The sequence below is a fragment of the Corynebacterium sp. DNF00584 genome (genome assembly GCF_001552965.1).
GTDB classification, from domain to species: domain Bacteria; phylum Actinomycetota; class Actinomycetes; order Mycobacteriales; family Mycobacteriaceae; genus Corynebacterium; species Corynebacterium phoceense.
In genome coordinates, this window is sequence record NZ_KQ959754.1 from 1 (window position 1) to 57,671 (window position 57,671).

Consider the following 57,671-nt stretch of genomic DNA (forward strand, 5'->3'; position numbering starts at 1 on the left):
CTCGAGGCGTTGAAGAAGACCGGCGATACGAAGCACATCGACAAAGAAGCCCGCGAGCTGGTAAAGAAGGTGGTTAAGCCGCGCACCCCTAAGGCAGGCGTGCGCTTTGCTCAGCACTCGGACGGCAACGCCTCGCTGACTATCTGCGGGCCGTCGGCGGACCTAGCCGACATTCGCGATTCCATCGACAAAGACCAGCCCATCGAGTCCGTGCTCGAGCATTGGTTCGGCGAAGAAAAAGCCGCGCAGCCGACGATCACACTCATGCTCGTGACCACGATGGACAACTACGCCAAGGCCTGCGAGGGTCACGAGGTGTGGTTCCAGCTGTCCAACGGCGCGGTGATTTCCTCGACGGAGCTGGCGACGCGAAACATCAACGACTACGGCTTCCACGTGCTGTTGCACCCGGTCTACGGGCCGGTGAATCTGCATCGGATTTCGCGGTTTGCCTCCACGAAGCAGCGGCTGATGGCCATGGGTGAGAATCCCGTCTGCCCCTGGCCGGGCTGTTTGAAGGGCGCGCACGATTGCCAGGTGCACCACCTTGAGGCTTGGCGCAACGGAGGGGAGACGAGCCCGGAGAATCTCACGATTGCGTGCCAATATCACAACGCCGTCAACGAGGTGGATGGTCGCGGGTTCTTAAGAAGGCGCGGAACGATTTACTGGGTGCCGCCCAAGGGCTGGTACAACCGCCGGGTACGCCGGTCGCGCCGGAGCTGGAAGGCCCGCTGCCGGCGTGGGTGGAAGAAGAAAAGCAACTGCTCGAGGAGGAATTTATGAACGCGCGGTAGAACCAGCCGAACGCTTGGCGAAGGTGATGATGGAGACCACCACGAGGCCTAGGAGGAAACCGAACACGAGCGAGATGCCGGTGTCGATGAGCCATTGCAGGGCTCCGTTTGAGGTGATCGCTGCCGCGCGCTCGATGAGGTTGTGGAGCTCGTGCGCGCCGAATTCGTGGAGACCGTTGATGACGATGTGGCCGCCGACCCAGAGCATGGCGAAGGTACCGATGACGGAGATGATGTTGAGGGCGATGGGCATGCCCTTGACGAGGGCAGTGCCCAGCGGAGACTTGCCGTTGCGGCGCTTGAGCAGTCCGATGCCCATGTCATCCATCTTCACGAGGAGGCCGACGACGCCGTAGACGCCGAGAGTGATGAGGATAGCGACGGCGATGAGCGTGCCCAGGCGCAGCCAGAACGTCTCCTCTATAACGGCGTTGAGGGAGATCACCATGATTTCCGCGGACAGAATGAGGTCCGTGGTGATGGCGGAGGAGACCAAGCGGTCCTCGGCCTCCTTGGGAGACTCGCTCGTGGGAGCGGCATCCTCGTGGTGTTCATCGCGCTTGAAGAAGTGGATGACCTTCTCCGCGCCCTCGAAGCACAGGTACGTGCCGCCGGCCATGAGGATGGGAGTAAGCGCCCACGGCGCGATCCAGGACAGGATGAGCGCGATGGGCAGGATGATGACCAGCTTATTGCGCAGCGAGCCCTTCGTGATGCGCCAGATCATGGGCAGCTCGCGCGCGGGCTGGACGCCTTGGACGTACTGCGGGGCGACAGCGGCGTCATCGATGACAACTCCGGCTGCCTTGATAGAGGTCCTTCCAGCGAGTGTTGCAACGTCATCGACGCTCGCCGCGGCGGAGCGGGCGATGAGCGCGATGTCATCGAGAAGGGCGAAGAGTCCACCGGCCATGAAGAAATCCTTTGCGCTAGGGAGGGGATTGACGCGCCAATCTTACTGGTTGGCTAGCCTTCCGGCACGAGTTCGACATGCTCCGCCCACGTGAGTGGGTAGCCAATGGCCGTGAGCCAGTCAATGACGTTGTCGTTGTGACGGGTAGTCCCGTCGACGGCGCGCAGAGTGGCGTCGATGGCGAACTCGGCGTCCTCGGCGGAGATGAGCCCCTGTGCGGTGGCCTGCGAGAGCTCGTCGATGTCATCGACGGTGATAGGGGAGCCGGTCGTGGAGAGAAGGTCGATGTAGAGGTCGCGGGTGGTCCAGGCGGCATCGGAAAGCTCAATGCTGGCGACGTCGATGTAGAAGTCCTGGTAAAAGCGGCCGCCCGCCCGCTCATGGAACTTGTTGACACGCAGACCTAGGCCCGGAAGTAGCCAAGACTCCAGGTAGCCGAAGCGCGGGTGGTTGGCGCCGCGGGCCATGTAGAGGCCGAACTCGTGGCGCTCGTACGCGTCGACGGTGCGGTCGATGCCCTTGGGATCGACGTTGATGTGGTCAGCGAGGCGGAAGGTCTCCAGCTTCGGCGCGTGCATTACTTGGCCTCGATGATGGCGGCGGTGGGGGCGAAGGTGCAGCGCGACTCGGCGGTGTTCACGGCGCCGGAGAGCACGGCGACGACGGTGCCGGTGCCGGTCTGCGCGCGGCCGGAAACCGTCGTGGGGCCGTCCGGGTTGATGCCGTGGTTGGTGAGCGGGGTTTCGCCGAATGCGAAATTATCGATGTTGAACCACTGGACCCTCATGGCGCCCTGGTTGGGGGCGGCGGTCTGCGTACCCAGTGCGGTAAAGAGGAAGACCATCTCGCCGGGGCCAGCGCCAGGCGCCGGGATGTCCGTGGGGCCGGGCACGGCGATGGCGGAGCCCATGGCGTCTTGCTGGCCGCCGATGCAGTTCGCGGAGACCGTCGGCCAGTAGAACTGGGTAAAGCCGGGGCCGCCGTCGACAAGCTGGACGCCGCCCTCGCCGGTGGCACCCTCGCCGGTGCTGAACGCCAGCGCAGAGAGCACGGCGTTGCGGAGGTCCTGCGGAACGAAAGGCTGATCCACGAAGGCGTGAATGCGCGACTGCGTCTCCGGCGTGGGGCGGCCTAGGCCGTCGAGCGGGTTGGAGGACGCGGGCAGGCCGGTGACGGAGGAGAAGTCCGGCGCGGCGGCAGTGGCGGGCACAATGGCCGCAGCGGTGGCGGTCGCAGCGAGCGTCGCGGAGGCAACGCACGCAGCGGCGGCACGGCGCAGGACGGTAACCGAGGAGCTCACGGGTAAAGGGTTTCCTTCTGTGGATAGGAGACAATGCAGTCGGGCACGCTCCGCGCGAAGGCACGAAGATACACCGACGGCGGCGTGGGCTACGCCGCACCGACGAGGACGGCCAGCCAGCCATCCGTGTCGGGCAGAGCGTAGGGCGCGCCGCTGAACAAACATTAAGTTATTGTCAAATAATCAACATGAGTCACAATAGTCACTTGAGTTTCTCGGTCAACTAATGAGGCTGGATTTTGTGGGGCGCCTGTGAAATTGTTACCGATCTGTGACTTTTGGTTGGGGTGTGCGACGGTGTTGGGATGGGGTGTGTCGTTTCCTGCGAGAGTGTGCTCGCGGTGAGAATGCCCACTCTTGGCCGCTGTGGGGTGGCAGTCGTGGTCCTTAATGCTGCGTCTTTGCCGTGTTGGGGGTAAGATTCTTACCCGTTCATAATTTCCCCGTGCAGACGGCGGTGGCATTCGGGCCCCGCTTGACGGACATGAGCGCCCTTATCCGCAGGCCTTCTGAGGTCGCTGCCAGGGTAAGCGGTGCGGAACTGCCACTGGTGCGGGAAATTTCACCCCCAGATTCTTAAAGGAGAATCCCCCTCGTGACCCAAACCGAGTTCCGCAACGTCGCCATCGTCGCCCACGTTGACCACGGTAAGACCACCCTCGTCAACGGCATGCTGGAGCAGTCCGGCGCTTTCGGTGACCACGGCGAGCACACGGACCGCGTCATGGACTCCAATGACCAGGAGCGCGAGCGCGGCATTACCATTCTCGCGAAGAACACGGCCATCCACCGCAAGGGCCTGGGCAAGGACGGTGGCGACCTCATCATCAACGTCATCGACACCCCGGGTCACGCCGACTTCGGCGGCGAGGTCGAGCGCGGTATCTCCATGGTCGACGGCGTTGTCCTCCTTGTTGACGCGTCCGAGGGTCCGCTGCCGCAGACCCGCTTCGTGCTCACCAAGGCTCTCGAAGCCAAGCTGCCCGTCATCATTTGTGTGAACAAGACGGACCGCCCGGACGCACGTATCGACGAAGTCGTTGCCGAGTCCCAGGACCTGCTGCTCGAAATCGCTGCGGGTCTCGACGACCCGGAGGCCGAGGCCGCTGCGGAAGAACTGCTCGACCTGCCGGTTCTGTACGCTTCCGGTCGTGCCGGCATTGCGTCTACCGAGAACCCGGGCAACGGCAATGTCCCGGAGGGCGAAGACCTCCAGCCGCTCTTCGACGTTATCTACAACGTCCTGCCGGAGCCGTCTGCTTCCGTCGACGGCCCGCTGCAGGCACACGTCGCCAACCTCGACTCTTCTGACTTCCTCGGCCGTATTGCTCTGCTGCGTATCTACTCCGGCAAGATCAAGAAGGGCCAGCAGGTCGCGTGGATTTCCTGGGACGAAGACGGCAACGAGGTTGTCAAGAACGTCAAGGTTGCCGAGCTGTTGCGTACCGTCGGCTTCGAGCGAGAGCCGGATACCGAGGCCATCGCGGGCGACATCATCGCTATCTCCGGTATCCCGGAGATCATGATTGGCGATACCATCGCTGATGTCGACAACCCGGTTGCTCTGCCGAAGATCCACATCGATGAGCCGGCCATCTCCATGACCATCGGCGTCAACACCTCGCCGATGGCCGGCCAGGGCGGCGGCGACAAGCTCACGGCTCGTATGGTCAAGGCCCGCCTCGACCAGGAGCTCATCGGTAACGTCTCCATCAAGGTTCTGCCCACCGAGCGTCCGGATGCCTGGGAAGTCCAGGGCCGCGGCGAGATGGCGCTGTCCGTTCTCATTGAGAACATGCGCCGCGAGGGCTTCGAGCTCACCGTGGGTAAGCCGCAGGTCGTTACCCAGGTCATCGATGGCAAGACCATGGAGCCGTACGAGATGCTCACGGTCGACACCCCGTCCGAGCACCAGGGCGCCGTCACCCAGTTGCTGGCCACCCGTAAGGGCCAGATGCAGTCCATGGACGTCCGCGAGGGCGACTGGGTCCGCATGACCTTCCGTGTTCCGGCCCGTGGCCTCATCGGCTTCCGCACCCAGTTTCTCACCGAGACCCGCGGCGCGGGTATCGCCAACTCCATCTCGGATGGCCTGGACGTCTGGGCTGGCGAGATCAAGTCGCGTGCCACCGGCTCGCTCGTCGCTGACCGTTCCGGCCAGATCACGGCGTACGCGCTGCAGCAGCTCGCAGACCGCGGCGATTTCTTCGTGGAGCCGGGCATGGAGGCCTACGAGGGCATGGTCGTGGGCGCCAACAACCGTGATGAGGATATGGACATCAACATTACGAAGGAAAAGAAGCTCACCAACATGCGTTCCGCTACCGCGGATGCCACGGTGACCCTGCAGAAGGCCCGCACCTTGTCCCTCGATGAGGCGCTGGAATTCTGTGGCGGCGACGAGTGCGTCGAGGTTGCCCCGAACGTCCTGCGCGTGCGCAAGGTCGAGCTGTCGGCGACGGACCGTAAGCGCGCTGCGTCGCGCGCAAAGCAGCTGAATAAGTAAGATTCTGCTTCACACGGCGCCGCCGCGCCCGCCTGCTCTCACGCAGGAGGACGCGGCGGCGTTCGTCTGTGCGCTGCACGGCGCTACAGTAGGCTCGACAGAATTACCGTAGAAAAGCGGAGAAAGTACGAGACATGGTGCGATTCCTCCAGCCCCTCCTGCGCGGCGCGACTGCGCTCGTGTGCGCCTGCGCGTTGAGTGCGTGTGCTGCCAACCCCGGCCCGCCGCCGGTTGTCGATGAAGAGGAAGCCGCGACCGTCACGGGGACTCCCACGACCACGCGCGCGGCGACGGACGTGCCGGAGCGCACCACGGTTTCCATCGGCGTTGATCCGCTGGTGGGCGGGCTCAATCCGCATCTCGCCGCGAATAATCAGGAGCTCGTCCAGCAGCTCACGGACCTCGTGCTGCCGTCCGCGTTCCGCAACGGCGTCATGGATACAGACCTGCTCGATAGCGCCGAGGAAGTCGAGGCCCCGCGGGGTGTTGCGCAGCGCGTGCGGTACAAGATTTCCTCCGCCGCACAGTGGTCAGACGGCACGCCCATTTCCGCGGCAGACTTCAGCTACCTGTGGCACGGCATGGTGACCACCGCCGGCGTCCAGGACCCGGCGGGCTACCGAGCCATTTCGACGATTGCCTCGAGCGACGGCGGGCGCGTCGTCACCGTCGACTTCCGCGAACGGGTCGCGAACTGGCAGGGGCTCTTCCACGGGCTCGTGCCGTCCCACCTGCTCGGTGACGTCGCCTTCGATACGGTCCTGCATGACGATATTCCTGCCTCGGCGGGCCGCTACCTCGTCGCGACCGTGGACCGCGCCCGTGGGGTCATTACGCTCAACCGCAACGATCGTTACTGGGGCAAGGACCCTGCGCGCACCGACGTCATCATGTTGCGCTCGGTCCGCGACGCGGAGCAGGCCATCAATATGCTGCGCTCCGGCCAGATTGGCTTCGCGGACTTCACGCCGGAGCAGACCACGCTCGAGGCGCTCTCGCTCCTGCCGGATGTCGACGCGGAGACGGTGGATACCGCGCGTCAGTTGCGCTTGCATGTCGCGCTGCCCGAGGAAGCTCGCGCGCAGCTCGCGGAGCTCATCGATGCCCGCCAGGTTGCACGGTTGGCCACCGGGCGCACCGCGCCGCTCGATGTCCCAGGCCAGGCTGCCGATGCCCCCTCGTCCGAGGCGGCAGACAACCCCGACGTCGCAGAGCTCGTCGCCTTGGGACGTCCCGTGCACATCGGCGTCGATCCCTCCGATACGACGGCGGCTACGGCGGCCAATATCCTCGTCGACCAGCTCGCCCTGCACGGCGTGAGCGCGAAGGTGGTTGCGGACCGCATGCGCACATTGGCGGCGGAGTCGTTGCCCTCGGGCACGGTCGATGCCGTGTTGAGCTGGGATACTGTGGACGAGAATCCACTCCGCGTGGCCAGCTCCTACGTCTGTGCGAGCGATCCGGTCCCGGTGGGGACAACGTCGTCAGCTGCACCAAGCGCGGCTGACCCAGCCGGGTCGACCACGCCGGGTTCGCCGGAGCCTTCTGTGGCAGACACGTCGGCAAAGGATAGCGCGGCGGCGGAGCGCACGAGCGAGGAGACCGCGACGTCGCTGGGCGATCTGTGGGACGAGGACGAGACTCCGGAGACCTTCCCGGGCGAGCTGTCCGGCGTGTGCCCGCCGGACGCGGCGGTGACGCGTGCGGCGATTCTGAGCGGGGAGACGAAGGCTGCCGATGCCGCCCGCGCGTTGGCGGAGTGGCAGGCGCGCAGCCACGTGGTTGTTCCGCTGCTCGCCGAGTCGCGGCTCCTCGCCCTGGGAGAGGGCATCGTGGGACCGGGGACTACAGTGGACGCATGGCGCGCGGGACTCGCGACGGCACCCGAGTGGACGCCCGAGGACAAGGACCTGGCCGCGACGTCGACGGCCACCCGCGAAGCAGCGCGAGGTGCCGATAAGGGCGCAGACCAAGACAACGACGCGAAACAGGGCACGAACGAGGACAAAGGACGAAAAGAATGACGGATTTGACTGGCTTCCGCGTGGTCGCGGTGCATGCGCACCCGGACGATGAGGTCCTCTTTACCGGCGGCACGCTCGCGGACCTGGCGCGCCGTGGCGCGACGGTCACCTTGCTCACGCTCACACTGGGCGATGAGGGCGAAGTCATCGGCGAGCCGTACCAGAGCGTCGTGGACAACGGCGTGCTGGCGGGCTTGCGCGTGCGCGAGCTCGAAGACGCCGTCGCGGCGTTGGGCATCGAGCACGAGTTTGTGGGCGGCGCTGGCTTCTTCCGCGACTCGGGCATGGAAGGCTCACCCGCGCACGAGCACCCGCGTGCACTGGTCAACCGTGTCGAGGAGGCGGCGGGGCACCTGCGTGGCCGGTTTGCGGAGCTCGACCCGCACATTATCGTGACCTACGGTCCGGACGGCGGCTACGGCCACCCGGACCACATCGCGGTGCATAAGGCGGTTCACACCGCGGCGGGAGACCGTCGCGTGTGGTGGGCTGTCTTCGACCGCGCACAGAACTACGCGGGCCTCGACACACTCACCGAGCCCGAGGGCTGGCAGAAGCCGAACAGGGACTACCTCGATAACTTCACGAACGAGGCCTCGGAGACTGAGACGTTCGTGCGCTACCCGCTCGATGACGCGGCGTACGCCGCCAAGCGCGCGGGCATGGCCGCCCACCCGACGCAGATCTGGCTGGCGGACGGAACGGTGTCGCGGACGAACCCGGTCTCGGCCTTCGCGGGCATCGGCGACCCGGCCGTGGCGCCGGTGGCCTTCGGATTGTCGAACCTGCTCGTCATGCCGTTGCTGCGCGCCGAGTTCTATCACCTGGGCCAGGCAGGTACCGCCGCGGCGGCGCCAGCAGAAGGCGCTGCAGGTTTGTTCGCAGGACTCGAGCGATGAATAACACGCAGGCGGAGCAGCCTTCCCAGCAGGCCCGAGAGCAGGCGCAGCCGGCGATTCGCACGGATTTCGATCGGGGCGAGGCGGTGACGGGATTGGTGTGGCTGAGCCTCGGTGCAATCTTCTCGTTGCTCCTCGAGGTGGTTTACCTCGGCGCGCGTCTGCCGCTGGGGGAGACCTCCATCCCGTTCCCCGTGACCATCGCCGTGGCATTTGGATTCAACCTTGTCCTCACGCGCACGGCGCTGTTATGGTCGCGCCGCACGCTTGTCGCCGCGGTGCCCCTTATCGTGTGGACGCTGGGCTTTTTGGCTCTGGCGCTAGCAGGGGGCATCGGCAGCCTGCAAGCGTTGCCCGCCACATTATCGACCATCCTGTTATTTGCGGCTGGAGTAGCCGGGGGCGGGTGGCCTTTCTTCAATGGGAAGTGACATACTAGGTAAGTTCACATCCCCCTGACGTAATCTCAATTTTTCGGAAGTGATTTCAAACCCATGACGTACACTATCGCGCAGCCTTGCGTCGACGTGATGGACCGTGCCTGCGTTGAGGAGTGCCCGGTCGACTGCATCTACGAGGGCAAGCGTTCCCTCTACATCCACCCTGATGAGTGCGTGGACTGCGGCGCCTGCGAGCCCGCGTGCCCCGTCGAGGCCATCTTCTACGAAGACGACGTGCCGGACGAGTGGCTCGACTACAACGACGCGAACGCGGCGTTCTTCGATTCTCTGGGTTCCCCGGGCGGCGCCGCGGCGCTGGGCCCGCAGGACTTCGACGCTCCGCTCGTTGCTGCCCTCGGTCCACAGAACCAGGACTAGCAGAAAGACTAAGTAATCACCGCTTGCGTGGGAGAGGACAATGATGGCACGCACGCCGCTAGGTAATACACTTCCGGATTTCCCTTGGAACTCGCTGGCCGGAGCCAAGGCTAAGGCCCAGGCGCACCCGGACGGAATTGTCGACCTCTCGGTGGGCAACCCCGTTGACCCGGTGGCGCCCGGCGTGCAGCTGGCGCTCTCCGCTGCCGCAGAGGCTCCCGGTTACCCGGCCACTGCCGGCACGCCGGAGCTGCGCCAGGCCATCTTCGACGCGCTGTCGCGACGCTACAACATTGCGGTCGAGTCCCCGGCGGCGACGCTGCCCGTGGTGGGCACGAAGGAAGCCATCGCCTGGCTGCCTACTCTGCTCGGCTTGCGTGGCGAGACCATCGTCATCCCGCCGGTGGCGTACCCGACCTACGAGGTGGGCGCGCTCATCGCGGGGGCCACGCCGGTGCGCGAGTCTGACCCGGCGAAGTTCGGCTCTGCTGGCCTGGCATTTATCAACTCGCCGTCGAATCCGACGGGCGAGGTGCTCACCATTGAGTACCTGCGTGAGGTTGTCGCGTGGGCACGCGCGAATAGCGCGATTGTGGCTTCGGACGAGTGCTACATCGGTCTGGGCTGGGACGATGAGAAGCAGCCGGTCTCCATCCTCGATCCGCGCGTGACGGACGGGGATAACACGGGCCTTATCGCCATGCATTCGCTGTCAAAGTCCGCGAATATGGCGAGCTACCGCGCGGGCTTCTTCGCCGGCGACGCTGCGCTTATCGCGGAGCTGCTCGAGCTGCGCAAGCACGCCGGCCTTATCACGCCGGGCCCCATCCAGGCGGCCATGGTCGCAGCGTTGGAGGACGACGACTCAGAGGCGCTGCAGCGCGGTCGCTATGCCGCGCGCCGCGCCAAGCTTGTGCGTGCGCTCACGGACGCGGGCTTCCGCATCGAGCATTCCGAGGCAGGTCTCTACCTGTGGGCTACCCGTGGCGAAAACTGCCGCGACACGGTCGACTGGCTGGCCGAGCGCGGAATCCTTGTCGCCCCGGGCGACTTCTACGGCCCGGAGGGCGAGCAGTTCATTCGCATGGGGCTGAATGGCACGGACGAGCGCGTCGACGCGGCGTGCGCGCGCCTTGCGGCCTAACTCTCCGGTCGGCTCCTGGCGACCGCCGGCGCGGGAGGGAATCTCGCCGCGCAAGACGGTCCTTGTGGGCCGGGTGCCTGCCGACGTTGCCTATTGGGCGGCATCGGCAGGCGATTCGCCGTTTTCACCGGGGGAGCGGCTGCCTGCGGGACGTATTCTGGAGCGGCCCGTGCCGGCGTGGTACCACCCCGCGGTGCCGCCGGAGCCGCCGATTCCTTTCCACTACGAGGTGCTCTACGCTGACCGCGACCTTATCGTCGTGGATAAGCCGCATTTTCTCCCCACGACGTCGAATGGGCGAATTGTGCGCGAGACGGTGCAAACGCGGCTGCGCGTGGAATATGGTGAGGACGAGATCGTGCCGCTGCATCGGCTCGACCGGCTCACGTCGGGTGTGGTCGTGTGCTCGCGTAACCCGGCGACGCGTCGGGCGTACCAAGAGCTGTTTGCGCGGCGGAAAGTGCACAAGGAATATCATGCGCTCGTGTCCTCACCGTTGGAGCGCGCGGCGGGCGTCGTGGACCTGGGCATGCGCAAGGAGCGGGGCGAGCGCCAGGTGCGCGTGGATCCAGCGGGCACGCGCACGCGGACGTGGCTTGAAGGCCGCGGTGACGAGGTGGTGCTGCGGCCGGAGACGGGGCATACGCACCAGTTGCGCGTGCTGCTGAACTATCTTGGCTCGCCGATTGTGGGAGATGACACGTATCCGGTGGATAAGGGACTGGCGCTTTACGACTTTTCTACGCCGTTGGCGCTGGTTGCGACGTCTCTGTGGTTGAGGGATCCGTTCACTGGCAAGCGGCGTCGCTTTTCAATTTCGCGGGACTGGCGGGGTACCCTAGGACAGTTATAGAAAAATCCACCACTAGGAAGGGCGCCGCCATGAGCACGTCAGTTACGGCCGGCCGCTTCGCCTCAAACTTGGGGCAGTTTATTAAATTCGGCCTCGTGGGCGGCTCAGGCACCGTGGTCAACGCGGTCATGTTCGTCGTCGCGAAGAAGTTCTTCGAGGCTGTCTGGGGTATTCACTATTACGACTCGCTGCTGGCGATCCCCTTCACGGACTTCAACGTGCGCTGGTACAACATCTTCGCGTTCATTGCCTTCTTTGTCGCGAACGTGTGGAATTACCAGCTCAACCGCAAGTGGACGTTTAGCTCCGTCGACAAAGTGTCGTGGTGGCGCGGGTTCTTTCCGTTCCTGCTCACCGGCATCGGCGCTTATGTGGTTTCGCAGGTCGTCATGATTGCGTTAGTCAATCCGACTTCGCCCATTTCACTGTCCTCGGAAATCTTCGATGACTCCTCAGGCCTACGCAACAAGAGCTACTGGGCCAACATCATCTCTATCATCGTGGCGATGCCCATCAATTTCATCATCAACAAGTTGTGGACCTTCCGTTCCACGCCCAAGGCGCCGCGCGTGGTGGAGGAAAGCCACCCCGCCTAGGCCGTCTCCTGTCCCCGGCGCCGCAGCTCAGACTGCGGCGCCGGGGTTTCTACATGGTGATGTCGGGGGGCCGCGCTAACGTTGGGGCCATGAGACGTTTCTTATTCCTTCCCCTGTCCCTGATCACCGTCGCGGCGGCGGGCCTGAGTGCGTGCACGTCGTCTGATCCGGAAGTCATCGTGGTGACCTCGACGGCACAGCCGCAGCCTCGGGCTGCGGAATCCTCTGCGGCCGCGGCGGCGAGCACTGCGAATGGTACTGCGTCGGCGGAGAACACGAAACCCACGGACGACTATGAGGCGTCGAAGGCCGAGTCGGACAGGCTGCGTGCCGAGGCAGAGGAGGCGGGCCTTACGTGGCTGCACCCAGGCGCGTTTGCGGGTGGCATCGGCACGGGCGAGTATCGCATTCGCTTTGGCATGGGTGACTGCTCCATCGCGGACGAAGGCGCCACTGTGCGCTGCATGATTAACCAGATGGATGCGCCTTTGGTCGAGGGCGCTGAGGGGCAAACGCCGGCCAACCTTGTGGAGCGTACCGAGGATGGCACGTTCCGCTACGGATACGTGGGCAGTGATGACACGATGGCGTCTGAGCTTGGCGGCGACAACTATAAGCGCGTGCGCGAGATTAAGGCCGGCACACAAACCGATGTGGAGGGCGTGCGCGTGACCTTCAAGGGACCAGGCGAGGAGCCGTATCTCAGTGTCACGGCAACCGACGGCCACGGCTTTGAGGTGAGTGAGCGCGGGAAGCTGCGCATGAAATAAGGCGTCGCCGGGCGCACAGACACGAGTGCCCTGGACTCCGCGGGGAGTCTAGGGCATGGGATGCGTCTTGGGGTCAACGCGGGGAGCGACGGGGAGCTTAGGGCTGAGTCCTAGACGCGGGGTGCATCGGAAGCATGGGCGGTGTCGGGCAGCGGCAGGCGCGCGGTGGGGGAGATGCCACGGACCTTGGCATTGATGATGCCGGCAACGGTGAGGACGGCGAACATGGCGGCGGCGGAGACGAGTTGGACGCGCGCGGAGGCATCGGAAAGCATGAGCACGGCAAGTGCTACAAAGATAGCGAGTGCGAACCACGTGAGGTAGGGGAAGGCCCACATGCGGATGGGCAGGGGGTGGATGGTCTCAAGCTGGCGGCGCAGGCGCAGCTGGCTCACCGCGATGAAGACCCACACGATGAGCAGCGAGGCGCCTGCGGCGTTGAGCATAAAGGTGAGCAGCCAGCCGGTGTCGGCGTAGTTGAGGATGACCATGACCACGGAGAGCGCCACGGACAACGCGATGGCGTTGGTGGGCACGCCTTTCGCGTTGGTCTTGGTAAAGAACTTGGGGGCCTCACCGCGGGCGGCGAGCGAGTGCATCATGCGCGAGGACGCGTAAATCTGCGCGTTGAATGCGGAGAGCAGCGCTAGGACGATGATGACCTCCATGAAGCCGGCAGCGCCGGGGATGCCCGCGCGTTCGAGGACCATGGTGAAGGGCGACTCGGCGGCGGACTTCGCGTTGCCCAGGGACGAGTAGGGCAGGAGGAAGGTGATGACGAGGACGGAGCCCAGGTAGAACACGGAGATGCGCAGGATGGTCGAGCGCACGGCGTTGACCAGGGAGCGCTTAGGGTCCTCGGATTCGGCGGAGGCGATGGCGACGACCTCGATGCCGCCGAAAGCAAAGGCCACGGCGAGAAGTGCCGCTGCGACGCCGCCCAGGCCGTTGGGCATGAAGCCGTCCGCGAGGAAGACCTCGCTGCCGATGAAGGTGTGGCCGGGCAGAAGGCCGAAGATGAGGAGCGCGCCGATGATGAGGAAGGCGACGATGACGATGACCTTAATGGCCGCGAACCAATACTCGAACTCGCCGAAGCTACGGACGTGGAGCAGGTTAATGATGCCGAAGATGGCGACGCAGATGGCGGCGGGGATCCAGGGGGTGACGCCGAACCATGCGCCGATGAAGCCGGCCGCGCCGGTAATCTCTGCGCCGAGGACGGCGACGGTGGCCAGCCAATAAATCCAGCCCTGTGTGAATCCGGCCCAGCGGCCGATACCGTGTTCCGCGTACTCCGAGAACGAGCCGGAGGCGGGGATGACGGTGCCCATTTCGCCGAGCATCTGCATGACGAGGATAGCGAGGAAGCCAGCGATGACATAGGCGACAAGGACGGCGGGGCCTGCGGCGGAGATGCCGACGCCGGTGCCGAGGAAGAGTCCGGCGCCGATCGTCGAGCCGAGCCCCATCATCGTGAGGTGGCGGACCTTGAGACCGTGGCCGAGGGTAGAGGAGGATGTATCAGACACACTCATCATGCTAGTTCGGCGGTGGGGCGCGGTCCGCATCAGGGGCAGCGGAGCATACCCCACCGGCGACGGGGAGCGGCGGGCCGCCGGAGTGGGCGGTGCGCCGGTCCACGGGGGTAAGGCGCAGGAAAACGCGGACACCCCGCGCCGCGGGATGCGGTGCGGGGTGGAGGCGAAAGCGACAGCGCGTTAGTTCTTGTGGAGCGCGTCGTTGAGCTTGACGGCCGAGGCCTTCCACTCGGTGGCCTCGACAGCGCCGGTGACGGAGTTGCGGCGCAGGAGGAAGCCGGAGCCGCCGGAGAGCTGGGAGCCCTTGACGGTGTCGCCGTCGGCTACGCCGAGGGCGGTGGCGACGGCGCCGTGCACGGCGATCTTGGTGCCGGCGGTGACGTAGAGGCCGGCCTCGACGACGCAGTCATCGCCGAGGGAGATGCCGATGCCGGAGTTCGCGCCGAGCAAGCAGCGCTCGCCGATGGAGATGACTTCCTTGCCGCCACCGGACAGCGTGCCCATGATGGAGGCGCCGCCGCCCACGTCGGAGCCGTCACCCACGACGACGCCAGCGGAAATGCGACCCTCGACCATGGAGGTTCCCAGCGTGCCGGCGTTGAAGTTGACGAAACCTTCGTGCATGACGGTGGTGCCCTCAGCGAGGTGGGCGCCCAGACGCACGCGGTCCGCGTCGCCGATGCGCACGCCGGATGGCACGACATAGTCGACCATGCGTGGGAATTTGTCGACGGAGAAGACGACCACGGGGCCACGGGAGGCGAGGCGGCCGCGGACCATCTGGAAGTCGGCGACGGCGCAGGGGCCGTAATTGGTCCACACGACGTTGGCGAGCAGTCCGAAGATGCCATCCATGTTGAGGCCGTGTGGCTTCACCGCGCGGTGAGAGAGCAGGTGGAGGCGCAGGTACGCGTCGTAGGCGTCCACCGGAGCCTCGTCCAGGTCCTTGATGGTCGTCTCCACGGCGACGCGGGCGACGCCACGCTCCTCATCAGGGCCGACGAGGGAAGCGAACTGCTGCGGGGCCTGCTCCAGGCGGGTGGTGCCGGTCGCGTCCACAGGCTTATCCGTATACACAGCAGGGAACCAAACGTCGAGGACGGTGCCGTCGTGAGTGAGCGTGGCCAGTCCGCGGGCGGATGCTGAGGTCATGAGAAGTCAGAGTACTTTCGTGAGGTGAATGTCTAGTAGGGCAGCGCCGCGCCGCGGCGCATATTGTTTCAGGAGTCTAGCCGACCATGAAGGGAATCTCAGGTCAGTGATACCTGGCTCACACCTGACCGGGGGCTGCGGTAGAGGGGGTACGGACAAGCTTCTCGCGCTTGCCCACCGGAAGCACCACGGCGAGGACGATGAGGGCGGCGGACAGGACGAGTACGGCGATGACCTGGCCGCGCGCGGACGGGTCGAAGACCATGAGCACGATGAGTGCTGCCATGGCGAGCATGACCAGCCACGGGACGTAGGGAAAGCCCGGCGCGCGCAGCGCGGTGATCTCGCCATTGGCCTTGAGCTGCGGGTGGAGCTTGAGGTAAGAGCAGGTGATAAACAGCCAGATGACGAGCAGGCAGCCGCCCACGGCGTTGAAGAGGAAGGCGAGCAGTCCCGGCGGGTTCCAGTACTGCAGGCCCACCGAAGCAAAGGCGAAGATCATCGAGAGGATGACGGCGTTGACGGGGGAACCAGTGCGGGAGGTCTTGAGGAAGAGCTTGTGCGCGTTGCCCTCGTGCGCCATGTCGAAGACGAGGCGGGAGGTGGCGTAGATCTGTGCGTTAAACGAGGACAGGAGGGCGACGACGATGACGACCTCCATGACGCCGACGGCGCCCGGCAGGCCGGCCTGCTCGAGGACGAGCGTGAACGGCGACTGTGCGGCGACGTCCGCGTCGTGGATGCGGTCGAAGGGCAGCAGCAGCGAGATGATGGCCACGGAGCCGACGTAGAAGACGATGATGCGGAAGACGGCGGCGCGCACGGCGGTGGACACGTTGTGCGCGGGGTCCTCGGACTCGGCGGCGGCGATGGTGACAAGCTCGATGCCGCCGAAGGCGAAGGCGACAGCGAGCAGGCCCGCGGCGAAACCGGGCGCGCCGTTGGGTAGGAAGTTTTCCGTGAAGTTGGACAGGTGGACAGTGTCCGTGTTCGGCCACCAGCCCAGCGCCATGAGCAGGCCGATGGCGATGAACACGATGATGACGCCGACCTTGATGGTGGAGAACCAGAACTCGAATTCGCCAAAGCCACGCACAGCCGCGAAGTTGACGATGGCGAAGAGGGTCACCGCGATGAGCGCCGGGACCCACGGCGCCCAGCCGGTCCACCCCGCGATGATGGCGGAGGCGCCGGTGATTTCCGAACCCATGACCATGATGAGCATGAACCAGTAGAGCCAGCCCAGCGTAAACCGTGCCCAGTTGCCAAAGGCTTGGCCCGCGTAGGTGGAAAAGGAGCCGAGCGAGGGACGTGCGGCGGCCATCTCGCCAAGCATGACCATGACGAGCGCGATGAGCCCGCCCGCGATGGCATAAGAAATAAGGACCGAGGTACCGGAGGCCTGAATGCCCACGCCGACGCCGAGGAAGAGCCCGGCGCCGACGGCAGAACCCAGGCCCATCATGGTGAGGTGGCGTGATTTCAGCCGCTTGCCCGCTGCTGGAGAGGTGCTCATAAGGAAGATTCTTTCGCGCTATAGGCTTCAAGTAGAACGCATTAAAGCCTAACACCGGCGCGCGCGTGGCCTGTCACGGCGGTACGATGGCCACTTGTGACTCTAGATTTGCATGCTGACCCCGTCGAACTCACTGCCGCGCTGGTGGATATCCCCAGCCCTTCGCACCATGAGGAGGCGATCGCGGACGCTGTGGAGAAAGCTTTGCGTGCGCTGCGGGCTCCCATTGAGGTAGAGCGCTACGGCAACACGGTGTGTGCCCGCACGAACCGGGGGCTGACCTCCCGCGTCGTACTCGCCGGCCATATCGACACGGTTCCCATCGCGGATAACGTCCCGCACCACATGGAAGGCTCTGGCGAGGATGCCGTCATGTGGGGCTGCGGCACCGTGGACATGAAGTCCGGCATGGCGGTCTACCTCCATGCCTTCGCCGAGCTTGCCGATGCCCCCTCGCTCGCCCATGACTTGACCCTCATCGCCTACGAGGGTGAGGAAGTTGCCACCGAGTTCAATGGCCTGGGCCACTTGCAGCGCGACCATCCTGAATGGCTCGCTGGAGATCTGGCACTGCTGGGCGAGCCCTCCGGCGCGATGATCGAGGCGGGCTGCCAGGGCACCATCCGCCTACGTGTGACGGCCCACGGCACGCGCGCCCACTCGGCGCGCGCCTGGCTCGGCTCCAACGCCGCCCACGCCCTGGCCCCGGTCATGCAGCGCGTGGCCTCCTATGTGCCCCGCACCGTCACCATCGACGAATGCGAGTACCGCGAGGGACTTAATATCGTCCACCTCGAGTCGGGCGTGGCAACGAATACCATTCCGGACGAGGCGTGGATGTTCGTCAATTTCCGCTTCGCGCCGGACCGGTCGCTCGACGAGGCGATGGCCCACGCGCTCGGCGTCCTCGAACTCGAAGTGGGCGCCAACGGCGGCGAGGCTGGCGCGCCGGGCACCATCACCGTCGAGGTCGACGACGCTGCGGGTGCCGCTCTGCCGGGCCTGGGCCAGCCAGCGGCACAGGCGCTGCTCGCCGCCGTTGACGGCAATTTCAGAGCGAAGTTCGGCTGGACCGACGTCGCACGCTTCTCCGAGATGGGCACCCCAGCCGTCAATTTCGGTGCGGGCGATCCGGGCTTTGCACACAAGAAAGACGAGCAGGTTCCTGTCGCGCAGATCTGTGAGGTCGCCCGCGCGCTTAAGGCCTACCTCACCACGTCCTAAGACCTTCAACTTTCAGAAAGTACTCACACCCACATGGCACCCGAGCTCAACCACGTCACGAAAGACCGCACCCTGCGCGGCCCCATGCTCCTGCGCACCGAGGGACAGCAGGACTCCACCTTCGACCAACGGCTCCTCGAATCTGGGGCAGACCATGACTGGATGCATGCGGACCCGTGGCGCGTGCTGCGCATCCAAGGCGAGTTCGTCGCCGGCTTTGATGCGCTCTACCGCCTGCCCAAGGCCGTGACCGTCTTTGGTTCCGCCCGTCTGCACGAGGGTGACACCTACTACGACCTCGGCGTCGAGGTCGGCCGTCAGCTAGCGGGCGCCGAGTACGCCGTGATCACCGGCGGCGGCCCCGGCATCATGGAGGCCGCCAACCGCGGCGCGCATGAGGCGGGCGGCACCTCGGTGGGTCTGGGCATCGAGCTCCCGCACGAGCAGGGGCTCAACGCCTACGTCGACTTGGGCCTCAACTTCCGCTACTTCTTCGCGCGTAAGACGATGTTCCTCAAGTACTCCCAGGCCTTCATCTGCCTGCCCGGTGGCTTTGGCACCATGGACGAGTTCTTTGAGGTCCTCTGCATGGTGCAGACCGGCAAGGTGACGAACTATCCGATAGTCCTCATGGGTTCCGAGTACTGGTCCGGCCTCGTGGATTGGATTCGCCAGACTCTCGTCATCGACGGCTATATCAGTCCGGAAGACCCCGATCTCTTCCTCATCACCGATGATCCGGACGAGGCCGTGGCCCATATCGTCACATGCCACGAGGTCATTGCCGACCAGCGTATCCGCAACGCGCGCTAGTCGTCCCCACTGGGGCTTCCGGCGGCTTCTCGTGGTTTCTCCCGTGGCCTTTGCATACCGCACACTGAAAGTAAGGTAGCTTAAACAGCATGTTTTCGTGGATCCTGCTCATCCTTATTCTCGCCATTCTCGCCATCCTGGGCATCTGGGCGACGGGTAAGTTTGGTGTGAATGGTGCAGTGATGGATGGGCCAGAAGGCCCCTCCGATGTGCGCGCGAGCAACCGCGTGGCGGTCAAACACGGTGACCTGGACGACGTCCGTTTTGACGTCGTGCGCAACGGCTACCGCCAACGCCAGGTCGACGAGGTCCTCGTGGCCCTCGACAAGCGTTTCCAAGAACTGGAGGAAGAACTCGCCGCTGCCCGCGCGATGTCCACGCCTGCGCCTGACGTGGCCGCTGCCGAGTCCCCGGCCGCCGCTGCGTTTGTGGACGCCGCTGCTCCGAGCGCACCTGCGCAGCAGGCTGAACTCCCGGAAGAACGCTCGGACGAGAAGCCAGCCGAGCCGCAGGAGAAAGAGGACCGCACCGGAACGATGACGGTCACGCAAACTCCCGGCGCTGGTCCCTCGCAGGCAGGAAGCTTCATCATCGTCGATGGTCCGAGCGAGGACGAGCGCCGGTCCTAGGCTGCCACGCGATCGCCGCTATCTGTAGTGTTTCAGTCCGCTCTGCCCGTGGCCGCGACGTGACGTGGGCTAAACCCGCGGGAAAGTAGCGTAGACTAGGTGGGGTATACCCAATAACTGAGATATAAGGAGCTTCGCTCATGGCAGCAATGAAGCCACGTACCACCGGCGGCCCGATGGAAGCAGTGGAAGAATCTCGCAAGATCGTTATGCGCATCCCGTCTGATGGCGGCGGACGCATCGTCGTCGAGATGACCAAGGAAGAAGCCGCTGAGCTCGGAGCTTTGCTCACGGAGGCTGCCGGATAAGTGCTTGCCGACGTAATCGATCTTCTCGCTGATCCCGTCGACGGTACGCCATTGGCTGGCGCGGACGATTGTGCTCGTCTTGTCGCCGAGTCGGGTCACTCCTATGACGTCGCCAAGCAAGGCTACGTCACGCTTGCCCCGGGGGCTGGGCTCAAACACAAGGGTGATGACGCCGCCATGGTCGAGGCCCGTGAGACGTACCTTTCCCGCGGTCACTTCGCGCCTTTCGTGGAGGCGGTGACCGGCGCCGTACAAGACGTCGTTGACCTCGCACCGGAAGAACACTCGCCGGCGCTGCTCGAGGTCGGCGCAGGCACCGGCTACTATCTCGCGCACACACTGGACTCCTTGGACGGCGCTCGTGGCGTGGGCCTGGATATTTCTACGCACGCGGCCAAGCACTTGGCAAAGGCGCACCCGCGCATTGGCGCCGTGGTCGCAGACGCGTGGGAACGCCTGCCGCTGCGCGATGGCGTCATTGACGCTATCTCCGTTGTCTTCGCGCCGCGCAACCCCGCGGAGTTCCAACGCGTGCTCGCGCCGCATGGCCAAGTTGTCGTTCTTACCCCCGCGGCGGGACATCTCGACGAACTGCGTGCCCCGCTGGGCATTCTCGGCGTGGAAGAAGGCAAGGTTGAGCGCATGTACGAGCAAGCCAAGGGCTACCTTGAGCAAGCCGCAGACCCAGTTGATATTTCTTTCCCTATCGTGCTCGACAAGGCCTCCATCATCGCACAGGTTGGAATGAGCCCGTCTGCGCGCCACATTAGCGCGGAGCAACTGGCCGAGCGCATGGCCTCGTTGCCGGAGTCGATCACGGTGACCGCTCGCGCTCGCCTCGATCGCTTGCGCCCCGTCCGCTAGTTCACAGGTCCGGGGTGTTGCCCCGCGCGCCCCACGCTACGCGCACGGCGTTGAACGGAACAGGCAAACGGCCCCGCAGCATCACGAACTGTGATGTTGCGGGGCCGTTTCCGTGCTGTGGTGGGCGCCGGACCGCGCGATTAGGAGCCGGCGCGCTCGAAACTGCGCACGACCTCAGCGTCGCCATTCGTCTCAACGCGGAAGCCGCTGCAGCCGCCATCGAAGTACATGCGCGAGGCCATGGTCACCAGGCCCGAGTCCGCGAAAATCTCTACGGTCGTGCCGTCGACGACGATGGTGAGCGAGTCGTCGTCGTTCTCTGGATCCTCGGTGAGTGGAGCCACCGCAGGGATGTCCGTCTTATACGTTTCGTCGAAGGCACGCGACATGGAACGGTCGACGCGCAGCTCCGTGCCCGCGTGGGTGACCGTCGTCGCTGGCTTGCCGTGGCCGTCGAGGAGCGTGACGGTGACGGCGCTGCCGGCCGGAACCTCGAGCAGGCCCGTCCACATGCGGGCGCGCTTCGAATGTGAGACAGCGTCCGGCAAACCGCGCGGGGGAGTCTGGTACAGCACTCCTCCCTGCAGTGTCACGAGGCGCGGCAGCGTGAGCGCGTTGGCCCAACCTTCCTCGGTCCACGAGTGATGAACCGCGGGGTTATCGCTGCGACCACGACCATTGAGCAAACCGAACAAGCAGGCTTCCCGGTAATTGAAGTCCTCCGAGAACGTGCCCGGTGTGGAATTCGTATTGCGCGGGCGGGTGAAGTCGTGGCCGTAGTCGAGACGACGGAAGCCGGAAACAACCTCAAACTCGGTGCCCTGCAGACGTCCCACGAGGTAGCCAGCCACCTCGCCGGATTCCTTGCCCACAGCTTCGACAGTAAAGAACAGAACGTCATAGACGTTGCCGTCGATTTCATCGCGTAGGCGGATGATGCGAGGGGAGACGATCGCGGCCGGGAGATCGTCCTTGGTGCCGGGGAAGGCGGTATTGCCCTTGAATGTCAGCGGACCGTCGAAGTGCCACGTGTCGCCATCGGCGCTGCGCAGCACGACCGGCGTTGGGTTCTCCGTAGAACCGGACAGCGCCAGCATGAGCCAGCCTTCGTGGCCGTCCTCCCGTTTGTCGTCGGCAGCCCAGTCGGGGACAACGCACGGCGAACGAAAGCGCGAGAATCCATCGGCGCTGGTGATGACCTCGCCATGGCGAGCCACGTTGGGGTCCAGCGCCTGCGGATCGTCAGAGACCTCACACGTTTCGTCATAGCCCGTGTACTTGGCGAAGCGAATGGACGAGGCGCCAGCGGTCAATGAGGTGAAATACAGGTTGATATCAGGGCCGACCGCCGCCACGGAGCCAGCGCGCAGGCCAAACTCGCCGCCTACAGGCGCGAGAGCGTCATCGCACTCGAGCCACTCGAAGGGCGCTTCCTCCGCAAAGACGTGGCCCCATCGGGAAGGCTCGCCAGGGGCCGGACGATATTGGTGGAAGAGGTGCCACGTCGTGCCGTCGAGTAAGGCTCCTGCGGGTGCTTCGAGCACCCCAGACTCCAAAGCGACGTGCAGCTCAGGGCGGTAGGTCATCTAAATCAGGCTCCGGTAAATATCGACTGTTTGGGCGGCGATGGTCGCCCAGCTAAATTTCTCTTCCGCGCGCTTGCGGCCGGCCGCACCCCACGCACGCAGCGTGTCGGCGTCGCCCACCAGGCGGTTGACGGCGGCAGCAATGCCCGCCTCGAATTCCGCGGGCACCTGCTCGTCGTAGTGGACCAGGGTACCCGTTTCGCCGTCCACGACAACTTCCGGAATTCCGCCCACGTCAGAAGCCACGACGGCAGTCCCGCACGCCATGGCTTCAAGGTTGACAATGCCCAGCGGCTCGTAAATGGAGGGGCACACAAAGATGTCAGCGCCGGAGTAAATCTGCTGAATGTCGGTGCGGGAGAGCATCTCACGGACCCAGTAGACGCCATCACGCTGAGCCTGGAGGCCCTCCACGAGCGACTTGGTTTCTGCCTCGATCTCTGCAGTGTCCGGGGCACCAGCACACAGCACGAGCTGCACGTCGGGGTCGAAGTCAGCGGCTGCCTTGAGCAGGTGAGCCACGCCCTTCTGCCGGGTGATACGGCCAACGAAGGCAACGATGGGGCGGTTACGGTCGACGCCCAACTTATCGAGGAGTTCGGTCTCGCGCGGTTGCCACAGCTGCGTATCGATGCCGTTGAGGACGACATGGACCTTGTCCGGGTCGACATTGGGGTAGACATCGAGGATGGAGGACTTCATGCCTGCAGACACAGCAATGACGGCGTCAGCATTCTCAATGGCGTTGCACTCCGACCACGAGGAGACGTCGTAACCGCCGCCGAGCTGTTCGCGCTTCCACGGGCGATGGGGTTCGAGCGAGTGTGCGGTGACCACGTGTGGAATTCCGTAGAGCTTCCCCGCAAGGTGGCCAGCAAGGCCGGTGTACCAGGTGTGCGAGTGCGCGACATCGGCTGCCGATGCCCCGTTGGCCATGCGTAGGCCCGTGCTCAGCGTCTTAAGCGCGCCGTTGGCATCAGCTAAGTCCGGATCAACACCGTACGTGTAGACATTGGCTTCCTCACGCGGGGCGCCCATGCAGTGGACGTCAACATCGATAATGTCGCGCATGAAACGAGTCAACTCGGCGACGTGAACGCCTGCACCGCCGTAAATTTCGGGCGGGTATTCTTTGGTAAAAATTCCGGCTCTCATAATCGACCAGAGTAACCACAAAACCGCGCCCTCGCCGGGGATTCTTGTGGCCTCGGGGGTGCCTGTGTAAACATCACATGAATTCGCGCATATTTTCAATGACAAAAAGGCAAAGCATGGATAAGTTGGGAGATGTGAAATCCCAGCCTAAAGTTCTAGCCATTGTTCTCGCCGGTGGCGAAGGAAAACGCCTCTTTCCCCTCACTGAAGATCGCGCCAAGCCCGCCGTCCCCTTTGGCGGTGCCTACCGTCTTATCGACTTCGTTCTTTCCAACTTGGTCAACGCCGGTTACCTCAAAATTGCCGTGCTGACCCAGTACAAGTCTCACTCGCTCGACCGTCACATCTCCCAGGCGTGGAACCTGTCGGGTCCGACCCCGCAGTACATCGCTTCGGTCCCGGCACAGCAGCGTCGCGGTAAGCGCTGGTACAACGGCTCGGCAGACGCCATCGTGCAGTCGCTCAACCTCATTAACGATGAGAAGCCGGATTACGTCATCGTCTTCGGTGCGGACCACGTCTACCGCATGGATCCGTCCCAGATGGTCGAGGAACACATCGCGACCGGACTGGATTGCTCCGTGGCAGGCATTCGCGTTCCGCGTTCGGAAGCGACGGCCTTTGGCTGCATCGAGGCTGACGGCATGGGAACCATCACGGAATTCGTGGAGAAGCCGGACAACCCGCCGTCTACGCCGGATGATCCGAATATGACCTACGCCTCGATGGGTAACTACGTCTTTACTGCCTCTGCGCTTAAGCAGGCACTTCTGGAAGACGAGAAGAACGAGAACTCAGCGCACGATATGGGTGGCGACATCATTCCGTACTTCGTCGAGCGCGGCCAGGCCCACGTTTACGACTTCATGTCGAACGAGGTTCCGGGTGCAACCGAACGCGACCACGGTTACTGGCGCGACGTCGGTACCATCGACTCTTTCTACGAGGCACACATGGATCTCATCTCTGTGCTGCCCATCTTCAACCTGTACAACTCACAGTGGCCCATCCACTCGACGGATGCGACGAACCTGCCGCCGGCGAAGTTCGTGCAGAACGGTATCGCGCAGGCTTCCATGGTTGCCGCGGGCTGCATCATCTCGGGCGGTACGGTGCGCAACTCGGTGCTCGCGTCCGACGTTCACGTGGCAGACGGCGCGACTGTTGAGGGGTCGGTTCTCATGCCAGGCGTGCGCGTAGGAAAGGGTGCTGTCGTGCGCCACGCCATTATTGACAAGAACGTCGTTATCTCCGATGGCGCCATTATCGGCGTTGACCGTGAGCGTGACGAGGAGAAGTACACCGTATCTGCCGGCGGCGTAGTGGTCGTGGGCAAGAACGAGACGGTGTAAAACGGCATGGAAATACGCCAGGTGATGCACGGGTAACGACCGTGCCACGGTAGTGCTTCAGCGACAAGGCCCGCCCCGTGCGGGTCTTGTTTGATCTCACAGCGATTACGTAACAAAAAGGTTGCTTTCTTATAACACTATCAGTTAATCTGGTCGTGGTTTACGAATAAAACGCGCATAGAGTAGTCAACATAGCGGGGAATTATGAAAGCAATGCAGTTTGATACCGTCTTCAAATCAGTCGTCGCCTTTGCGACGGCCTTGACCATCGTGGTCGGCGGTTCGGCGGCGGTTCCCCAGGCCTTTGACAAGGATGCTGTCCGTGACACCGCCGCTGTCGCGTCCGCTCCCGGCAGCATGGACCGTGCAGCACGGTAACCACGCAATCGGGTGGAGAACGTTTCAGTGCCATGTTGCGTGATCAGACTTGAGCGCAGGCACAAGCGGCGGAGATAGAAGACAATCCGGTGCAAACGAGGGGGAGATCGGGGTTGGCTAGGAGGGCCAGGGCCGCTGCATGGATCGCGCGGCTGATGGCACCGACTTGAGCGAAGTGGAACGCGCTGCGGAGAATTCTCGCGCAGAAGCAGTAGTGCGAGCTTAACAACAAGCGGCCGGCAGCTCGGCAGTGGCAGAACGCCAAGTGCGGATCTTGACTCTGATAAGTCCTCGAACCATAAAGAGACGCTGATGCCCGCCGGATTTGACATTCTGGTCTTCGCAGCGCGGTGCTTACTTTCCTCATCGGCACCGTTTTGGCGTGAGCGGTGAAGTGCCCGCGTGGCTGCTCAACGCTTTGCGCCTCTAGCGTGGGTACACAAAGACCTCACGGTTGCTTATCGGAACAGCGAGGTCTTTGTGCTTTGTGCGCCGACGGTGACAGCGGGGCGCTTACCGCGACCCAGCTCTTAACGCTTGGTAACCAGCGTGATACCGGATTCGAGGGGCAGACGCGTAATGACAGCGTCCTCCAGTGACCGTGCGAACTCATCGGCTTCGCGCGCAGCAGTCGTGGTGCGATCTGTCCGTGAGGTATCGGCCAGTGTTCCGTCGAGCAATGCTCCAGCAAGGACGAGCGTGCCGCCGTGTGTGAGCAGCGGCCACGCGGCCTTCGTTAAAGCCTGCAGATCCATGGTGGGAACATCAGCGTAAATGACGTGGTAGGACTCGTTGGCGAGGCGGCCGATGACATCGAGGGGACGCGACGGGAGGAAGCGCACGCGCGAGGTAGGGTGGCCTGCCGTGCGGAACAATTGCTTGGCGTTGGCTTGGTGCTCAGCCTCTGGGTCGATGCACGAAAGGATGCCGCCTTCAGGTAGGCCCTCGAGCAGATAGAGACCTGCTACGGAAACTGCCGGAGTAATGGCAATCGCCTGCGGCTTCTCCGCGTGCACGCCGCCAGCAGTAAGAGTGGCAAGGAGCTGACCTACAGCAACACCCGGGGCGGGAAGCGAGAATTCCTCCGCATGCGCGTAGGCGGCACGCAGCGCCTCCGAGCGCTCAGTGGTCGTGTCGATGTAGTCAAGCAGGGCATTATATGCAGTAGAAGTCACAGTGCTTATCCTAGCGGTCCAAGCCGGTGCGCGGGGCTGGCAGGTCGTGCACAGGACCATTCACAGTGGATTAGCAGCTCGATATCTGGCTTTTGGAGCACGGATATAGCACAATGAAATGCATGAAACGCGCAATGGCAGACCATTATTCGGACCAGCTTCACGGGACCGCTGCCTTTGACGCGGGCGAGGCCAGCATGCCCACCTGGGAGGAACTCGTCGCAGAACACGCGGATAGCGTGTACCGATTGGCCTACCGCCTTTCCGGTAATCAACATGATGCGGAAGACCTCACCCAGGAAACGTTTATGCGCGTCTTCCGCTCCTTGGATAAGTACAAGGCCGGAACCTTTGAGGGCTGGTTACACCGCATCACTACCAACCTCTTCCTCGACATGGTGCGCCATCGCAGCAAGATCCGCATGGAGGCGCTGCCGGAGGACTATGACCGCGTCCCGGGCGAAGATATGACCCCGGAGCAGGCTTACGCCGTGGCAAACCTCGACCCTGCGCTGCAGCGTGCACTCGATGAGCTGAGTCCCGACTTCCGCGTCGCTGTCGTTCTGTGTGACGTCGTAGGAATGAGCTACGACGAAATCGCAGAAACGCTGGGCGTCAAGATGGGTACGGTTCGTTCGCGTATCCACCGTGGGCGCTCGCAGCTGCGCGCCTCACTCGAAGCCGCGGCCGTCAACGATTCTGACGCACGCATTTTGCTTCGCACGCGGTAGCGTTCAGCGCGCTAGGCTGGAGACGTACACACGCCCGCCAGCACGAGCGCTGCGGACCCGATTCATTCACCCGCTTGGATAAAGGAGGTGGCCATGAAGAACCACGCCGCAACCGTGTCGCTCGGCGGCGCACGCGCAGTGCGCCAGCGCACGGTAGACAAGCTGAAAGCAAAAGCGCGACGTTACGATTCCATTGGTCACCTCGGTCCAGAAGCCGTCGTTGCATTTGTCGATGGTGAGATGGGCCCGAAGTCGCAACATCGTGTTCGGGTGCACCTCGTGCACTGCCCGGAATGCCGTGGCGAGATTGAGCGGCAACGTGGCGCAGCCGAGTGGGTCCGACAACGCAGCAAGGATGTGCATATCCCGCAAAGCCTCGTCGCACGGCTCACGAATATTGCGTCGTCGCCCCAGGGCTCCGGGCCCAATGGGGAAGAGCTGGCGTGTACTCCTAAACAAGACTTTTTGGATAAGCTCGACACGCTGCGTCGCGCAATGAGAAGGTAAAGAACGCGTGTTTTCCAATATCGGGTGGGGCGAAATTTTCGTCATCGCCATTATTGCTGTTTTGGTCATTGGCCCCGAGCGCCTGCCTGGTGTGATTCAGGACGTGCGCGCTGCCATCTATGCTGCGCGCAAGGCTATCAATAGTGCCAAGGCGGAACTTAATGGCGAGATGAGCAGCTTGGGCCAAGAGTTTGACGCTCTGCGTGGTCCCATCAATACGGCTGCGGAGTGGGGCCGCATGGGTCCGCGGGCGGCGATTACTAAGGCACTCTTTGATGGCGACGATTCCGCCTGGGATGACTTCGACCCGCGCAAGCCTTCGCGTCACCAGGAGCCCGGACAGCCTGCTGCAGGCGCACAGCCGAATCAGGGCGGCGCCCAGGGATATCAGGGACCGGGCGCGGCTCAGGCGCCCCAAAATCCCGCTCAGAACCCGGCCCAGAATCCTGCGCAGTCACCGCAGAACCCGCAGCAGCGCAGCCAGAATGGCGGCGATTACAGCAGCGGTGGTGGCTTCTCGTGGGCGGATATCACCTAGCCGTAGGCGCAGAGAACAACCACAGGGAACAACCATAGGGAACAAGAACATAGAAGAAAAGGCCCCGTGAACTCTCGGTACAGTGTTCGCGAGGCTTTATCTCGTGCGGTCTACTTCACGCCGAGACCCAAAGACTTGCCAGCGAGCGAGTCCTTGCGGACGACGAGCTTCGAGGCGACATCGGCAAGCGCGGCTCCGGCGGGGGACTCAGGCGCCGCAACGACTACGGGGGTTCCTTCATCGCCATTGGTGCGCAGGGCCGGATCCAGCGGGATCTGACCGAGCAGCGGAACGTCGGCGCCAAGGAGCGTGCTCAGGCGATTGGCGACGGTATGGCCGCCGCCTGCGCCGAAGATCTCCATCGTGGAGCCATCCGGCATCACCATGGCAGACATGTTCTCCACGACTCCGGCGACACGCTGGCCGGTCTGCTGCGCCATCGAGCCGGCACGCTCAGCGACCTCAGCGGCGGCTGCCTGCGGCGTGGTGACGACGAGGAGCTCCGCGTTGGGGATGAGCTGTGCGACCGACAGCGCGACATCGCCGGTACCCGGCGGCAAGTCGAGGAGAAGGACGTCAAGATCGCCCCAGAAGACATCGCCCAGGAACTGCTGAAGCGCGCGGTGGAGCATAGGGCCGCGCCACACGATGGGGGCATTGCCCTCGATGAACTGGCCGATGGAGATGAACTTGAGGCCGTGCGCGATCGGCGGCAGCAGCATTTCCTCATCGATGACCGTGGGCGGTTCCATATTGCCCAGGAGACCGGGGATGGAGTGGCCGTAAATATCGGCATCGACGATGCCAACCTTGAGGCCGCGGGCAGCGAGCGCGGCGCCCAGATTGGCCGTCATGGACGACTTGCCCACGCCGCCTTTGCCGGAAGCCACGGCGAAGACGCGCGTCGTGGAATTCGGCTTGGCGAAGGGGATTTCGGGCTCGGCCTGGCCACCGCGCAGCTTTTTCTTGAGGGCACGACGTTGGTCGTCATTCATCGCGTCCATAGTCACGGTCACGGTGCCCACGCCCTCGAGGTCTTCGAGCACCGCGCGGGTGTTCTGTTCGATGGTGTTTTTCATGGGGCAGCCAGCGATGGTGAGGTAGATCTCGACCGCGACATCGTTGCCGTCAATGGCGATGGATTTCACCATGTCCAGCTCGGTAATCGGGCGACCGATTTCGGGGTCCTCGACGCGGGACAGTGCCTCGCGTACGTGGGATTCTTCAATTGCGTTAGTCATATCAGCTACCCATCTTAGTCCCGGATCTACCCGTGTAAACTGGTCACCCGTACCACCTGGATTCGAGCTGATCTCGCGACAAGGAGCCCCGTTCATGCATACACGTTTTGCCCGCCGACTTGTGGCTCTCACAGCGGTGGCAGCGAGCACGGCAGGGGTGAGCGCGTGCGCGTGCCAGGAGCCGTTGCCTGAGGCATCTGAACTGTCTCGGGCACAAGTGCGCATCGCGGTGGCCCCTGATTCCCCCGAGCAGCTCGTGCTCGGAGAAATCTATATCCAGACCCTCGGGGAGGAGGGGCGCTCTGCCAGCCTCGTGCATGAGCAGATGCCGGATAGCAGCTCCCGCGTGGATGAATTGGAAGAGGGAAACTCGAATTTCCTCGTGGCATGTACCGGCAACGCGCTCGCGGGCTTCGATATGCCCACGGCCAAGCGCCTAGAGAAGGAACGCGAGGAGGCCGGTGACGAGACGGACCGGGACTTCCTTGCAGAGACGCACATCGCGATGATGAATGCTCTGCCCACGGTGCTGACAACCGTGGATCCTTCGTCCGCACCGGGCTGCAAAGATCAAGAAAAGGTCGATCTGCCTCAGAACTTTGTACCTATCTACGCTAAAGATCTGCTTGATCGGGACGAGCGTTTTGAGATTGCCTCGGTGACGAAGTATCTCACCACCGAGGACCTCGACGACCTGGTGGAGGAGGCTGACCGCACAGGCAGCGTGAGCCAGACGGTGGAGCACTGGCTTAACACCTCCACGTCGAACCCAGGAGACACAAGCGGTAGTTCGGAAGGCAGCGGCACGAGCGACGGCGGCGCGGGCGGGGATGCCGGCGCCAACGCCGGCGCTGGGTCGGGGTCTGGCGATACAGGCGGCTCGACGTTGAAGTAGCGTGGCGGCTTAGTTGCTGAGACCTGCGGCGCGGCTGTGCGCGGGCTAGATGCCGCTAGAGATATCCGCTCGTCCATGGTGTGGGCGAGCGGATTTGTGCGTGGCGGGGACGTGAAAAACACCGACGCCCCGGCGACAGCGGGGGAGCTGTCAGCGGGGCGTCGTGCTAGGAGGGAAGAACCTTACTTCGCGAAGGCTTCCTCAAGCAGCTGGTCATGCTCAATGGCGTGGACCTTGGCGTTACCGGTTGCAGTCGAGGACTGAGCGCGGCGGGACACGCGCACCATCTCCGGCATATCCGGGATGAGGCGACGCAGGTGCTCGTTGTAGAACGGCCACGGACCCTGGTTGGCCGGCTCAGCCTGGACGAAGCGAATCTGCTCCGCGTTCGGATATGCAGCGAAGGCCTCGCGCAGACGGTTGAACGGGATCGGGTGGAGCATTTCCACGCGCACGAGAGCGACGTCCTCGCGGCCATCCTTGTCGCGCTTCTTAGCAAGGTCGTAGTAGAGCTTGCCGGAGACGAGCATGATGGTCTTGACCTTGGAGGTATCCGCAATCTTCTCACCCTGCAGGTCGAAGTACTTCGGGTCGTTGATGACCGAGCGGAACTTCTTGACTTCGGTGAATTCCTCGACGGAGGAAGCCGCGTCCTTGAGGCGCAGCATGGCCTTCGGGGAGAAGATAACGAGCGGGCGCTTCATGTCACCGAGTGCCTGGCGGCGCAGGAGGTGGAAGTGGTTAGCCGGGGTAGACGGCTGAGCCACGGTCATGGAACCCTCAGCACACAGCTGCAGGTAGCGCTCGATACGGGCGGAGGAGTGGTCAGGGCCCTGGCCCTCGTAGCCGTGCGGCAGGAGGAGGATGAGCGAGCTGAGCAGACCCCACTTGGCCTCGCCGGAGGAGACGTACTCGTCGATGATGGTCTGTGCGCCGTTGGCGAAGTCACCGAACTGTGCCTCCCATGCGACGACGGCGTCGGGGTTGCCCAGGCCGTAGCCGTACTCGAAGCCCATGCCGGCGTATTCGGTCAGCGCAGAGTTGAAGACGTTGAAGGAGCCGCCGTTGCCGCGCTCGTTAGCGAGAGCGTCAAGCGGGTTGAACTCGTCACCAGAGGTCGGGTCGAAGACGACCGCGTGGCGCTGGGTGAAGGTACCGCGGCGGGAATCCTCACCAGCGAGGCGGATGGTCTTACCGGCGTTAGCGAGGGAGCCGAAGGCGATGAGCTCGCCGAAGCCCCAGTCGATACCGCCTTCGATGGCGGCCTTTGCACGCTGCTCGGCCACTTTGGCCACGCGCTTGTGGTACTGGAAGCCCTCCGGGGTATCGAGGAAGGCCTGGCCCAGCGCGGCGAGCTCGTCGCGGGTGATGGACGTGTCGAGACCGCGGGTGAGCTCCTGGGATCCGGTGATGCCGGTCTGCTGCTTCGGCTTCGCCTTCTCCGCGGCCTTGACCTCGGTGAAGACGGACTCCATCTGGTCGTGGAAGTCGCGTGCTGCTGCCTCTGCCTCTTCGTCGGAGAGGTCGCCGCGGCCAATGAGCTCCTGGGTGTAGCGCTCACGCACGGAGGTGTGGTCGTCGATGATGTCGTAGAGCAGCGGCTGCGTCATAGACGGATCGTCCGCCTCATTGTGGCCGCGCAGGCGGTAGCAGATGAGGTCGATGAAGACGTCCTTGCCCCATGCGTGGCGGTACTCAGCGGCCAGCTGGCCCACCCAGTAGACAGCCTCCGGGTCGTCGCCGTTGACGTGGAAGACTGGGCAGTCGAAGCCCTTGGCGAGGTCGGTGGAGTAGTGGGTGGAACGCGCCAGGTCCGGGGTGGTGGTGAAGCCCACCTGGTTGTTGACGACGATGTGGACGGTGCCGCCCACGGTGTAGGGCTGCAGGCGGGAGAGGTTGATGGTCTCCTGGACAATGCCCAGACCGTTGAAGGATGAATCGCCGTGGAGCATGATCGGCACGACGGGGTGCTCGCCCGGCTTGCCCAGAAGGTCTTCCTTCGCGCGGGCCATGCCCTCCATGACTGGGTCAACGGCCTCGAGGTGGGACGGGTTGGCGGCAAGGGTGATCTTGATGTCGCCGTCGCCGAACATCTGGTAGTGCTCGCCCTCGGCGCCGAGGTGGTACTTGACGTCGCCGGAGCCGCCGAGCTGGCCTTCCTTGTACTTGCCGTCGAACTCATCGAAGATGTCGGCCAGCGGCTTGCCCACGATGTTGAACAGGACGTTGAGGCGACCACGGTGCGGCATGCCGATGACGACCTCGTCGAGGTCCTGGCCTGCAGCGGTGTCGATGATGGAGTCCATGAGCGGGATGAGCGACTCGGCGCCCTCCAGCGAGAAGCGCTTCTGGCCCACGTACTTGGTCTGCAGGAAGTTCTCGAAGGCTTCTGCCGCGTTGACCTTCTGCAGGATGTACTTCTGCTCAGCGTTGGTGGGCTTCGGGACGCCAGCCTCGAGGCGGTCGCGCAGCCACTCGCGTTCGTCGCGGTCCATGATGTGGGCGTACTCGGAGCCAACCTTGAGGGTGTAGGCAGCGCGCAGGCGGGAGAGCACCTCGCGCAGCGTCATCTGCTCCTTGCCGCCGAAGCCGCCGACGTTGAAGGTGCGGTCCAAATCCCAGATGCTCAGGCCATGGGTGCGCATGTCCAGGTCGCGGTGATCCGGCCAAGGCAGGCCCGGCTGGCGCCAATTCAGCGGGTTGACGTCTGCAATGAGGTGACCGCGGGAGCGGTAGGCCTCGATGAGCTGCATGACGCGGGTGTTCTTGTCCACGCCGGTGTTCGGCACGTCCTGTGCCCAGCGGAACGGAGCGTAGGGCACGCCCATGGACTTGAAGATTTCATCCCAGAAGGCGTCATCATTGATGAGCTGGCCGATGGTGCGCAGGAACTCGCCGGACTCCGCACCCTGGATGACACGGTGGTCGTAGGTGGAGGTCAGGGTGACGAGGCGGCCTACGCCCAGTTCAGCGAGGCGGTCTGCAGAGGCACCAGCGAACTCGGCCGGGTAATCCATCGAACCGACACCGATAATCGCGCCAGAACCCTTGGTGAGGCGGGCGATGGAGTGGCGGGTACCAATGCCGCCCGGGTTGGTGAGGTTGATGGTCACGCCCGAGAAGTCATCCATGGTCAGCTTGTTCTTGCGGGAACGCGCGACGATGTCCTCGTAGGCGTCGAGGAACTCGGCGAAGGACTTGTGCTCGCAGTCCTTGATGGCGGCAACGACGAGGGCGCGGGATCCGTCCTTCTGTGGAAGGTCGATGGCTAGACCCAAGTTGACGTGCTCGGGCTGAATAACGAAAGGCTTGCCGTCCTTGTTTTCGTAACGCACGTTCATGGCCGGGTGGATCTGTACGGCCTTGACCATGGCGTAGCCGAGGATATGGGTAAAGGAGATCTTGCCGCCGCGGGTGCGCTTGAGGTGATCGTTGATGAGCGCGCGGTTTTCCCACATGAGCTTGACCGGCATATCACGCACGGTGGTGGCCGTGGGGATGGTCAGAGACTCGTCCATGTTCTTGGCGATGGCCTTGAACATGCCCTTGAGCTGGGTCTCGCCCGGCTCCGGTGCCTCGCCAATGCGCTCGAGCGGGGACTGCGGCTTCTTCGCAGCGGACTTCTTGGAAGCCGGCTTATCCGGTGCCGGTGCAGCCTTCTTCGTGGAAGCCTGAGCGTCGGCAGCGGCGGCAGACGTGCTGGTCTCGCGCGCGGACTGCTTGACTTCGATGGAAGAACCCTCGGACTGCTTCACGGCAGCCGGAGACTGCGTTGCGCTTTGCGGGGCGCCGTTGGCCTTGAAGTACTCGCGCCACTCCTTGTCGACGGAGTTCGGGTCCTTGGAATACTGCTGGAACTGTTCGTCAATCAGCCATGCGTTGGGGCCGAAGATGCTCGAGTTGCTCACGGCAGATGCTCGCCTCATTTCCTTGCTTACATGCTTATTTAAGTTGCGTTTATCGCGGTCGTTTATTCGACGCTGGGACCGACGGCCGGAATCTAGAAGGGCCTGCAGAAGGCCCACCGGTGCCGATAGTCTGCCCACCATGATAAACCCCACACTGTGAAACATTCACAGAGTGGGGGGTCGTTTGGTGACTTTTAGAGTGGGTGCATAATTTCCGCCCACTAACCTGCGCTTATTCGTTACGGTGTGGGGAACGCTCGCCCAAGCGGGGGTGCCGCGTCCACCACCCAGCGCAGGACGAAGTCGGAAAGTAGTACACAGGTCGTGCTCTGGGGCCACGGGGTGGAAACGGAGGTGCAGGGTCCTTATAGAGCACGCAGCTGCGTGTGTACGTTGTCCATGACTCTGCGCGCTAGCTTGCGATTGGCGATGCCGCCGGCGACGGCGCCCAGGCCCAACGGCAGCAGCTTGGACAGCCATGCCCACTTGAAGCGGCCGACGACCTTCTTGGTGAATGTCTTGGCCAGGCGGCCGGACAGGCCCTGCAGCGTCGGTGCGGAAAAGCGCGTGAGCGCGGCGGCCGAGGCAAGGGAACCGGGACGGGTGGCAGTGGCCGCACCGGGGGCATCGGCAGCCTCGGTGAAGAAGGTGTCAACGATGGCGGTGCCGCGGGAGCCGGAAAGCACCATGAGCACAAGTGCGCGGCGCAGTTCCTTGTCCTCAATGGCTATGCCGCGGAGCTTAGCCGAGGCCAGGATGTACCACGTGGCGGCCTCGAGGAAGACCACGGACTCCGCGGCAATCGCCGCAGTACCCGTCGCGAAACCGATACCCGGAATGGCCGCGGCGCCGCCGGCACCGGCGCCGGTGCCCGTGACGATCTTGAGGAAGTGGTCATCGATAACGCCTTGGCGGGTGTCCATGGAGACGTTCTGGTTCTTCTCGATTACGCCGTCCACGTATTTCGAGATGGTGCTGGCCTGAATACCGACCGCCCGGTCGAGCGTGCTCAAGATGATGGCGGAGAACTTGTCACCGTCAGAATTTTCCGTGGCCCATTGCGTGCGAAAGGAATCGTTGAGGGAACGCTCTTCCTCCGTGAGGACGGTGCCCTCGCCGTCGTCGCGCGGCTGCACCTCAGCCTTGGTCGAGGACTTCTTTCCAAAGAGCTTGTCTGAAATCATGGTCGCTTCCTTAAATCATGTTTGTCATTGGTACGCAGGATCGAGTGTACGGAATTACGCTGGAGGCATGAGCTCGCTCAACCGTCCACCGCGCGCACACCGCCCGGAAAACACGCCCCCGCGGCTCCCTCGTGGCGCCGCGGGTCAGGCGCGAGCGGACCATGGGTATGAGCCCACCGTGTCCGAGGCGCGGCGGGCCGCTCGGGAGGCTCATGCGCGCGCACGTCGTGCCCAGTTAAGGGCCGATAATGCGCTGGCGGATGCCTTGACGGTGCACACTCAGCAGGGCTGGGTGCGCGGTCTGTATGAGGACGTTTCGGGAGCGGCCGTGCGCTCCTGGCGCGGCATTCCGTTTGGCGCGGATACGAGCGGCTCGGGACGCTTTCAGCGATCACGCCCCGCACAGGGGTGGGAAGGCATTCGTGACTGTCGCGAATTTGGGCCGGTTGCCCCGCAGCCCACGTATTCGTGGACGGACAAGATTGTGGGCTCTGAGGACTGCCTCCATTTGGACGTCGTGCGCCCCGACACGGACGAGACCCTGCCCGTGGTCGTCTATCTCCACGGCGGTTCGTTTATCGTCGGCTCCTCCCACATGCTCATGCTGCGTGGCTTTCAGCTCGCGCAGACCATGAACGTCGTCTACGTCTCCGTGAACTTCCGGCTCGGTGCGTTGGGATACCTCGACATGCGCAGTCTCAGCGCAGCCGAGGGTGCTTGCGCCAACCCGGCCGTGAGCGACCAGCTCCTCGCGCTGAAGTGGGTGCGCGATAACATTGCGAGCTTCGGTGGCGACCCGGACTCCGTCACGCTCATGGGGGAGTCCGCCGGCGGTGCGGCCGTGCTTACGCTCATGGGCACCCCGGCTGCGCGCGGGCTGTTTCACCGCGCCATTGCGCAATCGCCGCCCATTTCCATGATCCATTCGCGCACGCAGTCGACCCTGTGGGCCCGCGAGCTGGTAAACAAGCTGTCCCTGCCGCGCCTGGCCACGCTAGGGGACGTCCAGAACCAGCACTTCGCGGACATCGTGCGCGCGGGGCAATCCATGATGTGGCGCGCGGGTGAGCTTCTCCATCTCAACTCCTGCTACGCGCCCACCGTCGACGGGGATCTGGTGCCGCGGCACCCCATCGATACGTTTGAGGCGGGCGAGCAGGCCCCCGTGCCGCTGCTCATCGGCACGAATTCGGATGAGGCGAGTTTTGGTAAGTTCCTCTTTCAGCGCGAATTTGCCCGCCAGCGCGCGGCGTTGCGCCTGCTCTCCAGCTTCGACGAGGAGGGCGCGCCTGCCGTCGTCGCCGCCTATAACGGCGCGTCCACGCGCGCGGACTTTGCGCATTTGCTTGCCGATGCCCTCTTTTGGGCGCCGTCTGTGCGCGTCGCCGAGGCACACAGCCTGGTCGCACCGACATGGATGTACCGTTTCGACTTCGCGCCGGTGGCGCTGCGCTGGTTAGGGCTTGGTGCTATGCATTCGCTTGAGCTCTCCAATGTCTTCGGCGACGCGCAGGCCTCGCGCATGTCGACGCTCACGCGTATCGGCTCGACAGAGAGCTTCGATGAACTCACGGTCCTCATGCAGCGCCAGTGGGCCGCCTTCATCCACGGCGGCGAACCGGGTCCAGAGTGGCCACCGTACCGGGTCGCGCACCCGGCCGATACGGCCCATCGCCTCGTGCCCGCGGGCGAGGAGGCACGCGTTCAGCTGGCCTTGCGCGAGACTCTTGTCTTCGACGACGTGGTGCGTGTCGAGGCGGATCCGTACTCGCAACGCCGCGTGGCCTGGGATAATTACAACATGTGCGAGTGGGGAGTCGGCCGCCCAGAGTTGGCGGCACAACTGGGATTCATCACGGGCACGCTGGAATAAAGGTAAGCTGTGACGGTGGACGGAAGCCACCGCCTCGTGCACGCCATCACGAATCGAAAGGGTCACCATGAGCTTCTTTGAAGATATTGCGACTGCACTGGACGCTGAGGGCATCGAGTCCCGCGTTCACGATGACATCATGTTCGTTCCTATCACCTCTGACCTGGAGATTCAGTTCCAGGAGATCGATCCGCTGCTGCCGGCGGCCAACGTGTACATCGCGGCGGCGGATGTCGACGAAGACGATGAGGAATTTGAGGCCGTCTTGGTCTCCGTCGCCTTCTCCGTGGACGACGCGCTCGACGCTGTGGCGCGCCACATCGCGACCGACCAGGTTGTCACGGTGCTGCGCGATCTGCTCGAGGGCACCGATGAGCGCATTGCGGAACTTGAATTCGCACAAGACGAGTTCAACCCGAATCTCGTTGTCGCCGAGGTCGCCAATGACTCGGAGCTGCGCGTGCTCGTTGAGTCCGTGGACGGCGAGCCCTGCGCCGTCGTGCGCTTCGTGGCTTTCGATTTTGATGAAGAAGAGTTTGAGGAGCTCGAAGACGAGTCCATCCACGAGCTGTGGGAGCTGGGCGACGACTTCGATGATGACCGCCTCGAGCTGCTGAGCAATGGCCTGGGCGAAGGCCCCGTCATCGAAATTCCCGCCGAGACCCTCGAGCTGGGCACGTACACCGACTTTGATCGTCTCTTCGACGTACTGGGACTCGTCTCCGAGCAGGCCCTCGATTGGGAAGCACAGCTCGTGTCCTTCGACGATGACGACTATGACGAGCCTGAGGTCTACGACATCTTCGGCGCCGATGATCTCGACGCGGACGAGCTGGACGGTGACGACGACTTCGACGAGGACGAGGACGACGTGGAGACTGACGACGACGCCGAGGGCACCGACATCACGCGTGACTAGTCTGCGGCGTTGGGTTGGATAGCCACTGCTGAAGAAATGTGCCGACCGCCGCGTTAAAGTATCTGCCGTCGCGTTAAACTAAAACTAATAGCCCGAATGTATGTGCCGCGCCGGTTCCACTCGGCGCGGCGGCACGCCATGGCCTAGATAAGAGACGAGGACGACAGGACAGTGGAGTTCCAGACCCAAGCGCGGTGGCGCACCGTCCTCGCTGTTGTGGGCGTCGCGCTCCTAGCCAGCCAGTGGTTTGTCGCATTGTTTCAATGGCCAGGGGACATCCCGCTCCACCGCATCTATGACATTCCGGCAGAGGAGACGATGTACATCCTCGTCGCCGTCGCGACCGTACTGTTTCTCATTGCTGGATACGGCAGTGCGCCTGACCGTGTGTTCATCATCGTGCCCATGGGCGTGTTCGTCAACATTGTGGTGGGCATGTCCGTCGATCGCCTGGGATTGCCTTTTTATGGCGACACGCTGGGCACCATCGGCGCAACTGTCATTGGCGGACCGATCCTCGGGCTCGCGACCGCCGGGCTTACCGCCGTGCTTTGGGGATTCTCGGCACCCATGATGATTCCGCACGTGGTCTCCGCAGCCTTCGTTGCCCTGGCCGTGAGCTATTGCGCGCGCGTCTCCGTGTTCTCCTCACTCGGCAGCGTCATGGCGCGCGGTGCGTTCATCGGTCTGATCAACGGCATCCTGTCGTCGCTTACCGTCCTCGTTGCGCTACGCGGCGACTCGACGCCGAACGCGGAATCCGTCGCGAACTTCTTTGTGCTGCTGCGCATGGGCGAGGTGGAAGCCACTATTTTGCAGAACCTCATCTGCGACAGCATTGATAAAACGTTCTGCGTGCTCATCGTGCTCGTCCTGGTGCGTTATATGCCGCCGCGCCCCATGGCTTTCTTTACCTTTAGCGGCAACGAGCCGCGGCTGTCGCGCATTCTTCTCACTGAGAGCGAGCAAGAAGTCAAGGACGCCGGCCGTGCGTTGAATGAGCTCGCACGCGAAACTACCGGCACCGCAGGAACGCCCCGCAACGAGGGCTCTCGCGCGCTAGGCGCAGACGCACAAGGCCGCCACAGGGCTTAAGTCGCAGCGCGGCAGCGGTCCCCGGTAGTGGTTCGCGGCCATGGCCGGTGGCTGGTTAGGCCGCAGACGCAAAGCTTTCGAACATGGACAACGGTGACGGCACCGGGCGGAAGTCACGGTCCACGAGCCAGACAAAGGTGGCGGCCGAGGACGTCGTGATCTCGTGCACCGCGTCTCCGCCGTAGCAGTCATGCGGCGTGTCGACCGCTGCGAGCGCCGGGCGTGACGTGTCCTCTTCGGCGGGTGCCGGCGCCGGGCTGACCGCAGCGCGCACCCATGCTTCGGCGGCGACGAGTGCGGCGTCGCTACGCAGCGGTCCGGTGGGAACCGTGATCCGCGCGCTGATGAGATACGCGGGCTCGCGGGTGGCGCCATAACCGCGGACGCGAGCCTTGGCCACCGGGCCCACGCGATAGCGCGTGAGCGCGATGATAAGCGGTGGGGCAGCCCCCACGGCAGGCAGCGCCAGTGTGGGCGGACGCCAGCTGGCGACGGGCCGGGCAAGGGAGCGCGGGTGGCGCAGCACGGTGCGCAGCTTGGACACGGTCTCTGCGGCGGAGAGTTCGATGGCAAGGTGAGTATCAGCAACAGTGTTCATGCTTCGCAGAGTAAGGCTAGGCCCCAACACGCCGGGTCCGGACAATGCCGAACATCGAAATCGTGTTCGAAATGTGGCGACTATAGCGGCGCATCCAAGAGCGATAGACTGAATAGCACGAAGAAAGGGGAAGAAAAAATTTCGGAACACGACAGGGAACTGTCTGCGTCACGCCAGTCCGTCGCGGAATCTTCTGGCATGCCGCACCCGGAGCCGCAGCAGTCGGTAGAGCCGCAGATTGAGGCGAAGATACCGCGTGAGATTTGGATTATGGTCGCTGCGGCGTTCATGATTGCGATTGGCTACGGGCTCATCGCGCCGCTGCTGCCGCAGTTCGTGGTGAGCTTCGACGTGTCGATGGCGGCCGCGGGTTGTGTGGTCTCTGCATTTGCCGCGTCGCGGCTGTTCTTTGCGCCTGCGTCCGGACGCCTCGTGGATATGTTGGGCTCGCGCCGGATTTACCTCGTGGGCCTTACCACGGTGGGTGTTGCCACGGGCATGGTTGCTCTGTCGCAAAGCTATTGGCACATCCTCGCGTTGCGCGCCATCGCGGGCATTGGCTCGACGATGTTTACGGTTTCCGCCATGGGACTTATCGTGCGTTTGTCGCCGCCCACGATTCGCGGCAAGTGTTCGGCACTCTACGGCACGGCATTCCTCTTGGGTAACGTGGCCGGACCGCTGGTGGGCGCGTCCTTGTCGTTCCTCGGCTTCCGGTGGCCGTTTTTTATCTACGGCGTCGGCGTGGGCATTGCCGCGCTTATCGTGGCGGTGCTCATGCCTAAGGTCGACCCCCAGGAGGAACGTGCCCACGAGGCGCCACACATGGCGGTGCGTGACGCATGGTCTGACACGGCGTTTCGCGCCGCGCTGACGTCGAACTTTGCGCACTCGTGGATCAACATGGGCGTGCGCGTCTCCGTGCTTCCGTTGTTTGCGGCATCCGTCTTTCACAACGGTGCGGCGGCTTCTGGTTTCGCGCTGGCGGCGTTCGCGGCGGGTAATGCGACGGTTCTGCAATTCTCGGGCCGCCTGGCAGACAGGTGGGGCCGCAAGCCCCTCATCATAAGTGGCCTGGTGGGCTCCGGGGTCTTCATGGGCACGCTGGGGTCCGCGGACCACGTGGTCTCGCTCATCGTATTCTCCGTGTTGGCCGGCGCGGCCTCGGGCCTTATCAATCCGGCGCAGCAGGCAGCACTCGCGGACGTTATTGGCAACGATCGCTCTGGCGGCCAGGTGCTCTCCGCATTCCAGATGGCGGGCGACTTTGGTCAAATCTTAGGCCCCATCGTCATTGGTGCACTCGCGGACGAATGGGGATTTATGGCAGCCTTTGGTCTATGTGCGGTCATTGCCGTCGTGGGGCTGAGCGGTTGGTTCTTTGCTCGCGAGCCGTTAGAAACGGTTATCCCGCGCCGTCTGCGCGTGCGGAACCAAAAAAATGACCAACGGGTTACTTGGGAAATAAAAATTTCATTAGACTAGCGCCCGTGAGTTTTCAAGAACGTGTCGAGAGTCATCGTGCCGACCTGAATAAGTCGGACCTCGCGATCGTTGATGTGTTGCTATCCAACCCAGCAGAGGCCGCCTTGTGGCGCGGCGAAGACGTGGCCGCACGTGCCCGCGTTCATCCCTCTGCCGTGACGCGTACCTCGAAGAAACTCGGCTACAAGGGTTTCCTTGAGCTGCGCGCGGATCTGCGCGACATGCACTCTGATTTCCTTGCTGGTCACGTGGAGACGCTCAAGCCGCGGGCAGCGACTATGCGCGATGGTTCCACGCTGGGCAACATGGTGCAGTCTGAGATTGATAACTTCATTCTCATCCCGAAGAACGTGAAGCAGCGCGATATCGACGCTGCGGCGGATCTCATCATGGAAGGCGAGCGCATTTATATCTATGGCCGCAGCGACTCCGCGCTGTTGTCTGAGATGTACTATCGCCGTCTCGGCCGCTTTGGCCTTGCGGTACATGACCTCACCGACCTGACGGCGCATGAGAATGCGGAGGCTGTGCTCACCATGACGGGTAAGGACGTCCTCATCGTCTTCGAGTTCCGCAAAGCTTCCAGGCAGCTGCGCCACCTCCTCGCGCACGCGGAGAAGGTTGGCGCACGCATCCTGCTCGTGACGGATAATCTGCAGATTCTCTCGCCCATCCCGGATATCGTGCTGGCGTCCCCGCGTGGCGCCCGCGATGGCTGGCTGTCCATGTCTGTGCCGCTCATGATTGCCAACTCGGTCATCGTGACGATTGGTGAACGATACGCGGAGCGCGTCAAGGAATACCAGGACCGGCTCGATCGACTCAAGCGCGTCTTCGAGGCCTAAGCGCAGCACGCACCATGCGCGCACAATATAAAAGCAACGCTGCCGCAGTCCCCAGACGAGGAGTGCGGCGGCGTTGCTGAGCGGTGAGCGGGAGCGTAACTAGCTAGCGAACGGGTAGTCCGTGTAACCATGTGCGCCACCCACGTAGAAGGTGGCGGGGTCCGGCTCGTTGAGCTCAAGGCCCTCCTCCCAGCCGCGGGAGAGATCCGGGTTAGCCAGAATCATGCGGCCTACGACGACGGCGTCGACGTAGGGGCGCTCGATGAGCGCGGCGGCATCGGAAAGCTGGGTGACGGTGGGGAAGCCCGTGTTGAAGAGGACGCGGGTCGTGCCGTTGGCACGGGCTTTCTCCGCAAGGTTCTGGATAAGCGCGTTCTCCTCGAATCCCCAGAGCAAGGATACGTAGGCGATGTTCAGATCCTTGATGCCGTCGAGGTAGGCACCGTAGGTGGCGGCGACCTCTGCGTCGTTGTCCTCGGGATCGATGGGCCCCTGGGCATTCATCTTGGGGGACAGGCGGATGGCGACGCGGTCGGCGCCGATTTCCTCGACAAGGGCCTGGGTGAGCTCGATGAGCAGGCGGGCGCGGTTTTCGGGCGAGCCGCCGTACTCGTCCGTGCGCTGGTTGGAGACGGCGCCCATGAATTCATGGAGCAGGTATCCGTTAGCGCCGTGGATTTCGACGCCATCAATGCCGGCGTCGACCGCGCGGCGGGCGGCGGCACGGAACTGTTCGATGATGCGCGGGATCTCCGAGGTCTCCAAGGCGCGGGGCACCGGGCAGTCTTTGCGGGTCTCGAAGTCGCGTACGGCGGTGCCCGAGGCAATGGCGGACGGTGCCTCCGGTTGCGGGCCGTTCGATAGCGTTGTGTGGGACAGGCGGCCGGCATGCATCATCTGCATGAAGATTGTGCCGCCCTTGGCGTGGACGGCGTCCGCAACCCTGGCCCAACCGGCCTGCTGCTCTGCAGTCTCGATACCGGCCTGACCGGGGAAGGCGCGGGTGGACACCGCGGGGAAGGTGCCCTCGGTGACGACGAGTCCGTTGCTGGCACGCTGCGAGTAATACTCCGCGTGGAGCTCGGTGGGGATGCCGGACTCGCCCGCGCGGGAGCGGGTGAGGGCCGCCATGGTCACGCGGTTGGCCAGCTCGTAACGGCCGAGGGACAGGGGCTTAAACAGATCGCTCGTGGTCATGGTGGCTACAACGGCGCGCATCTGTGCTTTATTCCGGGTGCGTTGGTTACGGTTGAATTGGCTACCGCCCGGCGGGCCGCGACGGACTCTCGAAACCATGGAAATGACAAAGAAGGCCATCGTCGCCACCGGCGCCACGCATACTTCGGTGGTCGCCACCGCCTTGGCGGGTATGACGTTGGGCCAGCCGCCACGCCTAAGCCCGAACAGATCTTTATATGCAAAGGTATGACGTGTCTTTGGCGTGGTGAGCCGCGGTCGTCACCGTTCTTCATTGAAGGATGCCGGGTGTGCGGGTACGCAGGGGGCCATGGCTGATTTCGCATTAAATAACCCGAACACTGGTAAGCAAGAAGAGACTTTTCAGCGCATCGCGGACTCCGATCGCGATGGCATCTTAGACCGCTCCACGGCGGCCTTTAAGGAGTGGAGCGCGACAAGCATCGATGAGCGCGCCGCCGTGCTGGCGCGTACCGCGGACCTCTACGAGGAGCGCGCGGAGGAACTCGCCGAGCACATCGGATGTGAGATGGGCAAGCTCACGCGTTGGGGCAAGGCGGAGATTTCTATCGTCGCCGACATTTACCGGTACTACGCCGAGCACGCGCACGAGCTGCTCGCGGACGAGGAACTCCCGGCGCAGGGTGCCATTCACAGCTACGTGCGCAAGGACCCGCTTGGCCCGCTGCTAGGCATCATGCCGTGGAATTTCCCGTACTACCAGGTCGCCCGTTTCGCTGCTCCCAACCTGTTGCTGGGCAACACCATCGTGCTGAAGCATGCGTCGATTTGCCCGCTGTCCTCCCAGGACTGTGAGGATCTGCTCGTCGAGGCGGGCCTGCCCAAGGACGCGTATATCAATATCTACGCCTCGGGCTCCCAGATGGATGACTTCGTGGCGGATAAGCGCATCAAGGGCGTCTCGCTCACCGGCTCCGAGGGCGCTGGCGCTGCCGTGGCGAAGACCGCAGGCGAAAACTACAAGAAGTCCGTGCTCGAGCTGGGCGGCAACGATCCGTTCATCGTTCTCGACGACGCGAAGCTTGAGTGGGTTCTGGACCAGTACCTGCCCATCCGCATGTATAACACCGGCCAGGCGTGCAACGCGCCCAAGCGCCTTATCGTCATGGAAGACTTCTACGACCGCACCGTCGAGTACCTCGAGGAGAAGATCGGTGCGATGAAGGTCGGCTCCTTCGACGACGAGAACGCGGACATCGGACCGCTGTCCTCCATCGACGCGCGCGACGAGATTGTTGAGCGACTCGAGAAGGCTGCGCAGAACGGTGAGGCCACCATTCGTGTGGGTGGCAAGGCCCTTGATCGCGAGGGCGCCTACATGGAGCCCACGCTGCTCACCGACGTCGACCCGAAGGCAGACGTGGGCTGCAACGAGATCTTCGGTCCCGTCGCCATCGTCTACAAGGTCAAGGACGCAGACGAGGCCGTGAAGGTGGCTAACGAGGCCTCCGAGTACGGCCTGTCCGGCTCCGTGTGGGGCGCCGACGTGGAGGCTGCTGCGAAGGTCGCCTCCCAGCTCAAAGACGGCATGACCTTCGTCAACGAGGCCTCCGTGACCGCCGCTGGCCTGCCCTTCGGCGGCGTGGGCCGTTCCGGCTACGGCCGTGAGCTCGCACGCTGGGGCGTGGGCGAGTTCGTCAATGAGCACCTGTTCCGCGTCTCCGGACAAGACGACGCTGGACTGTCGCCCGCCCTCTAATCTGGTGCAGCTTTCGTTAGCGTGAACATGCGCTCACACCCCGTATACAGACGGCGTCCACGATGGAATCGTGGGTGCCGTTTCGCGTTGCGGGCATACTGCGGGAAGGGGAGAGGCGCGACCGGAGCTAGCAACCGGGACGAGCCATTGTGACCATTCGGGTGGGGAGCGCACCGCGGTGTTTCCGCCCACCAACACGTAACTATTTGTGTATTCAATGGTGTTTATTGCCTGCGTCAAGTAGTGTGGGTGGAGCAATGAGCATTACCGATAACGCCACCGGCGGCGTCAACGAGCCGGAAGAAAATTTCAATCAGTCGGAATCTCAGGAAAACACGCAAGGTGTCGTGGCAGGCAATGCCACGGATAACGTCGTGGCAGATAGCGCCACGGACTCGAATGACAACGACACCAGGGCTGCGGCAACTTCTGAGGACACCGGCGCCGAATCTGAGGATTCGGCCAATGACGACTCCCAGGGGTTTGCGCACCTCGGTCTACCTGAAGAAGTTCAGGAGGCCGTTGCCAAGGTGGGCTACACCACCCCTTCACCCATTCAGGCAGAGACCATTCCGATCTTGATGGAGGGCCGCGACGTCGTGGGCCTTGCACAGACCGGTACGGGTAAAACCGCAGCGTTCGCGCTGCCGGTCCTGTCCCAGATCGATCCGGATGCCCGCCACCCGCAGGCCCTCGTTCTCGCGCCGACGCGTGAGCTCGCCCTGCAGGTCGCAGACTCCTTCCAGTCCTTCGCGGACCACCTAGGCCGCATTGAAATCCTGCCCATCTATGGTGGTCAGGCCTACGGCATCCAGCTCTCGGGCTTGCGCCGTGGCGCACAGGTCATCGTCGGCACCCCGGGTCGCGTCATCGACCACTTGGAGAAGGGCTCGCTGGACATCTCGCAGCTGCGCTTCCTCGTGCTCGATGAGGCGGACGAGATGCTCAACATGGGCTTCCAGGAAGACGTCGAGCGCATCCTCGAAGATACTCCGGAAGACAAGCAGGTCGCACTCTTCTCCGCGACCATGCCCAATGGCATTCGCCGCCTGTCCAAGCAGTACCTCAATGAACCTGCTGAGGTTACCGTCAAGTCTGAGCGCCGCACGAACGACAACATCACGCAGCGCTACCTGCTTACGGCACACCGCCAGAAGATGGATGCGTTCACGCGCATCCTGGAGGTCATCGAATACGACGGCATGATTGTCTTCTGCCGCACGAAGCACGAGACCGAAGAAGTTGCAGACACCTTGCGCGACGCCGGCTACAACGCGGCCGCCATTAACGGCGACATCGCGCAGCAGCAGCGTGAGCGCACCGTCGACCAGCTCAAGGATGGCCGCTTGGACATCCTCGTCGCGACAGACGTCGCGGCCCGTGGCTTGGACGTGGACCGCATCACGCACGTCATCAACTACGATATTCCGAATGACACGGAGTCCTATGTCCACCGCATCGGCCGTACCGGTCGTGCCGGCCGCACAGGCGAGGCCATCCTCTTCGTCACCCCGCGTGAGCGTCGCATGCTCCGTTCCATTGAGCGCGTGACCAATGCTCGCCTCGAGGAAATGGATCTGCCCAGCGTCGACGAGGTCAACGCGAAGCGCAAGGAGAAGTTCGCGGCGTCTATCGGCGAGTCTCTCGAGGACAAGCAGATGGAGCTCTTCCGCGGCCTCGTGCGCAAGTACTCGGAGACCAACAATGTGGCCATGGACGACATTGCCGCCGCACTCGCCGTGCAGCTGCAGGGAGGCCAGGAGTTCCTACTCAAGGAGCAACCGAAGTCCAAGCGTGACCGCCGCGACCGTGACCGCTTTGAGCGCGACGACCGTCGTGACCGCGACCGCGGTGGCTTCCGTGGCCGCGGCGACCGTGGTGATCGCGGCCCGCGTCGTCCTGACGGTGACTTTGTTACCTACCGCCTTGATGTCGGCAAGCGCCAGAATGTCCGCCCCGGTGCCATCGTCGGCGCCCTGGCCAACGAAGGTGGCTTGACCTCCAAGGACTTCGGTCGCATTACCATCGCCGTGGGGCATACCCTGGTTGACCTGCCGAAGGACATGGATCCGGCCGTGCTCGACCGTCTCAAGGACACGCGCATTTCCGGCCAGCTCATCAACATTACGAAGGACACTGGTCGTCCGCCGCGTCGCGACAACGATCGTGGTGGCCGTGACGATCGCCGCGGAGGCTACCGTGGCGGCCGCGACCGTGATGACCGCCGTGGTGGCCGTGACGATCGCCGTGGTGGTTACCGTGGTGGCCGCGACCGTGATGACCGCCGTGGTGGTTTCCGCGGTAGCCGCGACCGTGATGACCGTCGCGGTGGCTGGCGCGACTAGCCAGCTAGACGCCTAGACCGCAGAAAAGACCCGGCCAGCGGACTCGAGAGGAGTTCGCTGGCCGGGTCTTTCGCATGTGGTTGGCGCCGGGGACAACACGGTACCGAGCGCGCGAGGACGCGCAAGGCGAGGCGCGTTAAATGAACATGAGGATCGCGATGATGATCCACAGCAGGTTGAAGATGCCGGAGAACATCGCAATCTGGGAGCGGGACTTCTCCAGATCGACCGGCTTATCGGCCGGGGCAGCAGCCTGCACAGTGTCGGTGTCGCCGCCCAGAGCCGCGACGACAGCCTTTTGCTTGGGGATGACGACGAAGATGAGCAGAGCCCAGGCGACGATCGCGAGGGCGATGGAGGCGTGGAACTGGCCTTGCTTTCCGTAGGTGGCCAGGTCCGTGAGGAATACGGCGACGCCGAGGACCGGGACGATGGCGGAGAAGAGACCGTACGTCTTCGTGATGCGGTGCAGGATGCTCAGCGCGCCGGTGTTGCCGCCCTGGGCGTTGACGATCTGAGCCGGGAACATGGAGGTGGAGACCATGACCGGGCCGACGAGCAGGATGGCGGCGATGACATGGATGGCGATGGCGAGAGTAGTCATGGGGTGACCTGTCTAAAGACCTTTCGTTGCGATTGTTGTGCACGCAGGCAAGCCGCCTGCGGCCATTAGGGAACAAGCCTATAGATGAACAGGGCCTTTCGCGAACCGGGGGCACGGGGAATTACAACCGGCAGGCGCGGCGCACTGCTCTATGGTCCGCGGCCGGCAACGGTAGGGAATAGGCGTAGGCGACGGCGGCCAGCCGCTGCGCGTACCAACACTGGCGGGCCCGCGCCGGCGGCATCCAACGCGAGGGGAGTTGATCGGACTTTTCCTGATTGAGGGCGCGCGATGTGATGACGAGGTTGAGCGGATCGTTAGCGAACTCCGCGCGTCGTGCGTCGTCCCAGGCCCACGCGCCCATGTCCCAGGCCGCGGCAAGCGGAAAGACGTGGTCAGCCTCGAGCCTTTCCGTGGAGAAGACGCGCGTGTCGGCATAGAGATCCTCAATGACAGCAGCCGGTTCGCAGCTCGTGGCGCGCGGACGCGACTGCACGGCAAGCGCTGCCTCCCGGGACGTGCAGTGCTCGAGACCCGTCACGCGTGCCCTGCCCCAGCCGTCGCCGAAGGCCTCGCGCTCGTAGCCCACGACGCGGTGGCGCTCGCCCGGGGCGACGGGGACGGCGGTGAGGAGGGTGCGAGGTTCTGGAAGGGTGGCATCGGTAGGCCCTGGCGGAAACAGCCAGGCGGGAGGACTGAGCCAGCGGGGCACGAGAAAGGCGAGGGTGGCGAGAGTGAGGAGAAAAACGTACACGCGCCGGGCAGTCACGGAGTCGCGAAGAAAAGCATTCACGACTTAGTTGGACTGGCCGGCGCGGCGAAAGGTTCCGCGTAGACGGTGCTCGTTAATCGGCGGCGCCTTCGAACTGGAAGTTCTTATCGCGGTTGGCCTTCGCGATGAGCTCCTGTGCGGCGTCGAACTCCGCGGTAGTCTCCGGGCGAGGTGCGGCGGTGGCAAGCGACACGACCCAGGTGACGATCGCGGCGGCGGCGAAGCCGGGGACAATCTCGTAGATAAGGTCGCCCAGGGAGGTCATGCCCCACACGATGGTGACGACGGCACCGGTAATCATGCCTGCGATGGCGCCCGGGGCGTTGAGACGCTTCCAGAACAGGGAGAACAGAACCAGTGGGCCGAAGGCGGCGCCGAAGCCGGCCCAGGCGAAGGAGACGAGGCCCAAGATGGAGTCGTTCGGATTAATCGCGAGCACGGCGGCGAGGACGGCGACGGCGACGACGGCGGTGCGCGAGAGGTTCATCATGACCGCGTCCGACGGCTTGTCTTTCTTGACGATGGTGAAGAGATCCTCGATGAGCGAGGAGGAGACGACGAGCAGCTGCGAGGACATCGTCGACATAATGGCGGCAAGGACCGCGGTGAGCACGAGGCCGGCGACGAGCGGGTGGAACATGATCTGCGCCATGTCCAAGAAGATGGTCTCGTAATTCTCCTGGTCCGTAATCGAGTGGTCGGTGTTGGTGAAGAAGACCGTACCGGCCAGTGCCACGAAGACGGCGCCGAGGATGGACAGAGCCATCCAGCCAATGCCCACGCGGCGGCCCGTGGCGGCATCGGCAGGCGAGCGCAGCGCCATGAAGCGCACGATGATGTGCGGCTGGCCGAAGTAGCCCAGGCCCCAAGCGAGGTTGCCGATGATGACAGCGGCGGAGACGCCGGAGAACAGCGAGAAATACTGTGGGTTCTCAATAGCGCCGCCCGTGGCGTAGGGGTTCTCCGCAGCGAAGGAGAAGATATCGGCCGGGTTATCCAGCGCGATGATCGCCATGACGGGGACGATAATGAGCGCGGCGAACATGAGCATGCCCTGAACTGCGTCCGTGTAGGACACCGCGAGGAAGCCGCCGATGAAGGTGTAGGCCACCGTCACCGCAGCAACGATGAGCATGCCGGTCAAGTAGTCGCCCTGGAACGTCGACTCGAAATAGCGGCCGCCGGAGACCATGCCGGAGGAGACGTAGAAGGTAAAGAAGAAGATGATGACGAGTGCAGCGACGATACGCAGCACGCGCGAGTGATCGTGCACGCGGTTTTCAAAGAAGGAGGGCACCGTAATCGAGTTGTTGGCGACCTCCGAGTAGGCACGCAGGCGCGGGGCCACGAGCTTCCAGTTGAACCAGGCGCCGACGGTAAGACCGATGGCCATCCACAGCTCGGAGAAACCGGTGAGGAAGAGCGCGCCGGGCAGGCCCATGAGCAGCCAACCGGACATATCCGAGGCGCCGGCCGAAAGCGCCGCGACGAAGGGGTTGAGACCACGCCCACCCAGGACGTAGTCGTCATACTGGCTCGTCTGCTTGTACGACCAATAACCGATCGCAAGCATGACAAAGAGATAAATGATGATGGCGAGTACGTACCAGGTTGAGGTAGTCACTCACGCCTCCTTTGGTTGTAGAGAGTCGTGTACTGCGGGAGTTGTGCTCTGTAAGGGGGCCCGCGGTGAGCGTAAGCCACACACAGAGTTGCGCAGGACACAGCGTGACCTACGGATGAGTCTGTCCCGCACTATGGTACGGAACACACTGGTGGATCGTGGCGTTTTAGTCAAATCATTCAATAAACCCGAACCTACGTGCGATAGCGCTGCGGCTTACAGTGCGGCGTCCAGCGAAAACCCGACAGGCGGCGCGGTGGGGTCAGAATGTTAGAATGGTCGTTATGTCTTCGTACCTTGTGCATGGAATCTGGCTGCCGGTCTCCGGGCTAGGTTTATGGATTGAACAGGTCGAAGGGCACAAGATCATCACGCCTGCCGCGGTGCCGGAGGGCACCTTCCCCGCGGTCGTGGATCAGATCCTTGCTAATAAATCTTTCCGCAACCGTGCACGCATGACGCTGCGCACGCCCAAGGGCAAAGACGTCTCGCTCATGGTGCCCATGGCCATGTTTGGCCCAGATGAGACGGTGAAGATTTTAAGCCAGCTCACCGCCGTGTCGCGGCGCGCGCCGGGCGTGAGCCTAGAGCAGCGCGAAAGCCTCGCCCCGGATCTACTCTGGCTCGTGCGTGCGTATGAGGGACTCACGAAGTTCGTGCGCGCGGGGCGCGTGACCATGCGCCTGAACTACCAGTCCGGCGAGTGGTTCCCCATGTGGCAGCTTGCCTCAGGCCTGGGGGAGCGCGGCTGGCTCGCGGAGATGGTCGCGGCGGCTCCCGGCATCCTTACCGTCAATAACCGGGCGCTCACTGATGACATGGCGGACGAGCTCACGCACTGGATTACCTACGTTGAGCTCGAGGACCTCCGCACGCAGATTCGCCCTTACCCGTGGCACGAGTTCGTCGATGCCCTCCTGCGGACCACGGCGGTCAAGCGCGGCCGCGCCCAGCTCCTGCGCGGGCTGAACGAGTGGAAGGATTCCATTACCCAGGTCGACCTCCAGCTTGTGGTCATCGTCGAGGAGCCGCCGGCGGAGCAGGAGCTTGCCGATGCCCCCGCTCCCGGCTTTGCCGCCGCCTCCAGCGCCGGAGACGACGGGGACGAAAGTTTTACTCCGGGATGGCAGGATACGACGTGGCCGGTGCGCCTTGCCGTGCGCTCGGGCACGGATGCGCCGCAGCCCATCCGCACGAGCCAGCTCGACCGCACGAGCGTGGAGCGCCTGCGCGACGTGCGCCGCCGCGCCATCGAGATCGCGCCGCGCTTGGCACAGGAGGGCTCGCGCGAGCCGGACCGCTACTACGAGAACGCGGGCGACTGGGATGTCTATCTCAGCACCGAGGACCTGCTTCAATTCGTGGGCGCAGACGCTGCGGCGCTGCGCACGGCCGGGATCAACGTTATGTTGCCCAAAGCATGGTCCCAGATGGAGACCACCGCCAAACTGGAGACCCGCGAGGCTGACTCCGGGGCGGACGGCGCGACGAAGCGCCACCTCGGCATGGAAAAGCTGGTTAAGTATGACTGGCGCCTGTCCGTGGGCGATATTGAGCTCACCGACGACGAGATGGACGAACTCATCGCCTCGAAATCTGGACTTATCCGCCTGCGCGGCAACTGGGTGATGGCGGATACGGCGTCCATCACGCGGATTAGCGACTACATGTCCAAGCTGGCCAAGCAATCGCGCGAGCGGATGAAGAAGGAACTCGAACGCGACCTCATGCGCGCCGAGCACGCTCGAGACTTGGGCACGCCGGGCTGGGAAGACCAGATCGCGGACGTCCAGCGCCGGCTTGCGGAGTTCAACGAGGCCGCGGACGACGCAGACTTCGGCGAGGTCACCGTCGCGGAACTGCGCCAGCTCGCGCTCGAGGCGATGGCCAAGGACCCGATCGAGTTCACCGGCAGCGGCTGGTTCAACTCCTTGCTTGGCGGCATGGAGACCCCGGCGCCCAAGCGCGTCGACATTCCGGACACGGTGCATGCGGAGCTGCGCGATTACCAGCGCCGCGGCGTGGACTGGCTTTACTGGATGTCCCAGAACGATATCGGCGCGGTGCTCGCGGACGACATGGGCCTGGGCAAGACGCTGCAGCTGCTTTCCTTGCTCGCGGTCGAGCACGCCGCCGCCGCGGCTGCGGAGGAAGCGAAGCCCGGCCCTACGCTCGTCATCGCGCCCACCTCCGTCGTAGGTAACTGGGCACGCGAGGCCGCGAAGTTCGTGCCGAGCTTCAAAGTCCTCGTCCAGCATGGCTCGCAGCGCCTGCGCGATCAGGATTTCGTGGACAAGGCACGCGACTACGACCTCGTCATCACCTCGTACGGCACGGCCTCGCGGGACTTCTTCATGCTTGGCGAAGTGGACTGGGACCGCGTCGTGCTCGACGAGGCGCAAGCCATTAAGAACTCCGGCACGCGGGCCTCGCGGGCTGTGCGCTCGTTGCCGTCGCGGCATCGGTTAGCTCTCACGGGCACTCCGGTGGAAAATCGTCTGAGCGAGATGCGTTCCATCCTCGACTTCTGTAACCCGGGCGTCCTGGGCTCGGCGAGCTTCTTCCGCAACCACTTTGCCAAGCCCATCGAACGCGGGGATGACCCTGGCCTGGCCGAGCGGCTGCGCCAGCTCATCGCGCCCTTTATCCTGCGGCGCCTGAAGACTGACCCCACCATCATCGATGACCTGCCGGAGAAGTCCGAGCAGATCGTTACCGTGGAGATGACTTCGGAGCAGGCGGCGCTGTATAAAGCGCTCGTCGACTCCATCCAGCGGCGCTTGGAGGAAACGAAGGGCATGGCGCGCCGCGGCCTCGTGCTCGCCTCGCTCACACACATTAAGCAGATTTGTAACCACCCGGCGCACTACTTGGGCGATGGTAGCGCCGTGACCATTCGCGGCAAACACCGCTCTGGCAAGGCTCGCGAACTCATGCGCATTGTCGATGAGGCCACGCAGACCGGCGAGCGCATTCTCGTCTTCACACAGTACAAGGCCTTTGGCGATATCCTGCAGCCTTACCTCACGGAGCAACTCGGCCGTGAGATTCCGTTCCTACACGGCGGCGTGACGAAAAATAAGCGTGACCAGATGGTGGAGAGTTTCCAGGCGCCCGATGGGCCGCCGGTGATGATTCTTTCGCTCAAGGCGGGCGGCACGGGCCTTAACCTCACGGCGGCGAATATCGTGGTCCACATGGACCGCTGGTGGAACCCCGCCGTGGAAAATCAGGCCACGGACCGCGCCTTCCGCATCGGCCAGGAGCGCAACGTGCAGGTCTACAAGATGATTACGGCGGGCACGCTCGAGGAATCCATCCAGGACATCCTCGACGGCAAGATGCAGCTCGCCGGCGCCATCGTGGGCGAAGGCGAAGGCTGGCTCACCGAGCTCAGCCCCGAGCAGCTGGCTGATCTTATGAGCTATAGGGGAAGGGAGTAGGCCATGGCGGATTCAACCACGGGCGACGCAACGAACGATGGCTCGACGCCTGACAACGTCACCTACGTCAACTTCGGCACGCGCAAGCGCGTGACTACGCAGGACGAGGTCCTCAAGGTCGACCGCGTCAACCACTCCGGATCCTCTATGTCTCCGGCCGCGACGCGCCTCGTGTCCTTCATGAGCAAGGAAGTCGACGCCGGACGCTTGGCGCGCGGGCGTGACTACGCTCATGCGGGCAACGTCGTCGGCCTTGACGTGCGCAATGGCGCCATTCACGGGCGTGTGGCCGGCAGCCAAAACGAGCCCTTCGCCGTGCTTATCCAGCTGCCCTACCGCAGCAACGACGATGTGGGCCAGGTCAGCGAGATTATGGCGCGCACTCCCAATGCCATCCGTGACGCGCGTGACGGCCTCCTGCCCGTCCGCGTCCTCGATATCCTGTTGGGTGAGGACCCCGACGACGTGCGCTTTAGCTGCTCGTGCCCGGATCACGCTCCATTCTGCAAGCACATCGTGGCGGTGGTCGACCGCCTCGCCGCGCGCATGGACGCCGACCCTTCCGTCGTCTTCGCCATGCGCGGCCTGAGCTTCGCCACGCTGGAACAGTCCATGATGGCCCAAGCTCAGGAAGCTTCCCGCGACGCGTATTCGCCGAACTCCGGTCTGGACTCCGCGGAGCGCAACCAGCTGTTCTGGAACGGCCGCGGCCTGCCCGATATTCCTGAGCCCAAGATCGCGCCGGCCCTTGAGGACTCCGATATGGATCTGCTCCGGAAGGCCTTGCGCTCTGTCACGCACACCAATCTCGAATTGTTGCGCGCCGTGAGCGATATCGAAGAACTCTACGATTTTTTGGTGCAGCGCTAAAGGCATGCAGCAAGACTCCTAGCCGGCGCGTTCGATATAACTCGGCGTCATGTCGACCCCCTGTTTTATGGTGGAGCCATGACTCAACGCGTAACTTTTATCCATACCTCGGACTTCCAGTGGGGAATGCAGCGCTGGTTCCTCGAAGGCGAGGCACAGGCCCGCTTTAGCGCCGCCCGTCTTGCCGCCGTTGAGCGCCTGGGCGAGCTCGCCACGCGCACCGGCGCGCAGTTTATTGTCGCCGCCGGAGACGTCTTTGAACATAACTCTCTTACGCGCCAGACCACCGGCCGCGCCAATGAGGTGCTCGCTGGTCTGCCGGTGCCTGTTTACCTGTTGCCGGGCAACCATGATCCTCTCGTGGCTGACTCGATTTTCCGTACCGCGACTGCGGAGAACGTCTATGTCTTGGGCGATAGCGTGCCACAGGAGGTGGCCGACGGTGTCGAGCTCGTGGGGGCTCCGTTGCTTACCAAGCATGTCAACCGTGACCTCGTTGCTGAGGCCCTGCAGGGACTTGAGCCCACGGAGAATATCCGGATCGCAGTGGGCCACGGCCAGGTCTCCTCGCGTACCTCCACGCCTTCGCCAGCAGAGATTGACTTAGCGCAGGTCGAGCAGGCCGTTCGCTCCGGCTCTATCGATTACCTTGCTTTGGGCGATACGCACTCAACCCAGAACCTCTCGGCGACTGGCGCGGTGTGGTTCTCTGGTTCGCCCGAAGTGACGGATTTCCATGGCCTCGAGACGGATAACGGCGAGCGTGATTCCGGCAATGCTCTCGTGGTCACCATCGAAAAGGACGGCACGGGACCGGCTACGGTGACGGTAGAAAAGCACCACGTGGGGCAGTGGCGCTTTGACGCTGTGTCCGCGGAGCTTGACTCCCTCGAAGACGTGGAGTCTTTCCTGTCGCAGCTGCGTGCCTATGAGAATAAGGACCGCACCGTCATCAAGTACGGTCTCACCGGCACGCTGAGTCTGACCGCACAGCGCGCGCTGGAATCAGGGCTTGATGAACTCACTGATATCTTTGCCGCGCTTTATCCGCGCGAGCGCCTTATGGACTTGGTGACCGAGCCCGACCCGGATGAGCTCGACAACCTCGGACTTACCGGCTTCGCCGCGTCGGCGCTGGAAGAACTCGTCGAGGATATGAGCGCTGGCGACCTCGAAGCGCGCGATGCCACTAATCTGCTGTTCCGTCTTACTGCCAAGGGAGCCTAAACCACCATGCGTATTCATTCCATCGAATTGAACAACGTCCGCGGCGTGCGCCACCTGCGAGCCGACAATTTTCCGGATACCGGCGTCATCGTTATTCATGGCGGCAACGAGGCGGGTAAGTCGACCATCCTCGACGCGCTCGGCATCGCGCTTTTGGAGCGTGCCGGGTCCACGGCGAAAACAGCGCGCGATAAGACGCTGTCCGATCGCGGTGTCATGTGGCTCAAACCCGTGGACGTGGACGAGGCACCCGAGGTCACCGTGTCCATGAGCATTGGCCCTTATGACTTCAAGCTGTATAAGCGCTTTATCAAAGGCTCGAAGACGGAGCTGGAGATTACCTCGCCGAAGCACGAGAGCCTCACCGGTCCGGATGCTCAGGCACGACTCGACGAGATTATCGCTGAACATCTCGACAAGGCTCTGCTGGCGACGCTCTTCCTGCGCCAAGACCAGCTTGATGAGGGCATCGCCGCAGCTGGCGTGCCGTCGCTGACTGCGGCGCTGGAGCGCGAGACCGGCACGGACGCCGAGACCTCATTCGGTGACGACACTGACCTCATGCGCCGCGTCTCGGACGAGTTTCGCCGTTACTACACGGAGAAGGGGCGCGCCTCCGGTGAACTGAACAAGGCGGAGAAGAACCACGAGGCCTGCGTTGCCGAGGCCGCGCAGAAGCAGAAGAAGGTTGATGAACTTGCAGGCTTCGTGGACAGTCACGCTCGCGCGAATGACAAGCTCGAGCGCGCGCGTGAGGATCTGCCTGAGGCACGCTCCGTTCTGGAGGAGCGCGAAGCATCCGCGGCGAAGGCGACGCAGATGGCTGCCGCCGTGGAACAACAGCGCCAAGGCGTGGAACGCGCACGTCTCGACTCTGAGCGCGCAGACCAGGACCTCGCGCGCCGGGAAGAGCTGCGCAGCAACCTGGAGGAGTACGAAACTCAACTGAAGACGGCCGTTGAGGCCGTCGCTGCCGCAGAGACCGCCGCCAGGGAAGAAGAAGAGACCGTCGAGGAGCTCACCGCGGCGCTCACTAAGGCGAAGGCTGTGCGTGATGAAGCACGCACGGCCCGCGATGCTGCCCGTGTCGCTGCTGAACACGCCCAGGACCGTCAACGCCTGGCCCAGCTGCGCGAGCGCGTGAGCGAACTCGATGGCCTCGACGCGGCGGTGAAGGACGCCCGCGAGGTCGCCGCTGCGCGGGGTCGTGTCATCACGGATGCTGACGTCACGCGTGCTGAAAAGGCCTCCAACGAGGTCGAGCTTGCTGCCTCCCTGCGTGAGCAGGCGGCGGCCAAGCTGATTCTGCGTTCGGGCAAGGACTCGAGCGTTACCGTTGACGGCGAGGAGCGTGCGCTGCCCGCTGATGAGGATGTGACTGTCGCGCTCGATAACGGCACCGTGCTGGATATTGCTGGCATTTCTGCTCGCTTCGATGCAGGTGCTGCAGCGAGCGGGGACGCGCGTGCGCGTGAAGACAAGGCACGTGCCGCGCTCGCCGATATTCTGCAGGAGCTCGAGTGCGTAGACGTGGATGAGGTCCGCGCGACCCGTGACGCACACCGCGAAGTGGGGGAGCACCTCTCCCGGGCCGAGGCCGACTTGCGCTCTGCGCTGCGTGGCGAGGAGCTCGGCGACTTGCGTGCACAGCTGGGCGCCCTGGAGGCACAGCTCGAGGTTGCGGCTGCTGGTGTCAAAGACACTGCGGAAGAACTCAGCGTCGCCGAAGCAGAAGAA

Annotated in this window: 49 protein-coding genes (1 of these 49 running past the window's edge); 32 read left to right on the top strand and 17 right to left on the bottom strand. The window is 63.6% G+C overall.

Going from position 1 to position 57,671, the window contains the following annotated elements; translation table 11 throughout:
- Positions 1–786, top strand: a 786-nt coding sequence (locus HMPREF0307_RS07355) for an HNH endonuclease signature motif containing protein (RefSeq protein ID WP_066490539.1), incomplete at its 5' end; no start/stop codon positions are given.
- Here the strand turns inward: HMPREF0307_RS07355 and HMPREF0307_RS07360 are convergent.
- From HMPREF0307_RS07360 to HMPREF0307_RS07370, 3 genes are read right to left on the bottom strand one after another with little or no spacing between them, the layout of a single operon-like run.
- Positions 781–1,710 (bottom strand): DUF808 domain-containing protein, encoded by a 930-nt coding sequence (locus tag HMPREF0307_RS07360; RefSeq protein ID WP_066490547.1) that lies wholly within the window; start codon positions 1,708–1,710, stop codon positions 781–783. The genes HMPREF0307_RS07355 and HMPREF0307_RS07360 overlap by 6 nt on opposite strands.
- Before the next feature lie 53 nt (positions 1,711–1,763).
- The gene (locus tag HMPREF0307_RS07365; RefSeq protein ID WP_066490555.1) at positions 1,764–2,288 is read right to left on the bottom strand and encodes a ribonuclease FAU-1 family protein; all 525 of its coding nucleotides are present in this window, start codon (positions 2,286–2,288) and stop codon (positions 1,764–1,766) included.
- Complete coding sequence (locus tag HMPREF0307_RS07370; RefSeq protein WP_066490563.1) at positions 2,288–3,010, bottom strand: Rv1157c family protein; 723 nt, start codon at positions 3,008–3,010, stop codon at positions 2,288–2,290. Before HMPREF0307_RS07370 ends, HMPREF0307_RS07365 begins: the two co-directional genes overlap by 1 nt.
- A gap of 595 nt (positions 3,011–3,605) precedes the next feature.
- On the opposite strand from HMPREF0307_RS07370, the gene typA reads away from it, so the two are divergent.
- The 9 genes from typA to HMPREF0307_RS07415 all read left to right on the top strand — a co-directional run bounded on the left by typA (position 3,606) and on the right by HMPREF0307_RS07415 (position 12,620).
- Complete coding sequence (gene typA / locus HMPREF0307_RS07375; protein ID WP_066490573.1) at positions 3,606–5,516, top strand: translational GTPase TypA; 1,911 nt, start codon at positions 3,606–3,608, stop codon at positions 5,514–5,516.
- Positions 5,517–5,650: 134 nt separating this feature from the next.
- Positions 5,651–7,540: an ABC transporter family substrate-binding protein gene (locus HMPREF0307_RS07380; protein WP_066490583.1), complete on the top strand. Its 1,890-nt coding sequence runs from the start codon at positions 5,651–5,653 to the stop codon at positions 7,538–7,540.
- Positions 7,537–8,439 carry a PIG-L family deacetylase gene (locus tag HMPREF0307_RS07385; RefSeq protein WP_066490592.1) on the top strand — a complete coding sequence of 301 codons (903 nt, stop codon included), beginning with the start codon at positions 7,537–7,539 and terminating at the stop codon, positions 8,437–8,439. Before HMPREF0307_RS07380 ends, HMPREF0307_RS07385 begins: the two co-directional genes overlap by 4 nt.
- Positions 8,436–8,870, top strand: a complete 435-nt coding sequence (locus HMPREF0307_RS07390; RefSeq protein ID WP_066490596.1) for a hypothetical protein — start codon at positions 8,436–8,438, stop codon at positions 8,868–8,870. The genes HMPREF0307_RS07385 and HMPREF0307_RS07390 overlap by 4 nt, the downstream gene beginning before the upstream one ends.
- Positions 8,871–8,933: 63 nt before the next feature.
- Positions 8,934–9,257: a ferredoxin gene (gene fdxA, locus HMPREF0307_RS07395; RefSeq protein ID WP_066490601.1), complete on the top strand. Its 324-nt coding sequence runs from the start codon at positions 8,934–8,936 to the stop codon at positions 9,255–9,257.
- A 43-nt stretch (positions 9,258–9,300) separates the two neighbouring features.
- Positions 9,301–10,401 (top strand): succinyldiaminopimelate transaminase, encoded by a 1,101-nt coding sequence (dapC, locus tag HMPREF0307_RS07400; protein ID WP_066491062.1) that lies wholly within the window; start codon positions 9,301–9,303, stop codon positions 10,399–10,401.
- Positions 10,352–11,254, top strand: coding sequence for a pseudouridine synthase (locus HMPREF0307_RS07405; RefSeq protein WP_082723274.1), 903 nt, complete (start codon positions 10,352–10,354; stop codon positions 11,252–11,254). Before dapC ends, HMPREF0307_RS07405 begins: the two co-directional genes overlap by 50 nt.
- 29 nt (positions 11,255–11,283) lie before the next feature.
- The gene (locus HMPREF0307_RS07410) at positions 11,284–11,850 is read left to right on the top strand and encodes a GtrA family protein (protein ID WP_066490606.1); all 567 of its coding nucleotides are present in this window, start codon (positions 11,284–11,286) and stop codon (positions 11,848–11,850) included.
- 89 nt (positions 11,851–11,939) lie between these two features.
- Positions 11,940–12,620 (top strand): hypothetical protein, encoded by a 681-nt coding sequence (locus tag HMPREF0307_RS07415; RefSeq protein WP_066490616.1) that lies wholly within the window; start codon positions 11,940–11,942, stop codon positions 12,618–12,620.
- Positions 12,621–12,730: 110 nt separating this feature from the next.
- Here the strand turns inward: HMPREF0307_RS07415 and HMPREF0307_RS07420 are convergent, their stop codons facing one another.
- From HMPREF0307_RS07420 to HMPREF0307_RS07435, 3 genes are all read right to left on the bottom strand, one after another.
- Positions 12,731–14,158, bottom strand: coding sequence for an amino acid permease (locus tag HMPREF0307_RS07420; protein ID WP_369799439.1), 1,428 nt, complete (start codon positions 14,156–14,158; stop codon positions 12,731–12,733).
- 183 nt (positions 14,159–14,341) lie between these two features.
- Complete coding sequence (gene dapD, locus HMPREF0307_RS07430) at positions 14,342–15,313, bottom strand: 2,3,4,5-tetrahydropyridine-2,6-dicarboxylate N-succinyltransferase (RefSeq protein ID WP_066490628.1); 972 nt, start codon at positions 15,311–15,313, stop codon at positions 14,342–14,344.
- Between the two features lie 118 nt (positions 15,314–15,431).
- Positions 15,432–16,829 (bottom strand): amino acid permease, encoded by a 1,398-nt coding sequence (locus HMPREF0307_RS07435; protein WP_066490632.1) that lies wholly within the window; start codon positions 16,827–16,829, stop codon positions 15,432–15,434.
- 96 nt (positions 16,830–16,925) lie between these two features.
- Between HMPREF0307_RS07435 and dapE the strand changes: the two genes are divergently transcribed.
- The 5 genes from dapE to HMPREF0307_RS07455 all read left to right on the top strand — a co-directional run bounded on the left by dapE (position 16,926) and on the right by HMPREF0307_RS07455 (position 20,667).
- Entirely contained in the window at positions 16,926–18,053 is a 1,128-nt protein-coding gene (gene dapE, locus HMPREF0307_RS07440; protein WP_066490633.1) for a succinyl-diaminopimelate desuccinylase, read from the top strand.
- A gap of 33 nt (positions 18,054–18,086) precedes the next feature.
- Positions 18,087–18,866, top strand: a complete 780-nt coding sequence (locus HMPREF0307_RS07445; RefSeq protein WP_066490634.1) for an LOG family protein — start codon at positions 18,087–18,089, stop codon at positions 18,864–18,866.
- Between the two features lie 89 nt (positions 18,867–18,955).
- The gene (locus HMPREF0307_RS07450) at positions 18,956–19,495 is read left to right on the top strand and encodes a hypothetical protein (protein WP_066490635.1); all 540 of its coding nucleotides are present in this window, start codon (positions 18,956–18,958) and stop codon (positions 19,493–19,495) included.
- Between the two features lie 140 nt (positions 19,496–19,635).
- Positions 19,636–19,803 carry a DUF3117 domain-containing protein gene (locus HMPREF0307_RS12570; protein WP_068801645.1) on the top strand — a complete coding sequence of 56 codons (168 nt, stop codon included), beginning with the start codon at positions 19,636–19,638 and terminating at the stop codon, positions 19,801–19,803.
- Entirely contained in the window at positions 19,804–20,667 is an 864-nt protein-coding gene (locus tag HMPREF0307_RS07455; RefSeq protein ID WP_066490639.1) for a methyltransferase domain-containing protein, read from the top strand. It begins immediately after the preceding gene.
- Positions 20,668–20,807: 140 nt separating this feature from the next.
- Here the strand turns inward: HMPREF0307_RS07455 and HMPREF0307_RS07460 are convergent, their stop codons facing one another.
- Positions 20,808–22,253, bottom strand: coding sequence for a GH32 C-terminal domain-containing protein (locus tag HMPREF0307_RS07460; protein WP_066490649.1), 1,446 nt, complete (start codon positions 22,251–22,253; stop codon positions 20,808–20,810).
- The gene (gene glgA / locus HMPREF0307_RS07465; RefSeq protein WP_066491072.1) at positions 22,254–23,408 is read right to left on the bottom strand and encodes a glycogen synthase; all 1,155 of its coding nucleotides are present in this window, start codon (positions 23,406–23,408) and stop codon (positions 22,254–22,256) included. It abuts the gene before it with no gap.
- A 134-nt stretch (positions 23,409–23,542) separates the two neighbouring features.
- Between glgA and glgC the strand changes: the two genes are divergently transcribed.
- A complete protein-coding gene (gene glgC, locus HMPREF0307_RS07470) occupies positions 23,543–24,760 on the top strand; it encodes a glucose-1-phosphate adenylyltransferase (protein ID WP_066491075.1) in 1,218 nt (405 codons plus the stop codon).
- A 213-nt stretch (positions 24,761–24,973) separates the two neighbouring features.
- Positions 24,974–25,138: a hypothetical protein gene (locus HMPREF0307_RS12955; RefSeq protein ID WP_156435913.1), complete on the top strand. Its 165-nt coding sequence runs from the start codon at positions 24,974–24,976 to the stop codon at positions 25,136–25,138.
- 530 nt (positions 25,139–25,668) lie between these two features.
- On the opposite strand, the gene HMPREF0307_RS07475 is transcribed toward HMPREF0307_RS12955, so the two are convergent.
- On the bottom strand, positions 25,669–26,313 hold the full coding sequence (locus HMPREF0307_RS07475) for an O-methyltransferase (protein ID WP_066490657.1): 645 nt from the start codon (positions 26,311–26,313) through the stop codon (positions 25,669–25,671).
- A 122-nt stretch (positions 26,314–26,435) separates the two neighbouring features.
- Here HMPREF0307_RS07475 and sigE point away from each other — a divergent pair, with 122 nt between their 5' ends.
- The 3 genes from sigE to tatB all read left to right on the top strand — a co-directional run bounded on the left by sigE (position 26,436) and on the right by tatB (position 28,089).
- Positions 26,436–27,044, top strand: a complete 609-nt coding sequence (gene sigE, locus HMPREF0307_RS07480; protein WP_231725112.1) for an RNA polymerase sigma factor SigE — start codon at positions 26,436–26,438, stop codon at positions 27,042–27,044.
- 93 nt (positions 27,045–27,137) lie between these two features.
- Positions 27,138–27,551 carry an anti-sigma factor family protein gene (locus HMPREF0307_RS07485; RefSeq protein ID WP_066490670.1) on the top strand — a complete coding sequence of 138 codons (414 nt, stop codon included), beginning with the start codon at positions 27,138–27,140 and terminating at the stop codon, positions 27,549–27,551.
- Between the two features lie 7 nt (positions 27,552–27,558).
- Positions 27,559–28,089, top strand: a complete 531-nt coding sequence (tatB, locus tag HMPREF0307_RS07490; RefSeq protein ID WP_066490679.1) for a Sec-independent protein translocase protein TatB — start codon at positions 27,559–27,561, stop codon at positions 28,087–28,089.
- 110 nt (positions 28,090–28,199) lie between these two features.
- Here the strand turns inward: tatB and HMPREF0307_RS07495 are convergent, their stop codons facing one another.
- Entirely contained in the window at positions 28,200–29,330 is a 1,131-nt protein-coding gene (locus HMPREF0307_RS07495) for an Mrp/NBP35 family ATP-binding protein (RefSeq protein ID WP_066490683.1), read from the bottom strand.
- Between the two features lie 94 nt (positions 29,331–29,424).
- On the opposite strand from HMPREF0307_RS07495, the gene HMPREF0307_RS07500 reads away from it, so the two are divergent.
- Complete coding sequence (locus HMPREF0307_RS07500) at positions 29,425–30,225, top strand: hypothetical protein (protein WP_066490685.1); 801 nt, start codon at positions 29,425–29,427, stop codon at positions 30,223–30,225.
- 182 nt (positions 30,226–30,407) lie between these two features.
- Here the strand turns inward: HMPREF0307_RS07500 and HMPREF0307_RS07505 are convergent, their stop codons facing one another.
- Complete coding sequence (locus HMPREF0307_RS07505) at positions 30,408–34,133, bottom strand: multifunctional oxoglutarate decarboxylase/oxoglutarate dehydrogenase thiamine pyrophosphate-binding subunit/dihydrolipoyllysine-residue succinyltransferase subunit (RefSeq protein ID WP_197418399.1); 3,726 nt, start codon at positions 34,131–34,133, stop codon at positions 30,408–30,410.
- Between the two features lie 365 nt (positions 34,134–34,498).
- Positions 34,499–35,317, bottom strand: coding sequence for a hypothetical protein (locus HMPREF0307_RS07510; protein ID WP_141681518.1), 819 nt, complete (start codon positions 35,315–35,317; stop codon positions 34,499–34,501).
- A 178-nt stretch (positions 35,318–35,495) separates the two neighbouring features.
- Here HMPREF0307_RS07510 and HMPREF0307_RS07515 point away from each other — a divergent pair, with 178 nt between their 5' ends.
- From HMPREF0307_RS07515 to HMPREF0307_RS07525, 3 genes are all read left to right on the top strand, one after another.
- A complete protein-coding gene (locus HMPREF0307_RS07515; protein ID WP_066490691.1) occupies positions 35,496–37,190 on the top strand; it encodes a carboxylesterase/lipase family protein in 1,695 nt (564 codons plus the stop codon).
- A 67-nt stretch (positions 37,191–37,257) separates the two neighbouring features.
- On the top strand, positions 37,258–38,109 hold the full coding sequence (locus HMPREF0307_RS07520; protein ID WP_066490697.1) for a DNA primase: 852 nt from the start codon (positions 37,258–37,260) through the stop codon (positions 38,107–38,109).
- Between the two features lie 171 nt (positions 38,110–38,280).
- Positions 38,281–39,204 (top strand): hypothetical protein, encoded by a 924-nt coding sequence (locus HMPREF0307_RS07525; RefSeq protein WP_066490708.1) that lies wholly within the window; start codon positions 38,281–38,283, stop codon positions 39,202–39,204.
- Positions 39,205–39,259: 55 nt separating this feature from the next.
- Here HMPREF0307_RS07525 and HMPREF0307_RS07530 read toward each other — a convergent pair whose 3' ends face one another.
- Positions 39,260–39,802, bottom strand: a complete 543-nt coding sequence (locus HMPREF0307_RS07530) for a hypothetical protein (RefSeq protein ID WP_066490710.1) — start codon at positions 39,800–39,802, stop codon at positions 39,260–39,262.
- Between the two features lie 198 nt (positions 39,803–40,000).
- Here HMPREF0307_RS07530 and HMPREF0307_RS07535 point away from each other — a divergent pair, with 198 nt between their 5' ends.
- Both HMPREF0307_RS07535 and HMPREF0307_RS07540 read left to right on the top strand, forming a co-directional pair.
- Positions 40,001–41,287, top strand: coding sequence for an MFS transporter (locus HMPREF0307_RS07535; RefSeq protein WP_066490712.1), 1,287 nt, complete (start codon positions 40,001–40,003; stop codon positions 41,285–41,287).
- Positions 41,288–41,292: 5 nt separating this feature from the next.
- Positions 41,293–42,132 carry a MurR/RpiR family transcriptional regulator gene (locus tag HMPREF0307_RS07540; RefSeq protein WP_066490714.1) on the top strand — a complete coding sequence of 280 codons (840 nt, stop codon included), beginning with the start codon at positions 41,293–41,295 and terminating at the stop codon, positions 42,130–42,132.
- 99 nt (positions 42,133–42,231) lie between these two features.
- On the opposite strand, the gene HMPREF0307_RS07545 is transcribed toward HMPREF0307_RS07540, so the two are convergent.
- Entirely contained in the window at positions 42,232–43,350 is a 1,119-nt protein-coding gene (locus tag HMPREF0307_RS07545; protein ID WP_369799431.1) for an alkene reductase, read from the bottom strand.
- Positions 43,351–43,639: 289 nt separating this feature from the next.
- Between HMPREF0307_RS07545 and HMPREF0307_RS07550 the strand changes: the two genes are divergently transcribed.
- Both HMPREF0307_RS07550 and HMPREF0307_RS07555 read left to right on the top strand, forming a co-directional pair.
- Positions 43,640–45,049 carry an NAD-dependent succinate-semialdehyde dehydrogenase gene (locus HMPREF0307_RS07550; protein WP_066490716.1) on the top strand — a complete coding sequence of 470 codons (1,410 nt, stop codon included), beginning with the start codon at positions 43,640–43,642 and terminating at the stop codon, positions 45,047–45,049.
- Between the two features lie 257 nt (positions 45,050–45,306).
- Positions 45,307–47,394: a DEAD/DEAH box helicase gene (locus tag HMPREF0307_RS07555; RefSeq protein WP_066490718.1), complete on the top strand. Its 2,088-nt coding sequence runs from the start codon at positions 45,307–45,309 to the stop codon at positions 47,392–47,394.
- Positions 47,395–47,530: 136 nt separating this feature from the next.
- Here HMPREF0307_RS07555 and HMPREF0307_RS07560 read toward each other — a convergent pair whose 3' ends face one another.
- The 3 genes from HMPREF0307_RS07560 to putP all read right to left on the bottom strand — a co-directional run bounded on the left by HMPREF0307_RS07560 (position 47,531) and on the right by putP (position 50,394).
- Positions 47,531–47,998 (bottom strand): hypothetical protein, encoded by a 468-nt coding sequence (locus tag HMPREF0307_RS07560; protein WP_066490723.1) that lies wholly within the window; start codon positions 47,996–47,998, stop codon positions 47,531–47,533.
- 121 nt (positions 47,999–48,119) lie between these two features.
- Positions 48,120–48,752, bottom strand: a complete 633-nt coding sequence (locus HMPREF0307_RS07565) for an HNH endonuclease family protein (RefSeq protein WP_231725113.1) — start codon at positions 48,750–48,752, stop codon at positions 48,120–48,122.
- 91 nt (positions 48,753–48,843) lie between these two features.
- A complete protein-coding gene (putP, locus tag HMPREF0307_RS07570) occupies positions 48,844–50,394 on the bottom strand; it encodes a sodium/proline symporter PutP (RefSeq protein WP_077210057.1) in 1,551 nt (516 codons plus the stop codon).
- A 284-nt stretch (positions 50,395–50,678) separates the two neighbouring features.
- On the opposite strand from putP, the gene HMPREF0307_RS07575 reads away from it, so the two are divergent.
- The 4 genes from HMPREF0307_RS07575 to HMPREF0307_RS07590 all read left to right on the top strand — a co-directional run.
- Positions 50,679–53,837: a DEAD/DEAH box helicase gene (locus HMPREF0307_RS07575; RefSeq protein ID WP_066490728.1), complete on the top strand. Its 3,159-nt coding sequence runs from the start codon at positions 50,679–50,681 to the stop codon at positions 53,835–53,837.
- A 3-nt stretch (positions 53,838–53,840) separates the two neighbouring features.
- Positions 53,841–54,707: an SWIM zinc finger family protein gene (locus HMPREF0307_RS07580; protein ID WP_066490730.1), complete on the top strand. Its 867-nt coding sequence runs from the start codon at positions 53,841–53,843 to the stop codon at positions 54,705–54,707.
- Between the two features lie 78 nt (positions 54,708–54,785).
- Positions 54,786–55,934 carry a metallophosphoesterase family protein gene (locus tag HMPREF0307_RS07585; RefSeq protein ID WP_066490733.1) on the top strand — a complete coding sequence of 383 codons (1,149 nt, stop codon included), beginning with the start codon at positions 54,786–54,788 and terminating at the stop codon, positions 55,932–55,934.
- A gap of 6 nt (positions 55,935–55,940) precedes the next feature.
- Positions 55,941–57,671: the 5' portion of an AAA family ATPase gene (locus HMPREF0307_RS07590; protein WP_066490737.1), read on the top strand. 987 nt of this gene lie beyond the right edge of the window; only the first 1,731 of its 2,718 coding nucleotides appear in the window; it begins with the start codon at positions 55,941–55,943; its stop codon lies beyond the right edge, outside the window.

Excerpts from the sequence above, each read along its gene's own strand:
- HMPREF0307_RS07360 (WP_066490547.1), bottom strand. The coding sequence starts at position 1,710 with ATGGCCGGTGGACTCTTCGCCCTTCTCGATGACATCGCGCTCATCGCC.
- HMPREF0307_RS07365 (WP_066490555.1), bottom strand. The coding sequence starts at position 2,288 with ATGCACGCGCCGAAGCTGGAGACCTTCCGCCTCGCTGACCACATCAAC.
- HMPREF0307_RS07380 (WP_066490583.1), top strand. The coding sequence starts at position 5,651 with ATGGTGCGATTCCTCCAGCCCCTCCTGCGCGGCGCGACTGCGCTCGTG.
- HMPREF0307_RS07385 (WP_066490592.1), top strand. The coding sequence starts at position 7,537 with ATGACGGATTTGACTGGCTTCCGCGTGGTCGCGGTGCATGCGCACCCG.
- HMPREF0307_RS07390 (WP_066490596.1), top strand. The coding sequence starts at position 8,436 with ATGAATAACACGCAGGCGGAGCAGCCTTCCCAGCAGGCCCGAGAGCAG.
- fdxA (WP_066490601.1), top strand. The coding sequence starts at position 8,934 with ATGACGTACACTATCGCGCAGCCTTGCGTCGACGTGATGGACCGTGCC.
- dapC (WP_066491062.1), top strand. The coding sequence starts at position 9,301 with ATGGCACGCACGCCGCTAGGTAATACACTTCCGGATTTCCCTTGGAAC.
- HMPREF0307_RS07405 (WP_082723274.1), top strand. The coding sequence starts at position 10,352 with ATGGCACGGACGAGCGCGTCGACGCGGCGTGCGCGCGCCTTGCGGCCT.
- HMPREF0307_RS07410 (WP_066490606.1), top strand. The coding sequence starts at position 11,284 with ATGAGCACGTCAGTTACGGCCGGCCGCTTCGCCTCAAACTTGGGGCAG.
- HMPREF0307_RS07415 (WP_066490616.1), top strand. The coding sequence starts at position 11,940 with ATGAGACGTTTCTTATTCCTTCCCCTGTCCCTGATCACCGTCGCGGCG.
- HMPREF0307_RS07420 (WP_369799439.1), bottom strand. The coding sequence starts at position 14,158 with ATGAGTGTGTCTGATACATCCTCCTCTACCCTCGGCCACGGTCTCAAG.
- dapD (WP_066490628.1), bottom strand. The coding sequence starts at position 15,313 with ATGACCTCAGCATCCGCCCGCGGACTGGCCACGCTCACTCACGACGGC.
- HMPREF0307_RS07435 (WP_066490632.1), bottom strand. The coding sequence starts at position 16,829 with ATGAGCACCTCTCCAGCAGCGGGCAAGCGGCTGAAATCACGCCACCTC.
- HMPREF0307_RS07445 (WP_066490634.1), top strand. The coding sequence starts at position 18,087 with ATGGCACCCGAGCTCAACCACGTCACGAAAGACCGCACCCTGCGCGGC.
- HMPREF0307_RS07450 (WP_066490635.1), top strand. The coding sequence starts at position 18,956 with ATGTTTTCGTGGATCCTGCTCATCCTTATTCTCGCCATTCTCGCCATC.
- HMPREF0307_RS12570 (WP_068801645.1), top strand. The coding sequence starts at position 19,636 with ATGGCAGCAATGAAGCCACGTACCACCGGCGGCCCGATGGAAGCAGTG.
- HMPREF0307_RS07460 (WP_066490649.1), bottom strand. The coding sequence starts at position 22,253 with ATGACCTACCGCCCTGAGCTGCACGTCGCTTTGGAGTCTGGGGTGCTC.
- glgA (WP_066491072.1), bottom strand. The coding sequence starts at position 23,408 with ATGAGAGCCGGAATTTTTACCAAAGAATACCCGCCCGAAATTTACGGC.
- HMPREF0307_RS12955 (WP_156435913.1), top strand. The coding sequence starts at position 24,974 with ATGCAGTTTGATACCGTCTTCAAATCAGTCGTCGCCTTTGCGACGGCC.
- sigE (WP_231725112.1), top strand. The coding sequence starts at position 26,436 with ATGAAACGCGCAATGGCAGACCATTATTCGGACCAGCTTCACGGGACC.
- HMPREF0307_RS07485 (WP_066490670.1), top strand. The coding sequence starts at position 27,138 with ATGAAGAACCACGCCGCAACCGTGTCGCTCGGCGGCGCACGCGCAGTG.
- HMPREF0307_RS07495 (WP_066490683.1), bottom strand. The coding sequence starts at position 29,330 with ATGACTAACGCAATTGAAGAATCCCACGTACGCGAGGCACTGTCCCGC.
- HMPREF0307_RS07500 (WP_066490685.1), top strand. The coding sequence starts at position 29,425 with ATGCATACACGTTTTGCCCGCCGACTTGTGGCTCTCACAGCGGTGGCA.
- HMPREF0307_RS07510 (WP_141681518.1), bottom strand. The coding sequence starts at position 35,317 with ATGATTTCAGACAAGCTCTTTGGAAAGAAGTCCTCGACCAAGGCTGAG.
- HMPREF0307_RS07520 (WP_066490697.1), top strand. The coding sequence starts at position 37,258 with ATGAGCTTCTTTGAAGATATTGCGACTGCACTGGACGCTGAGGGCATC.
- HMPREF0307_RS07530 (WP_066490710.1), bottom strand. The coding sequence starts at position 39,802 with ATGAACACTGTTGCTGATACTCACCTTGCCATCGAACTCTCCGCCGCA.
- HMPREF0307_RS07535 (WP_066490712.1), top strand. The coding sequence starts at position 40,001 with ATGCCGCACCCGGAGCCGCAGCAGTCGGTAGAGCCGCAGATTGAGGCG.
- HMPREF0307_RS07545 (WP_369799431.1), bottom strand. The coding sequence starts at position 43,350 with ATGCGCGCCGTTGTAGCCACCATGACCACGAGCGATCTGTTTAAGCCC.
- HMPREF0307_RS07550 (WP_066490716.1), top strand. The coding sequence starts at position 43,640 with ATGGCTGATTTCGCATTAAATAACCCGAACACTGGTAAGCAAGAAGAG.
- HMPREF0307_RS07555 (WP_066490718.1), top strand. The coding sequence starts at position 45,307 with ATGAGCATTACCGATAACGCCACCGGCGGCGTCAACGAGCCGGAAGAA.
- HMPREF0307_RS07560 (WP_066490723.1), bottom strand. The coding sequence starts at position 47,998 with ATGACTACTCTCGCCATCGCCATCCATGTCATCGCCGCCATCCTGCTC.
- HMPREF0307_RS07575 (WP_066490728.1), top strand. The coding sequence starts at position 50,679 with ATGTCTTCGTACCTTGTGCATGGAATCTGGCTGCCGGTCTCCGGGCTA.
- HMPREF0307_RS07580 (WP_066490730.1), top strand. The coding sequence starts at position 53,841 with ATGGCGGATTCAACCACGGGCGACGCAACGAACGATGGCTCGACGCCT.
- HMPREF0307_RS07585 (WP_066490733.1), top strand. The coding sequence starts at position 54,786 with ATGACTCAACGCGTAACTTTTATCCATACCTCGGACTTCCAGTGGGGA.